This is a genomic window from Nocardia thailandica NBRC 100428, from assembly GCF_000308795.1.
GTDB classification, from domain to species: domain Bacteria; phylum Actinomycetota; class Actinomycetes; order Mycobacteriales; family Mycobacteriaceae; genus Nocardia; species Nocardia thailandica.
Window position 1 is genome coordinate 1 of sequence record NZ_BAGK01000224.1, and the last position, 55,183, is coordinate 55,183.

A 55,183-nucleotide genomic window follows, 5' to 3' on the forward strand; every position below is an offset into this window, starting at 1 on the left:
TGCCGAGACCGGCGGCGGTGGTGACGGCCCGGCCCGCCACGCGGTGCGCGGGGATCAGGCAGGAGTGCACCGGCTCCCCGTCGAGCAGGACCGAGCAGGCGCCGCAGTCACCGCTGTCGCAACCCTTCTTCACCGCGTGCGCGCCCTGGTCGCGCAACACCGTGCGCAGGCACTGGCCCGGCGCCGGTCGCGCGTCGACCGGGCGCCCGTCGAGCTCGAATCTCATGAGCCACCTCCGGTTCCGGGCGCGGTGAGCACCAGGCGGCCGCGCAGGCCGCCCCGTTCCAGGCGGGCGTGTGCCTCGGCCGCGCGGTCGAGCGGCAGCGTGTCCGCGACGCGCAGCGTGAGGTCCGCGGCGGACAGCCGGGCGAGCGCGGGCCCGTCGGCGGCGATCCACGTGTGCCGGACGGCGATGCCGCGCAGGGGTTTCGGATCGACCCCGCCGACCACCGTGACGAAACCACCCCGATTGCGGACGGCCGCGAGCGCGGGCAGTGCCGGGCCCGCGGTGTGCAGCGCGGCGTCGACGCCGCCGGGGACGAGGGCGCGCGCGGCGTCCGCGAGGTCGGGGACCGCCCGGTCGACCACCCAGGTGGCGCCGAGCGCGCGCACCGCGTCGGCGTCCGCGGCGCCCGCGACGGCCAGCACCCGCAGGCCGCGGTGGCGCGCGGCGAGTTCGACGGCGAATCCGCCGACGGCCCCCGCCGCGCCGGTGACCAGCAGCGTCCGCCCGGGCGCCAGGTCGAGCGCGTCGAGGGCCTGGGTCGCGGTCAGCCCGTTCAGGGGCAGGGTCGCCGCCTCGACCGGGGTCCGCCCGGCCGGGGCGGGCGCGACGGCGCCTGCGTCGAGGACGACGTACTCGGCGTAGCCGCCGAGGTCGCGATCGAGCAGGTCACGCAGCCCGATGACCGCGTCGCCCGGCGTGAACCCGGCGACGTCCGCGCCGACCGCGTCGACGGTGCCCGCCACGTCCCAGCCGATCCCGGTGACCGCGCGCGGCGCCATCAGGCCCGCCTCGGTGAGCACCCCGGCCCGGGTGGCCAGGTCGACGGGGTTGACGGCGGCGGCCGCCACCCGGATCCGTACCTGGCCCGGGCCGGGCTCGGGCACCGGGACCTCGATCAGGTCGAGCACCTCGGGTCCGCCGAATGTCCGTACCACCACTGCGCGCATCGTTCGTCCTCTCCTCGGGGTCGTCTCACCGAACCTAGGGAGAGCTACTCTCTATCGGGAAGTACGTACTCCGGAGTGCGTACCGCACCCCCGGGAGAGCCGTGACTACACAGACCGCCGCCCAGCGCCGCGCCGACGAGGCCGCCGCCTACAACGCCTACCTGGCCGCCTGCCCGGCCCGTGGCCTGCTGGACCGCCTGGGCGACAAGTGGGTGAGCCTGGCGATCGTCGCGCTGTCGGAGGGCCCGATGCGCTACGCGGAACTCGACCGCCGCCTGGCGGGCGTCAGCCAGAAGATGCTGACCCAGACCCTGCGCAACCTCGAACGCGACGGCATGGTGACCCGTACCGTGACCCCGTCGGTCCCGGTCCGCGTCGAGTACGCCCTCACCCCGCTCGGCGCCGACCTGGTGCCGATCATGCGGACCATCAAGGACTGGGCCGAACGCAACATGGACCGGGTACTGGCCGCCCGGACGGCCTACGACACCCGCGAGCACTGAGCCGGGCCGCGTCATGGCGCACCCGCGCCGAGTTCCTCGGCCACCTCGGCGGCCAGCAGGCCGGTGACGTGGGCGCGCCAGTCCGGGGCGCCGTGCGGGTCGTCGAACCACAGCATCGGCGCGATCGCGTCGACGGCCGCACGCGCCGCCGATCCCGTCGGCGGGGCGGGGAAGCGCAGCACCACCGGCCGCACGGTGGCGCCGGTGACGGTCAGCGCGCAGGTGCCGTCGGGGGCGAGCCGGCCCATGACGACCGACCCGCTGCGGCCCTGGGGAGCCAGCGCGATGCGGCGCATCGCCGTCCGGGAGAACAGGCTCGCCTGCGGCACGAACACCGAGCGCAGCACCTCCCCCGGCGTCAGCCCGTTCACGCCGGGCCCGAGCACGAAGTCGCGCAGCGGAATCCGCCGCTCGCCGTCGGCCCGCCACAGCAACGCGGTGGCATCGAGGGCGACGAGCGCGCCGAGCACCGCGCCCGCGGGCAGCGAGAGGCAGACGTTGCCACCGACCGTCGCGGTGCGCCAGATCTTGTGTGAGGCGAGCAGCGCGCGGCAGGAGGCGGCGAACAGATCGGTGCCGGGCAGCCCCGGCAGCCGCCGGGCGGCGCCGAGTTCCCGGCCCGGCGCGGCGCCGGCGAACTCGGCGAGTGTGCAGGTCGCGGCGATCTCGAGCCCGTCGGGGTATTCGACGAGGGCGGGCCAGCCCAGGGTGGTGATGTCGACCAGGCGATCGAGGTGGTCGTGCGGCTCGGAGTACAGGAACGTCCCGCCCGCGAGCACCGCGCACGATCCGCCGAGCTGTGCCAGGTCGCCGCGCCCGGTGGCCGTGACGACCTCGGTGACGGTATCCAGATCCACGTCCCACCTCACTCGCGTCGTCACCCCAATCTAGGCTCGTGGAGTTGCCCCGATGTTGCGCGACACCCGGTCCAGATTGCGTCGCCGTTAATCCGCCGATATATCTCTCAGCCGCGCACCAGCTCCGCCTGGGCCGCCGCCACCGCCGCGCCGACCGCCGGCTCGTCGACCGTGCGCAGGATCCCGTCGCGCACGACTTCCCGGCCGTCGACCAGCAGCGCGGCCAGCGGCGGCGCCGCGCCGAGGACCAGCGCGACCACCGGGTCGGCGATGCCCGCGTGTGCCGCGGTGTCCAGCCGCCACAGCGCCAGGTCGGCGAGCTTTCCCGGCTCGATCGAGCCGATCTCGGCGGCCCGGCCGAGGACCCGGGCGCCGCCCATGGTCGCCAGCTCGAGCGCCCCGCGCACGGTCATGGCGCGCGGGCCGCCCGCCGCACGCGCGTAGAGCAGGGCGTTGCGCGGTTCCTCGATCATCGAGCTCGACTCGTTGCTTGCGGCGCCGTCGACACCGAGGCCGACCGGCACCCCGGCGGCGACGAGGTCGGCGGTGCGCGCGATGCCCGCGCCCAGCCTGCCGTTGGAGGTCGGGCAGTGCGCGACGCCGGTGCCGGTGCGGGCCAGTCCCGCGACGGCCTCGTCGTCGAGGTGCACGGCGTGCGCGTACCAGACGTCGGGCCCGGTCCAGCCGAGTTGCTCCATGTACTGGGCGGGGGTGCACCCGAAGGTCTCCAGGCAGTACTCCTGCTCGTCGAGGGTCTCGGCCAGGTGCGTGTGCAGGCGCACCCCGAGTTCGCGGGCGAGGGCGGCGGATTCGCGCATGAGGTCCGCGGTGACCGAGAACGGCGAGCACGGCGCCAGCCCGACGCGCACCATGGCGTCGAAGCCCGGGTCGTGCCAGGCCCGCACCGCCTGCTCGCTCGCGGCGAGGATGGCGTCGAGCGACTCGACGACCTCGTCCGGCGGGAGCCCGCCCTGGCTGCGGCCCAGGTCCATCGAACCCCGCGTCGGGTGGAAGCGCAGCCCCACCTCGGCGGCGGCCCCGATCTCGGCGGCCAGCAGGTCGCCGCCGCCGCGCGGGAACACGTAGTGGTGGTCGGCGGTGGTCGTGCAGCCGGTGCGGGCCAGCGACACCAGCGCCCCGGTGGCCGCGATCCCCACCGACTTCTCGTCGATCCGGGACCACACCGGGTACAGCGTGGTCAGCCACTCGAACAGCGTGTCGTCGGCGGCCAGCCCCCGGGTGATCCACTGGTAGAGGTGGTGGTGCGTGTTGACCAGCCCCGGCGTGAGCAGGCAGCCGCGCCCGTCGAGGCGGCGGAGCGCGGGCGGCGCGGGACCGCTGCCGACCGCCTCGATCCGGTTGCCGCGCACCGTGACCCAGCCGTCGGCGTATTCGGTGCCCGCCGCGTCGACGGTGACGACGGCGCAGCCGTCGATCACCAGATCCGCCGGGGCGTCCGGCGTTGCGCTCAGATCGTCCACGCGGGCCCCGCGTCCGGCGCGTCGGCGCGCGCCAGGGTGGCGTGGATGGAACCGTAGGGCCGGTCCGCCGCCCAGAAGACCTCGCCCGGATTGTCGATGCCGAATCGTTCGAGGTCGTAGGCGAAGTGGTGCTTGTTGGGCGCGGACAACCGGATCTCGGCCAGCACCGGGAACTCCTCGAGCACCGCCGAACCCATGGCGTACAGCGTCTGCTGCAACGCCTTGGAGTACTGGGTGGCGAAGACCGCGAGCAGCCGGGCGCGGATACCCGCGTGGACCTCGTCCCAGTCGACGCCCTCGATCTCGGCGAAGCGCCACCGCACGTCGAGTGCGGTCGCCAGCACCCGGTCGTCGGTGGGGGCGAGGGTGGTGAACTCGTCGGTGTAGAAGTCGGCGAATTCCGAGCCGGTGGACTTGAGCACCACGAGGTCGGAGATCCCGCCGATCACCCAGGCCCGTTGCTCCGCGCCCGTGCCTGCCACCGTGACCGCGACCGTGCGCACCTCGGGCCCCTGCCGCACCCAGGCGTGGTCGTGCCCGGCGCCGTCCACGGTGACCCGCTGCCACCCGTAGGAGTCCACGTCGACGCGGGCCGACCGCACCGGCCCGACGGTGTCGGTGAAGTGCCGTCCGAGCGCGAGCGCGTAGTCCTCGACCGTGGTCAGGCCCTGCTTCTCCGCGAACACGTAGGCCATGTGTTTCTGGGTGTCGGTGGGCAGCACCTGGCGCTGGTCACCGTCGGTGTAGGCGGCGGCGAAGTCGCCGCGCAGCGTCGTGGAGACGTTCACGTCGCGGATCTCGTGCCGTGGACCGCCACGGAAGAAACGGACGACCCGGTTCTCGGCCTTCCCGTACCGATTGTCGGACAACACGATCGGACCGCTCAACGGCATGAATTATCAGCTCCCTCGATAGGTGGAAAAGGCGAACGGCGACAGCAGCAGCGGCACGTGCAGATGCCGCTCGCCGCGCGCCGCGAAAGTGATGGAGACCTCGGGGTAGAAGGTGTCGGTCCCGGTCCTGGCGAAATATTCACCGGTGTCGAAGGAAAGGCGGTAGACACCGTCCGGCAATTCCGTGGCCAATGTCCCGATACGGCCGTCGGTGTCGGTGGCACCCGAGGCCACGGCCTCGCCGCCGCGGAACAGGGTCACCGCGACCCCGGCGGCGGGCAGGCCGCGCACGGCGTCGAGGACGTGCGTGCTCAGCCCGGTCATCCGGTCACCCGATCGATCAGCCGCAACCGGTTTATCCTGCCCAATTCCGTTCTCATGACCTGCCTTTCGGTCGCGGGGTCGTTGCCGAGCCGCGCCTGGAGCACGGCGAGCAGTTCCTCCCCGTCGCGCCCGGCGGCGCACACCAGGTAGACGTGCCCGAATTTCTCCTCGTAGACGCGGTTCGCCTCGGCCAGCCGGGCCCGGATCCGGTCGCCGCGCACCCCGGCCTGCTCGCGCGCGGAGGCGCCCGCGGTGACCCGCTCGCCGATGCGGGGGTGCCCGGCGAGGGCGGCGTCGAGGCCCTCCTCGCCGAGTGCGGCCAGCGCGGCGTCCGCGGCGGCGAGCAGGGCCGCCCGGTCCGGATAGGGCCTGCCGCGTTCGAGCGCCCGCACCCACTCCGGCGCCGCGCAGCAGGCGGCGAGCAATCGCTCGGCCGCCGGGGTCGCCAGCCGGTTGAACGCCTCAACTCCGATCGCGTCGCCGTCCATGCAGCCAGCATCGGCCAGACCCCGCCGGAATGCCACCGGAGCAGGGATTTCTCACTTTGGCGTGTCGTCGCCGTAGCGGCACGCATCCGTAATCGTCCGGCAACACGACGGGCCTATGGTCGCGCGCATGCGTGCCCCGAACCGGTCGACCGACCGCTCGTGCACCGGTCTGGTCCTTGCCGCCGGTGCGGGTACGCGCTACGGCAGCCCCAAGGTGCTGGCCGAGGGCGGCACCTGGCTGCAGTCGGCGGTGGCCGCGCTGCGCGAGGGCGGCTGCGATCCGGTGGTCGTCCTGCTCGGCGCGACCGGCCCGGACCCGGCGGCGGCCGGCCTGGACCCGGCGACCGCCTGGCACTGGGTGCCGGATTGGGCCACCGGATTGAGCGCCACCGTCCGCGCCGGGCTCGGTGTCGCCGCCGCTGCCGGAACCCGCTACGTGGCAATACTTCCGGTGGACATTCCGGATATGAACGCGCGGGTGGTGTCAAGAGTTCTCGACGCCGCCCTGCGAAATCCGGCGGGCCTCGCACGGGCTGTGTTCCACGACACACCGGGACACCCGGCTGTGATAGAGAACAAGCACTGGACCGGCGTTTTGGCCACCGCCGTAGGCGACAAGGGAGCCGGTTCCTATTTGGGCACCCGGCAGGATATGGTGTGCGTCACGTGCGACGACTTGGCGACAGGGGCCGATCGCGATTTCCCGGGGGTCGGCGCACGGTGATCGGAGTTTGAGAAATGCGCGACATCGTCGATGACCTTCTGCGGGTGTGGCATTCGGGCCGAACCGGTGGCATGGCCACCGTGGTCCGGAATATCGGCGCCAGCGCATTGCCGATCGGGGCGGCCATGCTGGTCATGCCCAACGGCGGTGTCTCGGGCACGCTCGGCGCGAGCCGGCTCGAGGAGACCCTCTACGAAGCGGCCCAGGAGGCCGCGCGGACCGGTGTCCGCGAGCTACGCCGCTACAGCCTGATCACCGGAATGGAATCGGGCGCCGACGACGGCAGCCTCGTCGACGTGTTCATCGAGCCGTTCTCCTGCCGCGATTTCCCGGAATTCCCCGCCGTCGCCGCCGATATCCAGGCCCATCGCCGGGTCACCGTGTTCACCGTGGTCTGGAATCAGGACCCCGATGTCATCGGCCAGCATCTGATCACCGACCGCAAGCACGCCACCGAGCTGGTCGCGCTGCCGGAGTCCGACCTGTTCGTCGCCTCGTACTCCCCGCCGCCGCGCATGATCATCTTCGGCGCGAACGCCTTCGCGGCCACCCTGTCGGTCCAGGCCCGGATGATCGGCTACCGGGTCAGCATCTGCGATTCGCGCCCCGAATTCGCCGACCCGGCCAACTTCCCCGGCGCCGAGGTCGTGGTGGACTGGCCGCACCGCTACCTCAACACCCTGGCCGCGGCGGGCGAGATCGACAGCACCACCGGCATCGTCGTCCTCGCCAACGAGCCCCGGTTCGAGATCCCGCTGCTGACCGTCGCGCTGCGCCTGCCCGAACTCGGCTACCTGGCCGCGCTCGGCTCCCCCGCCGACCAGGCCCGCCGGCTCGACGACCTGCGCGCGGGCGGTTTCGACGACGACACGCTGTCGCGGCTGCACGTGCCTGCCGGGCTGGAGCAGGGTGCGCGCAGCCCCGCCGAGACCGCGGTGTTCGTGGCCGCGGACTTCCTGTCCACCCGCGACGGCCTCGGCCAGACCGCCTCGCGGCACTCCTACGGGGCCCACTCGGTCGGCCTGGCCATCTGAGGCCGGGGCTAACGCAGCCCCGGGTTCTCCGCGTACACCTCGCGCAGCACCGACAGGTCGAACAGCTGCGCGGCGGTGATGTCGATCTTCGCCGTACGCAGCGCGGCGATGTTCTGCTCGACCAGCGCGTCGGTCATGGTCAGCAGGCCGTCGGTCCGCGTGGCCGCCGAGACGACGAGGTCGTTCTGCGCCCGCGCCTCGAGGGTCTGCTCGGCCAGGTCCAGCTTCTGGTCCTTGCCGTACACCTCGACGGCCAGCCGGGCCGATTCCGCGGGATCGGCGACGGCGTCCTTCCAGCCCTTGATCTCCGCGGTCAGGAACGCCTTGAGCTTGTCGCGTTCGGTGTCGATCGTCTTCTGGGTGACCGTGAGCGTCTCCGCGACCAGCGGCAGCCCGAAATCGGCGAACAGGAAATGGGTATTGGCGAAACCCTTCGCCGTCAGCGTGATCGGCTCGTTGGTGACATAACTGACCCAGCCGTCGACCTCGCCGTTGGCCAGCGGGGTCGGGTCGAATTGCGCGGGCACGATCGTGACGTCGCCGGGTTTCATGCCGTTGGCGCTGAGCAGGGCGTTGAAGATCAGCTGATTGGTGTCCTGGACGCCGATCCGGCGGCCTTTCATGTCCGCGGGCGAGGTGATCGGCCTGGCCGCCGAGCTGACGATGGCGAACGGATTCTTCTGATAGGTGGCCGCCACGATCTTGGCGGGCAGACCCTCGAGAACCGCGGGGGCCGTCGTCTGCGGCGCCGACAGCCCCAGCCACACTTTGCCGGTGTCGAGACCGGCTTCCACGGACGTGCTGGCCGCGCCGCCCGCGACGAGATTCACCGAACCGAAACCGGCGTCCCGGAAATAGCCGCGCGCATCGGCGAAGTACTCGCCCGCGAATTCGATGTTCTTGAGCCAGGAGAGCTGCACCGCCACGGTGCCGAATCTCGACCCGTCGGGGGTGGTGCCGTTCGGTGTGTCGCCGTCGCCGCCGCCACCGCACGCGGCGAGCAGGCCCGCGCCGCCCAGGGCCGCACCCGTCAGCGCGGAGTATCGGAGAAATGCACGGCGATCCAGGGGTACGCGAGTCATAGCGCGAATCTAGGAGCGCGCCGTTTCGTTCTCTTTTCCCGCAGGTTCCGAATTCCGCCGCGGTCATTCCCGCGCGGCGGGGGTGCCCAGCCGCGCCAGGACGAGGTTCTCCAGGACGCCGACGGCCGCGTACACCAGCACCGAGATCACGGTCACCACCACGATGGAGGCCCACAGCCTGCTGTACTGGAACATCGGAATCGCGCGGACCAGCGCGGCGCCCAATCCGGCTCCGCTGCCGAGCCATTCGCCGAGCAGCGCGCCGATCAGCGCGCCGGGCACCGAGATCCGCGCCGCGGCGAACACGGACGGCAGCGCGGCGGGCACCGCGACCAGCCGCAGCTGCGCCCAGCGCGAACCCCCGTACACCGCCACCACTTCCATGGCCTGCGCCGAGGCCGAGCGCAGGCCCGCCATGATCATCACCAGGGCCGGGAAGAACACCACGATCGCCGACAGCACGGCGACGCCGGTCGGCCCGCGCCCGAAGATCAGCACGACGATCGGGCACAGCGCGACCAACGGCACCGAGCGCAACAGCACCGCGACCGGCAGGAAGGTCCGGCGCAGCGCGGTCGAGACGACGAACAGCGCGGCGACCACGACCGCGGCCACCATGCCCGCCGTGAAGCCGAGCGCGGCGTCGCGCAGCGTGATCGCCAGGTCGGCGCCGATGGCGCGGCGGGCGGCGGGCGCGCCGTCCCCGGTGACGAGGTAGGCCCAGATGTCGGCCGGTGTCTTGCCGACCCGGGGCCCGATCTGCGGGAACGCGAGCAGGAAGACCCACCAGATCCCGGTGAGCAGGACCAGCGCGGTGCACAGCGGGAGCAGGAAGCGCCCCACCCGGGCGAGCGCCCCGAGGGCCGCCGGCCTCATGCCCGCGCCCCCGCCGTCCAGGGGGCGGCCAGCCGGGCCAGCGCCGCGATCAGCAGATAGCCGAGCCCGGCCAGTGCGGCGGCGGCCAGCGCCAATCCCCAGGTCCGCGGCACGTTGTAGGCGGTCTGCGCAGCGGTGAGGGCGACACCGATGCCGCTGTCGACCCCGCCGAGGTACTCGCCGATGATGGCGCCGAGGACCGCCGACGGCGCGGCGATCTGCAGGGCGGCGAAGGTGTTCGGCAGCGCGGCGATCGCCCGGACCCGGACGAACTGCTGCCACTTCCCGCCGCCGTAGACCCGCACCAGCTCCAGGCTGGTGCGGTCGGCCGAGCGCAGCCCGGCGACCACACCGACCATGGTGGTGAAGAAGCAGTACATCGCGGCGAGGAACACCGTCGGGGTGCGCCCGCCGAACACCACGAGGATGATCGGCCCGAGGGCGACCAGGGGGGTGCAGTAGCTCAGCACCGCGAGCTGGGTGGCCAGCGGTTCGATCCGCGGCACCAGCACGATCGCCGTGGCCAGCGCGATGGCCAGGCCGTTCCCCCACAGGAACCCGCGCAGCGCGCCGAGCGCCGTGACCGCGACGTTGGGCCCGTACAGCGCCCACCCGTCGGTCCACATCGTGTGCGCGACCGTCCACGGGCCGGGCACGGTCCCGCCCGCCACGCCGGCCGCGGCGGCCAGCCACCAGGCCGCGACCAGCACCGTCACCCCGAGAACGCCACCGAACCGGCTCATGCCGCGGCCCCGCCGAACAGTAACTCCGACAGGTGATCACAGATGCGGTGGAACTCGGGGGTGCGCATCATCTCGGGCGTTCGCGGGCGGGGCAGGTCGATCTCGACCACCTCGCGGACCCGGCCCGGCCGGGGGCTCAGCACGGCGACCACGTCGGAGAGGAAGACGGCCTCGGCGATGCCGTGCGTGACCATGAGGGTGGTGGCGGGTTTCTCTGTCCAGATCCGCAGCAGTTCCAGGTTCAGGCGCTGCCGGGTCATGTCGTCCAGCGCGCCGAAGGGTTCGTCGAGCAGCAGCACCGAGGGCTGCACCACCAGCGCCCGCGCGATCGAGACCCGCTGGCGCATCCCGCCGGACAACTGCGCGGGCTTGGCCTTCTCGAAGCCTTCCAGCCCGACGAGGGCGATCAGCTCGGCGATCCGGCCCGGCGCGGCGGGCAGGCCCGCGACCTGCAGGGGCAGCGCGATATTGGCCTCGACGCTGCGCCACGGCAGCAGCGCGGAGTCCTGGAACGCGATGCCGAGCTCGTGCGAGGCCCGCACCTGTTCGGGCGTGCGGCCCCCGATCAGCGCCGACCCACCACCGGGTAGCTCCAGCCCGGCCAGGATCCGCAGCACCGTCGACTTGCCGCACCCCGACGGCCCGAGCAGCGACAGGAACGATCCCGCTCCGGTCCGCAGATCGACCCGATCCAGCGCGCGCACGGTTTCCCGGCCCGCCCGGAACGTCTTGGTCAGCCCATTGATCTCGATACCGGAACCCATGGGCGCCACCATAAAAGGCGCCCGTTGCACCGATATTGCGTCGCGGCCGCCACTATTGCGCGGCCGTTACGGCTGGGTACCCGTCAGACGACGGCGGGCCGCATCGCCAGTCCGGAACGCACGAAGTAGGCGATCTCCTCGCAGATCTCGTCCACCGAAATCGCGTCGCCGGGCACCGTCGCGTGCACCATTTCCTGCGCGAGGGAGTTCACCGCGCCGATCACCGCGAGCGCGAACAAGCGGAATCCGCGATCACCCGCCTCGCCGCGCGCGGCGGCGCGTTGCGCCTCGGAGGTGAGCACCGCCGAAATGGAACGCCGCTGCGAACGCCGCCAATCCTCGACGGCCGGGCTCACCCCGACGACCTCGACGAAATACACCCGCGCGGCCCGCCGATCCCGGCAGGTGACGCCGAGGAACGCCCGGAAACTCTCCACGACGCGGACCGCGAGCGTCTCGTCGTCGGTGCGGTCGAGCGCCTCGCCGAGCCGTTCGAGGGCGGTGGAATTCATGCGGTCCACCACCGCGATGAGCAATGCCTCCCGGCTGCCCATATCCTCGTAGAAACTGCGGGTCGACACATTCGCCGTGGCGCACAACCGCTCGATGGAGGTGGCCGCATAGCCCTGGGTGCCGAACAATTCCAGCGCGGCGTCCATCAATCTGCTGCGCCGCAGCGCGACTCGCTGCTGCCGAGTGAGTCCGCCGTAATTCCGGCCGTTATCGATGTCAGTTCCGCGCCGCACCACCCGTAGATGCTAGCGCGCGGCGCGCAATCGGTCGGGTGGATTGCGGCGCACCGATTTTCACTCCGGCGGTTCGACCGCCGGGCGCACCGGCCAGGCGTGCGCGGCCAGCCGCTCGCTGACGCGGGCGACATCGCTTTCCGCGGGCATCTCGTCGGTGATCCGGGTGATCATCACCCCGACGTCGGCCGTGTCGATCGGCATCTCGCCGGAGGCGATCAGGTCGGCGGCCACCCGCGCGACCTCCTCGTCGGTCAGCCTGCGCCGCAGCAGCGCCAGCAGCGGGATGTAGTCGGACTCCGGCACACCCTCCGGGTAGCCGGCCCGCAGCCAGGCGACGATCGCGCTCAGGAAGGGGAGCGGGCTCATGGCATCAGCTCTCGTCGGCGGTGACGTCCAGTGGCGTGTCCAGCGGCCAGCCGCCCTCGGCCAGATGCGTGGCGACGCGGGCGACGTCGTCCGGGGAGGGCCGCTCCTTCGCGTACTCGGCGATCGCGGCCTCGATCTCGTCGTGACCGATCGCCTCGCGCTCCGGGTTCGACTCGATCAGGGTCTCGGCGACCGCGGCCACCTCGTAGTCGGTGAGGTGGCGGTGCAGCACCGCCAGCAGCGCGACGTAATCCGACTGCGGAATGCCCTGGGGATACCCCGCGCGCAACCACTGCAGGACGCGCTTCAGGACATTCGGGCGGACTTTCGCGTCCTCGGTCATTTCCCTCCGAACAGTTGGATCCCGGTCTGGTGGGCGATGAAGTCCTTCGCGGTGAACAGGACGCCGGTGACGATCGCGACGACGATGACCACGACGCAGATCAGCGCGCCGGCCAAGGCGACGTAGTTGCGCCGCACCCGCCCGTCGGCGTCGACGGTCTCCGCGTTGCCCCACCAGCGCACGGCGAAGGCGAACACCATCGGCAGCCCGGCGCCCAGCACCAGCGCGGCGAGGACCACCTTCCACAGCGAGCTCACATTGTTGATCAGCGTGTGCACGGCGCGCTCCTACCCGTGATTCTGGTCGACGCGCGGCTGCTCCGCATCCGCTGCGGGACCGGACGGCGGGACCGGCGGCGCCGCCTGCTCCCCCGGCCACTCGTTGACGTTGTGGGTGCCGACCGGGTCGCGCCGCGACCGCAGGTAGATGGTCAGCGACAGGCCGATCAGCAGCGCGAAGACCACCAGCACGCCGGGCAGGCCGCCGATCAGGTGGGCGATGGCCCAGCAGATCGCGCCGACCACGCCCGCGGCGGGCAACGTCAGCATCCAGGTGACCGCCATCCGGCCCATCACGCCCCACCGCACCTCCGCGCCCTTGCCGATGCCGGTGCCGAGGATGGCGCCGGTGGCGGTCTGGGTGGTCGACAGCGGCAGGCCGAAGTGCGCCGAGGTCAGGATGATCGCGGCCGAGGTCGACTCGGCGGCGAGGCCCTGCGGCGACTCGATCTCGACCAGGCCCTTGCCGAGGGTGCGGATGATCCGCCAGCCGCCGAGGTAGGTGCCGAGCGCGATCGCGACCGCGCAGGATGCCATCACCCACAGCGGCAGGTGGTCGTCGGCGTCGACCGAGCCGTAGGCGACCAGGGCGAGGAAGATGACGCCCATGGTCTTCTGCGCGTCGTTGGTGCCGTGGGCCAGCGAGACCAGCGAGGCCGAGCCGATCTGGCCCCAGCGGAACCCCTGCTCGGTCTTGGCGTGCTCGGTGCCGCGGGTGATCCGGTAGACGAGGAAGGTGCCCAGCGCCGACACCATCGCGGCGATCACCGGGGCGAGCAGCGCCGGGATGACGATCTTGACCAGCACGCCCTGCGAGCCCGAGGCCCAGACGACACCGGAGAACCCGAGCGCGGCGATGGTGGCGCCGATGAGACCGCCGAACAGCGCGTGCGAGGAACTGGACGGCAGGCCGAACAGCCAGGTCAGCAGGTTCCACAGGATGCCGCCGACCAGGCCGGCGAAGACGATGATCAACAGGTCCTGCCCGCCGACGTCGTCCAGTTGGACGATCCCCTTGGCCACGGTCGCCGCCACCGACACCGACAGGAACGCGCCGACCAGGTTCAGCAGACCCGACAGCGCCACCGCGACCCTCGGCTTCAGCGCGCCGGTGGCGATGGAGGTCGCCATGGCGTTGGCCGTGTCGTGGAAGCCGTTGGTGAAATCGAAGGCGAGAGCGGTGACGATGACGATCAGCAGGACCAGTAATTCGGCGCTCACCCCCACAGTGTGTCGTACGCCTGTGCCGAATTGCCAAACCGTTGCCGGAAAGTCTCCTGGCCACCTAGGACGTCGTGGGGCGACTCACACCGAGGGCCCGCACCGCGTCGATGGTGTCGGCGTCGGCGGGGTCCTTGTCGGGCCGGTACCGCACGACCCGCGCGAAGCGCAGCGCCACCCCGCCGGGGTACCGGGTGCTGGCCTGGATCCCGTCGAGCGCGATCTCGACGACCAGTTCCGGGCGCAGGTGGACGGTGTGTTCGTCGCGGTGGGACTCGTGACGGGGGAATTCCTCGGTCTGCCAGCGCAGCAGGACGTCGGTGAGCCCCTTGAAGGTCTTGCCGACCATCACCGGCCGGCCGGTCTCGGGGTCGCGCGCGGCCAGGTGCAGGTTGGACAGGAACCCGGTGCGCCTGCCGTATCCCCATTCGGCGCCGATGACCAGCAGGTCGAGGGTGTGGGCGGGCTTGATCTTCTGCCAGGACCGGCCGCGCCTGCCCGCCGCGTAGGGCGCGTCGAGCGCCTTGACCATGAGGCCCTCGTTGCCCGCGGCGAGCGCGCCGTCGTAGTACTCGGCGGCCGCCTCCGGGTCGGGCGCGAGCACGCCCGGCACGACGTGCGGGCCCGCCGCGGCGGCCAGCGCCGCGCGCCGTTCGCGCAGCGGCCGGTCGAGCAGGTCCTCGCCGTCGAGGTGCAGGCAGTCGAAGAAGTACGGGTGCAGGAGCAGTTCGGCGGTCGAGCCGACGGTGGCGAAACGGCTCATCGTCTCCTGGAACGGCCGCGGCCTGCCCGCGTCGGTGAGGGCGAGCGTCTCGCCGTCGAGCACCACGCTGCCGCAGTCGAGGCCGCGCACGAGTTCGACCAGCTCGGGCACGCTCGCGGTGATGTCGCGCAGGGTCCGGGTGAAGACCCACACCCGGTCGCCGTCGCGGTGCACCTGGATGCGGGCGCCGTCGAGTTTGTGTTCCAGGCTGACCTGCGGGCCCAGCTCGGCCAGCGCCTCGTCCAGCGACGAGCCCGGCGAGGCGAGCATCGGCTGGACCGGCCTGCCGACCTCGAGCCGGAACGCCGCCAGCGCGTCCGCACCGCCGCCGAACGCGGCGGCGGCGGTGACGGGCAGCTGACCGGAGAGCATGAAGGCCCGCCGGACCAGCTCGGACTCGATCCCGGTCGCCGCGGCGACCGCCTCGAGCACCACCGCGGTCAGCGCGCCCTGGCGCAGTTCGCCGGTGAGCAGGCGCAGCAGGAAGGACTGCTCGTCGGCGGTGGCCGCGCCGAACAGGGCGGCGAGCAGGTCCCTGCGCCGGGCCGCCGAGCCCGACCCGGTGACCGCGGCGAGCTCGGTGAACGCCGAATCCACCGCGCCGACCTCGAGCACGGGGCGTTCGCCCGGCGCGATCTCCAAGGCGGTCAGGGTGCGCCAGCCGGTCCCGATCCGGCCCTGGATCAGTTCTCCGGACAGCCACGCGACCACGGGCTCGATCTCGGCCGGGTCGGCGGCCGCGAGCAGCCCGGCCAGCGCGGCGATCTTGGCCTTGCGCGACCTGGTCTCCCGTACCGCCGCCGAGGCCGCGACGACATCGCTGAACAGCACCTGCCGACCGTAGCGCGGCCCACCGACACGGCGCGTTCAACACGTCGTGTGAAGAACCCGTTGGCAAGGATGCGAAAACACCCATAATCTGGTCGCATGGCCAAGACCTACGTCGGCGCGCGGCTGCGTCAGCTGCGAACCGAACGCGGCCTGAGCCAGGTGGCGCTGGCCCAGCAGCTCGCCATCTCGGCCAGCTACCTCAACCAGATCGAGCACGACGTCCGCCCGCTGACCGTGCCGGTGCTGGCGCGCATCAGCGAGTTGTTCGGCGTCGACCCGACCTTCTTCGCGACCCACGACGACACCCGGCTCATCGCCGAACTGTCCGAGGTGGTCATGGACGCCGAGCTCGGGATCGAGGCCGACACCCGCGAGATCGCCGACATGGTGTCCGCGCACCCGAGCATGGCCCGCGCCCTGGTCGCCATGCACAACCGCTACCGCAACACCAGCGCCCAGCTCGCCGCGGCGACCGAGGACCGCTTCTCCGACGGCTCGGGCAGCGGCGCGATCAGCAAGCCGCACGAGGAAGTGCGCGACTACTTCTACCAGCGCCAGAACTACATCCACGAGCTGGATGCCGCCGCCGAGGGGCTCACCGCCCGCATCCGGTTCCACGGCGGCGACGTCAGCACCGAGATCGCGCGCCTGCTGCGCAGCCACGGCGTCCGGATCGCCGAACGCATCGACCTCGGCGAGGGCGTGCTGCACCGCTTCGACCCGGTCACCCTCGACCTGGAGATCTCCCCGCACCTGTCCGGCGGGCAGCGCACGTTCAAGCTGGCCGCCGAGCTGGCCTACTTCGAGTGCGGCGAGCTGCTCGAGCGCCTGGTCGCCGAGGGCAATTTCGGCAGCGACGACGCCCGCAAGCTGGCCCGGCTCGGCCTCGCCAACTACTTCGCGGCGGCGACGGTGCTGCCCTACACGCACTTCCACGAGGTCGCCGAGACCTTCCGTTACGACATCGAGCGGCTGTCGGCCTTCTTCTCCCAGAGCTACGAGACGATCTGTCATCGCCTCTCCACGCTGCAGCGGCCGTCGCTGCGCGGGGTGCCGTTCTCCTTCGTCCGCGTCGACCGCGCGGGCAACATGTCCAAACGCCAGTCCGCGACGGGCTTCCACTTCTCCGCCAGCGGCGGCACCTGCCCGCTGTGGAACGTCTACGAGACCTTCGCCTATCCGGGCAAGATCATGATCCAGATCGCGCAGATGCCCGACGGCCGCAAGTACCTGTGGGTCGCGCGCACCGTCGAACGCCGCGCCACCCGCTACGGCCAGCCGAGCAAGACCTTCGCCATCGGCCTCGGCTGCGAACTGCGGCACGCGGGCCGCGTCGTCTACGCCGACGGCCTCGACCTCGACGAGGCCAAGGCGACGCCGATCGGCGCGGGCTGCCGCGTCTGCGTCCGCGCCAACTGCCCCCAACGCGCCTTCCCCCCGCTGGGCAAGCTCCTCGACATCAGCGAGCACCGCAGCTCGGTATCGCCCTACGTCATCAAATGAGATCGTGAGCAAACGTCGGCGATCCGGGCCGGATCCCATCGATCCACCGCTCGGTATTGGTCAACAGTCGAGCGATGGTCGGGCTGTCGTATCGGGCGATGTCATCCTGCTGGGTGGCGGTGATCATCGCGTCCATCAATCCGGTGCGCTGGCGGTCGATTTCCTCGCGCAGCCAGTTCGGCTGGACGTGGATGGCGGGTGCCGATCGAATCCAGTCGCCGACTCCGAGCCGCTCGGCTCGATATGTCGAACCAGTGCTCATGGACAGGTCGTTTCCCGAGCCGTTCGAGTACGCGAGATGGGAGTTCAGGTCGTACAACGGCGCGAGTCGTACCGACGCACCGCTGAGCAACAGTGAATAGTTCCTCGCGTGCGCGTCGGTGCCGCAGACCAGCCAGTTGAAAACGAGGGCCTGCGCGAAGCGGCGGTTGTCCTCCTCCGGACGTCCGCTGGTGCGATGGATGAGGTCCGCTATCACCTCGGCGCCCGGGCCACCCTGACTCTGATACTTCTGCGTCGGCCACATACCCATGGCTTGGCACATGTCCTCCTGGTGGACACGCACCCACCGATCGTGTCGCCGTACTCGGTCGTAGCGGGCGACCACGATGGCTCGCTCGTCGTCGAACTCCGTGATCTCACAGGTCGCGGTACGCAGCCCCAGGCCGGCCGCGGTCCGCAGAGTGACCGCTTCGACCAAGTCCTGGTCGTTCATCGTGGGGATCGAGGGCTTGATGATGTGTGTCGACGGGATGGCGCCGATCGGGTCGGCCCAGCCGTCGGCGGTGCGGTGGAGGGCGATCTTCGCCTGGGCTCCGGCGAGGGAGAACTTGCCCGTCGCGTCGTCGGTTGTCGACGGAGGGAGGTCGGCTTTCGTCCTGCGCAGCATCTCCGCTATATGCGTCGAGCCCAATTCGATGAGTTCGCCTCGACGTTCCTGGACGAATTCGAGCCGGTCGGGTCGAACGAACTGTGCGGCACCTGCGACATCCTCGCCGACATGGCACAGCAGCGAAAAAGAACTGTTGTCGTTCGCGATGCCGAAACGGCGACGCCATTGACGTAACGTCTCCGGTCGATCCGGCAGCAGCCCCTCCATCCACGGATCGAGCGCGGTCTCGCGGTAGCGGCCGACAGGTCCTGGCATCGATATCGACAGCGGGGTGAAGTGCTCGGGCAGGTGCTCGTCGTAGCGGAGCCGCATTCGTCGTCGACCGGTTCGGCGGACGTCGCCGATGACGCGGCCGTTCATGACCACATGCAGCGCATGCTCTTCTGTCATTGCGGTGTGCCGTCGACGATGGCGTCGAGGTCGATGGGGTCTTCGTCGCCTTCTGGCAGACGGGTCGGCGCCCGCCCGGAGAGTGTCACGGATACGTCGAGGGCGGAGATCACGCGCAGGACCATGTCGAGAGGGGCCGAACTCTTCTGCCCGTCCTCGAACGCGTTGAGCCATTGGCGCCCCACCTCGGCCATCGAGGCCAGGGCTTGCTGGGTGATGTCCTCGGCGATCCTCACCTCGCGTAAGGCCGGTCCGAGGTCGTCGGCCCGGAACACTTCAATTGTCGCCATATGACGACAGTATCAATTGTCGCCTTACGGCGACAACACGTGTTCGCTTGCCAACTCTCTCCGCAGCCCGCTACCGGGAGCCGAGCAAGACCGTCGCCATCAGCCTCGGCAGCGCACCGCGAGCCGCGTCGTCCGACCGCGGGCGTGGCGGCCGGAGGGGGCCGCCACGCCCGCGCGCGCACGGTCAGAAGGCCGCTTCGTCGAGGTCCATGATGTCGTTGTCGAGGGTGGCCAGCACGCCGCGGACGGCGGTGAGCTCGGGCAGGACGTTCTTGGCGAAGAAGCTCGCCGTGGCGATCTTGCCCCGGTAGAACGGCTGGTCCTTCTCGCTCGCCGACGGCAGGGCCGCGGCGGCGATCTCGGCCTGGGTCAGCAGCAGCCAGCCGATGAGCAGGTCGCCGACGGCCATGAGGAAGCGCACCGAGCCGAGGCCGACCTTGTAGATCTCGCGCGGCTCGGACTGGGCGGCCATGGCGTAGCCGGTGAGGGAGGCCGCCATCGCCTGGATGTCGGCCTGCGCGGTGCGCAGCAGCGCCCGCTCGGCCTCGAAGCGCCCGCTCGGGGCGTCGAGGAAGGCGGTGATCCGGCCGTCGACGTGGGCCAGCGCCGTCCCCCGGTCGCGCAGGATCTTGCGGAAGAAGAAGTCCTGCGCCTGGATGGCGGTGGTGCCCTCGTAGAGCGAGTCGATCTTGGCGTCGCGGATGTACTGCTCGATCGGGTAGTCCTGCAGGTACCCCGAGCCGCCGAAGGTCTGCAGCGATTCGGTGAGCAGCTGGTAGGCCCGCTCGGAGCCGACGCCCTTGACGATGGGCAGCAGCAGGTCGTCGACGCGGTGCGCCAGCTCCGGGTCCGCGCCCGACACCAGCTCGGCCACCTCGGGGTTCTGATGCGCGGCGGTGTAGAGGTAGACCGCCCGCAGGCCCTCGGCGTAGGCCTTCTGCAGGGCCAGCGAGCGGCGCACGTCCGGGTGGTGGGTGATCGTGACGCGCGGCGCGGTCTTGTCGGTCATCTGGGTCATGTCCGCGCCCTGCACCCGTTCCTTGGCGTAGGCAAGGGCGTTGAGGTAGCCGGTGGACAGGGTGCCCGACGACTTCACGCCGACGGTCATGCGCGCGTTCTCGATGACCTTGAACATCTGGGCGATGCCGTTGTGCACCCCGCCGACCAGCCAGCCCTTGGCCGGCACGTCGGTCCCGCCGAAGGTCAGTTCGCAGGTGGGCGAGGACTTCAGGCCCATCTTGTGTTCGAGGTTGGTGACGTAGACGCCGTTGCGGTCGCCCAGCTCGAAGGTCTCGGGGTCGAAGAGGAACTTCGGGACGTAGAACAGCGACAGCCCCTTGGTGCCTGGGCCCGCGCCCTCGGGGCGGGCCAGCACCAAGTGGAAGATGTTCTCGGCCAGATCGCCGAGGTCGCCGCCGGAGATGAAACGCTTCACCCCTTCGATGTGCCAGGAGCCGTCCTCCTGCTCGACGGCCTTGGTGCGGCCCGCGCCGACGTCGGAGCCCGCGTCGGGCTCGGTCAGCACCATGGTGCCCTGCCAGCCGCGCTCGAAACCGGCGCGGGCCCAGCGCTTCTGTTCCTCGGTCCCGATGTCGTAGAGCACCGAGCCCATCAGCGGGCCCATGTTGAAGAAGCTCGCGGCCGGGTTGGCGCAGAAGGTCATCTCGTTGACGGCCCATACCAGCGCGTTGGGCGCGGGGGTGCCGTCCATGTCCTCGGGGAGGCCGAGCTTGTACCAGCCCGCCTCGTGTACCGCCTCGACCGTCTTGCGCAGCGGATCGGGGACGGTGATGTCGAAGGTGTCGTTGTTGTAGACGACCGGGTGCCGGTCCGCCTCGGCGAAGGATTCGGCGATGGGCCCCTCGGCGAGCCGTCGCACCTCGGCCAGGATCTCGCGCACCGTCTCGCTGTCCAGGTCGCCGTAGGCGCCGGAATCCAGCAGCTTGTCCAGACCGAGAACCTCGAACAGGTTGAACTCGATGTCGCGCACATTCGCCTTGTAGTGCCCCACTGGGCTCCTCCTCGACCTGAGCTCGCCCGGCCCGTCGCCGAGCGATCCGGCTTTTCGACGTCGTACGAATTCAGAGCCTGCCGCACCCGCGCTCGGCTACGCAACCGTAGCCACGCCGGGCAGGCGGCCCGCCTCACCGCCGGGGTGGAACGCGTTTCAGAAAAGGTTCACACGGATGAAACAGGCGAAATGGACACGTCACCGAGAGATATTCCGGCGCAACAAGTCCCGCCTATCGTTCCGAATCACGAGTACAGCCGCTGTATACAGCCCGGTGTACACCGAGCGGAGGGGACCTGGCGGCTGTACTCGTCGCGGCGCGTTTGCGCCGGGAGTTACACCTGATGAGGAGAGGGTCCACCCATGTCACAATCCCGCATGGTCAAGGTGCTTGCCGTACCTGCCGCGGTCGCGATGGCCGGTCTGCTGCTGACCGCCTGCGGCGCCAAGGACGACGGCGGCACATCGACCGCGGCGTCCTGTGTCGACACGACCAAGGACACGATCAAGGTCGGTTCACTGCACTCGCTCTCCGGAACGATGGCGATTTCCGAAGTGACCGTGGCCAATTCGACCAAGCTCGCGGTCGACCAGATCAACGCGGCGGGCGGTGTGCTCGGCAAGAAGATCGAACTGGTCCTCGAGGACGGCGCCTCGGACCCGAAGACCTTCGCCGAGAAGGCCGAGAAGCTGATCAGCGCGGACTGCGTGGCCGCGGTCTTCGGTGGCTGGACCTCGTCGAGCCGCAAGGCCATGAAGCCCAAGTTCGAGACCCTGAACTCGCTGCTCTACTACCCCGTTCAGTACGAGGGCCTGGAGGACAGCAAGAACATCTTCTACACCGGCGCCACCACCAACCAGCAGATCGTGCCCGCGCTGGACTACCTCAAGCAGAAGGGCATCAAGTCGCTCTACCTCGTCGGTAGCGACTACGTCTTCCCCCAGACCGCCAACCGCGAGATCAAGGCCTACGCCGCCGCCAACGGCATCGAGATCAAGGGCGAGGACTACACCCCGCTCGGCTCCACCGACTTCTCCACCATCGTCAACAAGGTCCGTAACGCCAAGGCGGGCGCGGTCTTCAACACGCTCAACGGCGACTCCAACGTCGCGTTCTTCCGCGAGTACACCAACGCGGGCCTCAAGGCCGCCGACATGCCGGTCGTCTCGGTGTCCATCGCGGAGGAGGAGGTCGCCGGCATCGGCGCCCAGAACATCGCGGGCCAGCTGACCGCCTGGAACTACTACCAGACCGTCGACTCCCCGGCGAACAAGAAGTTCGTCGCCGACTACAAGGCCGCCTTCGGCGCCGACAAGCCCACCTCCGATCCCATGGAGGCCGCCTACGCCTCGGTCTTCCTGTGGAAGAACACCGTGGAGAAGGCCAAGTCCTTCGCGGTCGCCGACGTCCAGGCCGCCGCCGACGGCGTCACCTTCGAGGCGCCCGAGGGCCTGGTGACCATCGACGGCGCCAACCACCACATCACCAAGACCGCCCGCATCGGCGAGATCCGGCCCGACGGGCTCATCTACACCGTGTGGGACTCCGGCAAGGCCATCACCCCCGACCCGTACCTGAAGACCTACGACTGGGCCAAGGGCCTGAAGTAACCCCGCAGCTCCGGTGCCGGCGGTCATGAGGGGACGCCGGCACCGGGCTCGACCACGAAGGGTCCAGGTATGGATGTGCTTGTCGGCCAGCTCTTCACCGGGCTGAGCCTCGGATCGATTCTTCTGCTCGCCGCGCTCGGCCTGTCGCTGACCTTCGGTCAGATGGGCGTGATCAACATGGCGCACGGCGAGTTCATCATGGCCGGGTGCTACACGACCTACGTCGTGCAGCAGGTCATCTCGTCGGCCGGTGTCTCGCTGTTCGTCTCGTTGTTCGTCGGGTTCGCCGTGGGCGGCGTCCTCGGCGCGGCGCTGGAGATGGGGCTCATCCGCTGGATGTACGACCGGCCGCTCGACACGCTGCTGGTCACCTTCGGTGTCGGGCTCGTCCTGCAGCAGGCCGCCCGCGACATCTTCGGGGCGCCCGCCAAGAACGTCGTCGCGCCCGAATGGCTCAGCGGCGGCATCACCATCGCCGGCGCGGTCGTACCCAAGACCCGCATCTTCATCCTCGTGCTGGCGATCGTGGCGGTGACCGCGCTGGCCACCGTGCTCAAGACAACACCGATGGGCAGGCGGATCAGGGCCGTCGTGCAGAACCGCGGGCTGGCCGAGACAAGCGGCATCTCCAGCCGTTTCACCGATATCAGCACCTTCTTCATCGGTTCGGGCCTGGCCGGGGTCGCCGGTGTCGCGCTGACCCTGATCGGCTCGACCAGCCCGACCATCGGCCAGAGCTACCTCATCGACGCCTTCCTGGTCGTCGTGATCGGCGGGCTCGGGCAGATCAAGGGCACGGTCATCGCGGCCTTCGCGCTCGGCCTGCTCAACTCGTTCATCGAATACTCGACGACCGCCTCGATCGCCAAGGTGATCGTGTTCGTGCTGATCGTCATCTTCCTGCAGGTCCGCCCGCAGGGCCTGTTCACCGTGCGGACAAGGAGCCTGGCATGAGCGGTCAGCGGCCGGAGGCGGCAGCGCAGCGTGACCACGTAGGCCGCCTGAAGGCGCACCCGTCGATTCTTCCGCTGGCCGGTTTCGCGATCGCCGCGGTCATCCTGTTCGGGGTCGCGCCCGCGATGCTCAGCGACTTCCGGCTCAACCTGCTGGCGAAGTTCCTGTGCTTCGCCATCGTCGCCGCGGGCATCGGGCTGGCCTGGGGCCGGGGCGGCATGCTGACCCTCGGCCAGGGCGTGTTCTTCGGTATCGGCGCCTACATCATGGCCATGCACATGCAGCTCGCCGACGCGGCGCGGCTGCACAACGATGTCCCGGAGTTCATGGAGATCGCGGGCATCAGCGAACTGCCGGTGTTCTGGCAGCCGTTCTCCTCGGCGCCGGTGGCGATCCTGGCGATCCTGGTGCTGCCCGCGCTGGTCGCGGCGGTGCTCGGCTACGGCGTGTTCAAGCGCCGGGTCAAGGGCGCCTACTTCGCCATCCTCAGCCAGGCGCTGGCCGCGGCCATGGCCATCTGGCTCACCGGCCAGCAGAGCCTCGGCGGGTTCACCGGCCTCTCGGATTTCCGGGCCTTCTTCGGATTCAAGCTGTCGGATCCGGCCAACCGCAGGATGCTGTTCTTCATCGCGGCGGCCGCGCTGCTGCTGGTGGTGGCCCTGATCCGTCAGCTCATGCACAGCCGCTACGGCGAACTGCTCGTCGCGGTGCGTGACCAGGAGGAGCGGGTGCGTTTCCTCGGCTACGACCCGGCCAACATCAAGATCGTCGCCTATGTCGTCGCCGCCTTCCTCGCCGGGATCGCGGGCGCGTTGTTCACCCCGATCGTCGGCATCATCTCCCCCGCCGACATCGGCATCGTGCCCTCGATCGCCTTCCTGATCGGCGTCGCCATCGGCGGCCGGACCACCCTGCTCGGACCGGTGCTCGGCGCCATCGGCGTCGCCTGGGCGCAGACCACGCTGTCGGAGGAGTTCCCCTCGGGCTGGACCTATCTGCAGGGCGTGCTGTTCATCGTGGTCGTCGGCTTCGTCCCGGCGGGCCTGGCCGGCCTGTGGCCCACGCTGAAGGCCCTGTGGCAGAGCCGGTTCGGGCCGAGCGAGGCCGAACCGGAGATCCGAACAGAACCGGCGCCCGCGGCGCCGGACGACGAGAAGGTGGCGGCACGATGAGCGAACCCGCACACGAGCCGAGGGCGGGCGGCAACGCGGGCATGGACAGCGAGTATCTCGAGATCCGTGGCCTGTCGGTCAGTTTCGACGGATTCAAGGCGGTGACCGAGGTCGACCTGACCGTGCTCCAGGGCGACCTGCGGTTTCTCATCGGCCCCAACGGCGCGGGCAAGACCACGCTCATCGACGCGATCACCGGGCTGGTCCCGGCGACCGGGTCGGCGCAGAAGTCGGGCACCGAACTGCTGGGCAAGAAGGTCCACCGGATCGCCCGGCTCGGGGTCGGCCGGACCTTCCAGACCGCGAGCGTGTTCGAGCAGCTGACCGTCCTGCAGAACCTCGACATCGCCGCGGGCGCGGGCCGCTCGCCGTTGACGCTGCTGCGGAAGCGGAAGTCGGTGCTGCCCAGCATCGACGAGGCGCTGGAGACCACCGGGCTCACCGCCCTGCGCGACACCCCCGCGGGCGTGCTCGCGCACGGGCAGAAGCAGTGGCTCGAGATCGGCATGCTGCTGGTCCAGAACGCCTCGGTGCTGCTGCTCGACGAACCCGTCGCCGGCATGAGCGCCGAGGAGCGCGAGGAGACGGGGAACCTGTTGCGCCGCATCGGCGGCGACCGGGTCGTCGTGGTCGTCGAGCACGACATGGATTTCATGCGCCAGTTCGCCACCTCGGTCACCGTGCTCGCCGGCGGGCAGGTGCTCAGCGAGGGCAGCGTCGAACAGGTTCAGGCCGATCCCAAGGTGCAGGAGGTCTACCTCGGCACCGCCAACCTGGACGTCTCGGAGGAGCCCGCCGATGCTTGAATTGCATGCCGTCCGTAGTGGTTACGGACGCACCGAAGTGGTGCACGGGGTCGACCTCACGGTGCCCGACGACAGCGTCGTCGCCGTGATGGGACACAACGGCGCGGGCAAGACCACCCTGCTGCGCACGGCCGTCGGGCTGCTGCCGGTCAAGTCCGGCCGGATCACCTTCGACGGGGAGGACATCACCAAGCTCGCCCCGTCCAAGCGGGTGGCCCGTGGCATCGCCTACGTGCCGCAGGGGCAGCAGAGTTTTCCCCAGCTGTCCACAGCCGAGAACCTGCAGGTGGTGGCCGACGGCCGCAAGCGCGGCAAGGCACTGATCGACGAATCGCTCGATCTGTTCCCCGCCCTCCGGGAGCTGCTGACCCGCAAGGCAGGCCTGCTCTCGGGCGGCCAGCGCCAGCAGCTCGCCATCGCCCGCGCGCTGATCACCGAGCCGAAGCTGCTCATCCTGGACGAGCCGACCGAGGGCATCCAGCCCTCGGTGGTCGCCGAGATCGAGCGCACCATCATCGCGCTGACCGAACGCGGCGGGCTGAGCGTGCTGCTGGTCGAGCAGCACATCGGCTTCGCGTTGCAGGCCGCCGGGCAGTACTACGTGCTGCATTCGGGTCGGGTCGGGTCCACCGGCGCGGGCGGCGCGGGCGCGGAGTCGGCGGTCCGTACGGCGATGACCATCTGAGCGGACACCGCCATGGCACGCGGACGGCGAGTGCCCCTGACCGAGCGCGTCTACGACGCGCTCCGCCACGACCTCGCCGCCGGACTCCTCGACGACACTCCCCTGCGGACCGAGCGTTTGGCCGCGCGCTACGGCGTCTCGCGCACCCCCGTGCGCGAGGCGCTGGCCCGGCTCGAGGCCGACGGGGTCGTCCGCCGCCGGGACGGGGTACTCGTCCTGTTCCGGCCCGACCCGGCCGAACTGGCCGACCTCTACGAACTGCGCACCGTGCTGGAATCGCGCGGTTTCCAGCGCATCGTCCTCGGCAGGCGGCTGACCGGCCACGACCTGACCGCCGTCGGGGGCGAACTCCGCCGCTGGCTGGCCTACCGCGACGAGCCGCCCGCGACCGCCGCGGCCGCCGTCGCCGCGGACGAGCAGTTCCACACCGCGCTGCTGCGGGCCGCGGGCAACGCCGCCCTGGTCGACGCGCTCGCCGCGGTCCACCTGCGGCTGCGCCCGATCCGCGCGGCGGCCCTCACCCGCGAGCGGGTGGCGGCCATGATCGGCGAGCACATCGCCATCGCGGAGTTGGTGGTCGCGGGCGAATCCGAACGGGCGCACACCGCGCTGGCCACCCACATCCGGGCCGCCCACGACCTGGTCGGCGCGCCGCGCGGCGAACCGGAACGGCCCGCACCCGAGGGGAATTGACCCCAGCGCTCAGCAGGCGGGCTGGAACGGGAAGCACTCGACCGGCGTCGACAGCGGCGCGGGCGCGGTGGTCGAGGAACTCACGGAACTCACCTCCGAGACGGTGCGCGGCTGCGGATCGTCGGTCAGCACCGCGCGGATTACAACGACGAGCACGACCAGCAGGCCGAACATCGCCAGGGCCAGCACGATCCAGCCCGCCCACCGGCCCGACCCCGTCGACGGCGGGGCGGGCGGGGCGACGGGCACCGAGTCGGCCCGCCTCCGGGTGACCCGCTCGAGGAAGGTGTCCACCGGCGGCGGCTCGTTCTCGTCGAATCCGTCGGCCGCCAGCTGGCCGGGGCTCGGCGCCAGTTCCCGCAGCCCCAGCGCCGTGCAGGTGTGCAGGACCCGGTCGATGGTGAACGCGCGCGGCGCCGCCGTGAAACCCTCGAGATAAATGCGCAGATCGGTCAGATCGACCGAATTACCCACCACCACATCGCGTCCGGTGCGCAGCGTGGTCCTGGCCGGGCGCACGACCACACCCCGATAGGGAATGAGCACGATCGCCCCGCAGACGTGTTTTCCGTCCTGCAGTGACTGCTCGAGGGCGTGGCGCACCGCCCAGACGCTGTCCTCGAGGCGGTCCAGCGGTTTCGCCGGGGCCGAATCGTCCAATTCGAGCGGTTCGTCGCTGATGGTCCACGGCGCGTTCGCGGCGATTTTCAGCAGGCCGCTCTGCCGCCGCCGGAAACCGAGCACGGTCAGCACGGTCATTCCCCTCGGCGTCAGCACCACGGCGGTGGAATGCCTGCCGCCGATGACCGGATCGATGAGCGCCAGACCCGCCCCGGGCAGTTTGCGCAGGCAGTCGACGAACTCCTGCTCGGAACCGGAGAGTTCGGCCCCCGGCCTGATCCGAACGAGCATTCCGATGTACCCCTACCAGTCTTGCGAGACTCTGCCACCGCTATTACTCGGCGGTACCCACCGATCATGACGGGCTGCGTCGCCGAAAACCACTGGAACAAAGGAAAAACCGCGTTACCGCCGAATTCCCGCGTATCCGGTGTCGCCGGGACGGGCCACGGCGGGGCGCGCGCGGAGTACGCTCCTGCGCATGGTGTCACCGGTGCGACCACGCATTTCTCCCGGACGGCTGCGCGAGCTGGGACCGGTCAACTGGGTCGTCTGGCAGGTGCTCTCCCGCGCCTCCGGCACCGCCGACGCGCAGCTGTTCAGCACCCTGGGGCGCACCGGCGGCCTGTTCCGCGGGTGGCTGCACTACTCGGGCAAACTCATGCCGGGCGGGCGCCTGCCGCGTTCGGAGGCCGAACTGGTGATCCTGCGGGTCGCCGCGCTGCGGTCCTGCGACTACGAGGCCGACCACCACCGCAGGCTGGGGCGCCGGGCCGGGCTCTCGGCCGAGGAGATCGAGCGCGTCGGCCAGGGCCCGGCCGCCGCGGGCTGGACGCCGCGGCAGCGCGCCCTGCTCACCGCGGTCGATCAGCTGGTGGGAACGCGCACCGTGGACGACGGGGCCTGGGCCGCCCTGGCCGAGCACTACGACGAGCGGCGCCTCATCGAGATCGTGCTGCTGATCAACCAGTACGAGGGGCTGGCGTCGACCATCGCCACCCTGGGGATCGAACGGGACAGTTTCTGACGGGACCGCCCGCCCGCGTCAGGCCCGGCGCGCCACCTTCACCGCGGCGACGATCATCGGGATCTGCAGCGGCAGGCGCGCCAGCACCCCGACCTTGAACGCGCGGGGCGCCTTCGGGTTGCGCACCACATCCACGGCCATCTGGATGTTGGCCGGGAACACGGCGACGAACAGCGCCGCGGCCAGCCAGCCGCCGACGCGGCGGGTGCGCGGCACCGCCAGCGCGGTCGCCACGCCGAGTTCGGCGACGCCCGACGCGTAGGTGTAGGTCCTGGCCTCGCCGGGGAGCTGCGGCGGCACGATCTTGTCGAAGGGCTTCGGCGCCACGAAGTGGAGGATGCCCATGAGGAACAGCGGGCGGCTCAACCAGGAATGCATGTCTGCACAGTGCCATACGGGGCGGTCCGCCGGTACCCCCCGGGCCTCCTCCACCACCGGCCGGCTCAGGCCAGCGCGGCCCGGAACACCTCGGCGGCCGGGGTGGCCGGTCGGCCGATCAGGCGGGTCAGATCGCCGGTGGTGACCTCGAGCGCGCCCCGGGCGATGCCGGTGTCGGCGTCGGCGAGCACCGCCGCGTGCGCCTCGTCCAGGCCGGCCGCGCGCAGGCCCGCGGCGTAGTCGGCCTCGGACAGGTTCTCGTAGCGGACCGGGGCACCCGCGGCCTCCGACAGCGCCGCGGCCAGGTCCTCGCCGGACAGGGCGGAGTCGCCGCCCAGCTCGTAGGTCCGGCCCGCGTGGCCGTCGGTGGTCAGCACGCGCGCGGCGGCGGCCGCGTAGTCCGCGCGGGCGGCCCCGGACACGCGGCCCTCGCCGAGCGCGCCGTGCAGGACGCCGGTCGCGACCGCGTGCCCGGCGCCCCCGGTGTAGTTCTCCCAATACCAGCTGTTGCGCAGCAGCACCGAGGGCACCGACGACGCGCGGACCACCTGCTCGGTGGCGCGGTGCTCGTCGGCCAGCCGCATCGGATTGTCCTGGGCGGCGGGGATGCTCGTGTACGCCAGCAGTTCGACCCCGGCCCGCTCGGCCGCCCGGACCACGTTGGTGTGCTGCGCGACGCGCGCGCCGAACTCGTTGCCCGAGACCAGCAGCACCCGGTCGACGCCGGCCAGCGCCGCGTCGAGGGCGGCGGGGTCGTCGTAGGACGCGACGCGGACCTCCGCGCCCTGTTCGGCCAGGTCGGCCGCCTTGGCGGGGTCGCGCACGATCGCCACCGGCCGCTCACCGGCGGCGAGCAGCTCCGCCACCACGAGCCGTCCGAGCTGCCCGCTCGCCCCTGTCACTGCCACCGTCATGACTTCCTCCAGACTACGACTGATACGTAAGCACTAACTATTAGTTAGCACTATTCATTCCGCAGGCGCTGTAGTCAAGAGCGGTACACTGGATCACATGAGCAGCGCGCGTCCCCGGCCGGCCGACGATGACGACGCGCGCCTGGAAGCCGACGTGTTCGCGCGCGACTGCGAGTCGCGACCGGTCCTGCAGAACGTGGCCAGCCGCTGGGGCGTGCTCGCGCTGGTCGCGCTGCGCGAAGGGCCCTACCGGTTCAGCGCGCTACGGCGCCGCGTCGACGGCGTGAGCGAGCGCATGCTCTCGCAGACGCTGCAGGCCCTCGAACGCGACGGCATGGTGCATCGCGAGGTCCTCGAGGCCATCCCACCCCGGGTCGAGTACACCCTGACCGAACTCGGCGGCCGGGTCGCCGAGCGGCTGGAGGATCTGATCGTGCTGGTGGAGGCCAACATGGACACCGTCCGCGCGGCCCGGTCCGCCTATCACCGCGACTGACCGGCCCCGATCAGCTGCGACACCGTCACGAAGCGGTAGCCCTGCGCCCGCAGCCGCGCCACGATCGCGGGCAGCGCCGCGGCCGACCGCTCCCGGTACATCACGTGCAGCAGCACGATGGATCCGGGCCGCACCTCGCGCACCGTCCGCTCGACGACCTCGTCGGTGCTCACCCGCCCGGCCGAATCGGGCTCGACATCCCAGGTGACGGTGGTGCGGTCGTGGTCGGCCAGATAGCTCGGCAGCGCCCACAGCTTCTTGCCGTAGGGCGGGCGGAACGTGATGGGGCCCTGCTGGCCCGCGCGGCGGATCTCGGCATCGGTGCGCTCGATCTCCTCGCGCACGGTGTCACCGGACACCAGCACCATCCGCCGGTGGGTGAAGGAATGGTTGCCGAGTTCGTGCCCGGCCGCGACGATCGCGGCGCCGTACCCGGGGTGCGCGGCCAGGTCACGGCCGACGAGATAGAAGGTCGCGGGCACCCCGGCCTCCGCGAGCGTGCGCAGTATCTCGGGGGTGCGGTCGGTGGGGCCGTCGTCGAAGGTCAGCGCCACGACCTTGTCGGCCGTGTCGACCCGGTCGACCAGGTCTCCGGCGAGCTGGAAGGTGCGCGAGTTCATCAGGAAATACAGACCGGCGCCCACCACGAGCACGACGACGAGCACGGACGCGACACCGAGGAACCACTTGCGCACCCCTGCTGTATACCGCAGGGGTGCGCGAGGATCAGCGGATCAGGGAATGACCTGGGTGATGTCACCCGGCTGCAGGTAATCGAAGAAGCGGTGCGCGCCCTCCTCGGTCATCCGCACGCAACCGTGCGACTTGGAGTCGACCGGGCCGACGTGGAAGGCCATGTCGCCGTTGAAGAACGTGGCCCAGCGCATCGGCGCGTTGTGCATCGTGCTCCAGTGGAATTCCCGCTTGAAGGAAATGCGGGTGACCGCGGGCGGGGTTTCGTAGCCGGGCATGCCGTGCGAAATCGGGGTCGGCCCGTAGATCACCCGGCCGTTGTCCACCAGCCACGCCTCGTTCGTGGACAGCCGCATGCACGCACGCGCCTCCTTGACCGGGCACGGCGATTCGGTCGGCACGATCGACCCGATACCGGGCAGATCCGGCCCACCCGGGAAGAGGGGCTCGGCGGCGGCGGGCGCCATCAACCCGAATCCCGCGACGGCCACCGAGGCCGTCGCCGCGATACGTCCTGTCCAGCCGAGAAAACGCTTGCTCACCATCGGAACTCCGTTGCCTCTCTCACCGGTTAGAGCACAAGCATGGGACCAACAAACGCGAAACTGCCGATGATCATCACCGATGACCGCCGTTTCCACCAAATCGACGCGCAACACAATCGAAAGAGAATCGTTTCGATTCGGAAAAGCGAAAACGGTGGTACCGGAGAATTCCGGCACCACCGTTTCGGCGGACGGCTCAGAAGTTGATCATGTGGCCCGCGAGGCCGTGGATCGCCTCCTGCAGCGCCTCCGACAGGGTCGGGTGGGTGTGCACGTTGCGGGCCAGCTCGTTGACCGTCAGGTCCCACTTCTGAGCCAGCGTCAGCTCGGGCAGCAGCTCGGAGACGTCGGGGCCGATGAGGTGGCCGCCGAGGAGTTCGCCGTGCGTCTTGTCGGCGACGAGCTTGACGAAACCGGTCGGGTCGCCGAGGCCGTGGGCCTTGCCGTTGGCGGTGAACGGGAAGGTCGCGACCTTCACGTCGTAGCCCTCGTCGATCGCCTGCTGCTCGGTGAGGCCGAAGCTGGCGACCTGCGGCTGGCAGAAGGTCGCGCGCGGCATCATCCGGTAGTCGCCCAGCGCCAGCGTCTCCGCGCCGCCGATGGTCTCGGCCGCGACCACGCCCTGCGCCTCGGCGACGTGGGCCAGCTGCAGCTTGGCGGTGACGTCACCGATGGCGTAGATGTGCGGCACGTTGGTGCGCATGTAGTCGTCGATGGCGATGGCGCCGCGCTCGGTCAGCTGCACGCCGGTGTTCTCCAGGCCGTAGCCCTCCACCCGTGGCGCGAAACCGACGGCCTGCAGCACCTTGTCGACGGTGACGGTCTCGATCGCGCCGGACTTGTTGTCCTTGATCGAGACGGTGACCTTGGAACCGTCGTCGTCGATCGACTGCACGGCCGCACCGGTGGTGATGGTGATGCCGAGCTTCTTGTACTGCTTGGTGATCTCCTTGGAGACGTCGACGTCCTCGTTCGGCAGGGCGCGGTCGAGGAACTCCACGATCCGCACGTCCACGCCGTAGTTCTTCAGGACGTAGCCGAACTCCATGCCGATCGCGCCCGCGCCGACGATGAGGATCGAGCCGGGCAGGTCGCGGGTGAGGATCTGCTCCTCGTAGGTCACGACGTTGTCCGAGAGCTGGGTGCCCGGCAGCAGACGGGTGGTGGTGCCCGTGGCGATGATGATGTTGTCGAAGGTGATCGACTCGGAGCCGCCCTTGGACAGCGCGACGTCGAGCGAGTTCGGGCCGGTGAAGGTGCCCTTCCCGTCGAACTCGTCGATCTTGTTCTTCTTCATCAGGAAGTGCACGCCCTTGACGCGCCCGTCCGCGACCTTGCGGCTGCGGTCGAAGGCGACGCCGAAGTCGAAGCTCGCCTCACCGGAGATGCCGAAGGTCTTGGCCTCCTTGGTGAAGATGTGGGCGAGCTCCGCGTTGCGCAGCAGGGCCTTCGACGGGATGCACCCGACGTTCAGGCACACGCCACCCCAGTATTTCTGCTCGACAATCGCTGTTCGCAGGCCGAGTTGAGCGGCGCGGATCGCCGCGACATAACCGCCGGGACCAGCGCCGAGAACGACGACATCGTAGTGGGAAGTCACGGCATCGAGCCTAACTCTGTTTCCGGGTGCGCACCCACCCGTCCCCCGCTTCGGTGAGGTACCCGCCGGTAATGGAGAACCGGGCGCGCAGGGCGAGGAATCGCGCGCCACCGACCAGCGCCGTCACGACCAGCACCGCGCCCGCGCGGGCGGGCTCGCCGAGCCCCGGCGCCACCGCCGTGAGCCCGGCCAGCGCGGCGGTGCTCACCAGCAGCCCGGCCAGCGCGAGCCCGCCGCCCTCCCACTGCGCGGTGCACCAGCCGACCCGGCCCGCGGCCCGGAAGGTCAGCCTGCGGTGCAGTTCGTTGGCGATCGCCGTGCTCACGATCGAGCCGGCCACATTGGCGGCCAGCGACCCGCATCCGGCGCAGGCGAGGAAACACAGGAGGTAGGCGAGATTGCTGGTCCCGCCGACCAGGGCGAACCGCGCCAGCTGGGCGAGCGGGTGGTCGCCCGGCAGCGATCGCCGCGACGGCGCCGCCGGCCGGGCCGGGACCGCGACGACGGGGCGGACGGGGGCGTATGCGGTGCTGTTCACGAGCAGTACGGTCGCCGACCCCGCTGACGCCGGACTGACGCCGCCCTGACACGGCGCTTGCGCCGGACACGACCCGGCGCCGTCAGCGGACGTGTCAGGGCGGTGTCAGGGCGATATCAGCCGCACCGGCGACGGTGGGTCCCATGAACAGCACAGCGATCGCCGCCTCCGGACTGCGGAAGTCCTACGGGGACAAGACCGTTCTCGACGGCGTCGACCTCACCGTCGGCGCGGGCACCATCTTCGCCCTGCTCGGCCCGAACGGCGCGGGCAAGACCACCACGGTCAACATCCTGACCACCCTGCTCACCGCCGACGCCGGCACCGCGCGGGTGGCGGGACACGACCTCGCCACCGAGACGAGGGCGGTCCGCGCGGCGATCGGCGTCACCGGGCAGTTCGCGGCGGTGGACGACCTGCTGACCGGCGAGGAGAACCTGAAGCTGATGGCCGACCTGCACCGGCTGCGCGGCGCGGACGGCAAGCGGGTGGTCGCCGGGCTGCTCGACCGGTTCGACCTCACCGCGTCGGCCCGCAAACCCGCCGCGAGCTACTCCGGCGGCATGCGCCGGAAGCTCGATCTGGCCATGACCCTGGTGACCCGGCCCCAGGTCGTCTTCCTCGACGAGCCGACCACCGGCCTCGACCCGCGCAGCAGGCGCACGATGTGGGAGATCGTGCGCGAGCTGACCGACGACGGCGTGACCATCTTCCTCACGACCCAGTACCTCGAGGAAGCCGATCAGCTCGCCGACCGGATCGCCGTGCTCGATCAGGGCCGCGTGGTCGCCGAGGGCACCGCGGACGACCTCAAGCGCCGGATCCCCGGCAGCCACGTCCGGCTGTGGTTCGCCCGCGCCGAGGGGCTCGCCGCCGCCGCGGCCGCGCTGCCCGCCGGCACCGCCGACGCGGACGCGCTCACCCTGAGCGTCCCCGGCGACGGCGGCTCCGCCGAACTGCGGGCCCTGCTCGACCGGCTCGCCGCCCACGACATCGAGGCCGAACGGGTCTCGATCCACACCCCCGACCTCGACGACGTCTTCCTCGCCCTCACCGGGCGCGCCACCACGGAGGCCTGAGCACCATGAGCACCCCCACCGCCGCCCTGTTCGACTCCTCGGTGATGTTGCGCCGCAACTTCACCCACATCACCCGCTCCCCCGTCACCCTCTTCAACGCGGCCCTGATGCCGGTGGTGATGATGCTGATCTTCGTCTACGTCTTCGGCGACGCCTTCGACGTGGGCGGGGACTACATCGACTACGCCGTGCCCGGCATGCTCATGCTGGCCATCAGCTACGGGCTGTCCGGCACCGCGGTGTCGGTGAGCTCGGACATGACCACCGGAGTCATCAATCGCTTCAAGGTCATGGACGTCTCGCGCGGCGCGGTGCTCACCGGTCACGTGGCGGCGAGCATGCTGACCAACGTGGTCGCGATCGCCGCGGTCCTCGCGGTCGGGTTCGCGCTGGGCTTCCGCTCCCCCGCGACGGCGGCGCAGTGGCTCGGCGCCCTCGGCGTCCTGCTGGCCACCGCCTTCGCGGCGGCGTGGCTGACCGTCGCGCTCGGCATGGCCGCCAAGACCCCCGAGGCCGCGGGCATGTCGGTGGTGCCGCTGATCATGCTCCCCTTCCTCAGCAGCGCGATCGTGCCCGCCGACAAGATGGGCCCCGGTGTCCGGCAGTTCGCCGAATACCAGCCCTTCACCCCGATCATCGAATCCGTGCGTGGCTTCCTGACCGGCGCCCCCTCGGCGGGCCACACCGTCGCCGCCCTGGCCTGGTGCGCGGGCTTCGCCGTCGTGGGCTACCTCTGGTCGCGCGCCACCTTCACGAAGCGGGCGTGACCGCCCCGGCGCAACCCCGCTCCACGCCCCGGTGCGCGATCCGCCACCGGGGCGTCGCGGCGTCTCCGCGCCTAGGCGGCCAGCGTCGCCGCCAGCAGCTCGGCGCGGTCGGCCTCGCTGCCCTCGCGCGACGCGTCGGCGAACCCCGCCTCGCCCAGCCGCTCCCGCGTCTCGCGTTCGACGGCGGCCGCGCGCGGATGGGAGCGATCGGGCAGGCCGCGGGCGGCGACACTGGCCGCCAGCAGGCGCGCGGCCTGGGCATGGTCGCCGGAGCGGCGGGCGAGGTCGGCGACGCCGACGAGCACGAGGGCGATCAGCGGCGCGTGCCCGGCGCGGGTCGCGGCCTCGGCGGCGACCCGGAAGTGCGCGCGCGCCTCGGCGAGGTCCTCCGCGAGGTAACCCAGCAGGACGTGCACCATCGCACGGACATTCGGCTGCTCGGCGTCCGCGCCGAGCAGGGTGCGCGCCAGCTCGATCTGCCCGCCCGCCGTGGCGGTGTCGCCGCTCCAGAGCGCCAGTTCGGCGCGGGCGAGGGCGACTTCGGCCAGGGCGGTCGGCCAGGCGGTCCGATCGGCGCGGCGCTGGGCGTCGGCCAGCGCGGCCGCGCTCTCCTCGGGCCGGTCGAGCAGCCAGTGCAGCTGGGCCTGCCGCGCGCGCATCGCAACCACGTCCTCGATCGCGCCGACCTCGGTGACCACCGCGATGGCCTCGTCGTACAGGGCGATGGCGGCGGCGAGGTCGCCGCGCAACGCGGTCCGGGCCGCCAGTTCGGTCAGCGCGAAGGACATGCCCCACCGCTCCCCCAGCGCACGGAACTCGGCGAGCGCCTGCGTCAGGTACTCGTCGGGCTCCGGCCCCTGATCACCGAGCACGGTCCGCAGCTTGCCCAGCTGGAGCCGGGCCAGGGCCCGCGACCACGGATCGCCGTCTGCCAGCACCGCTTCGAAGGCGGGCAGGAACTCCTCCGGACCGCCGAGCATGCGTTCGAGCGCGGCGGTGAAAGCCAGGGCGGGATGGCCGCCCCGCGCGGCGCGGCCGTACCGGTGCGCCTTGCGGATCCACTCCGCGACCTGCTGTTCGTCGTTGCGGCCCGAGGTCACGAAGTGCACCACCAGGCCGTAGACCAGGGCGCGGGTCTCGTCGTCGACCTCGCCGGGCAGCTCGGCGGCGGCGATGACGAGTTCGGTGCCCTCGCCCTTGTGCCCACCCAGCCACCAGTACCAGCCCGCCGCCGCGGCCAGACCCATGGCCCCGGCCGCGTCGCCCGCCGCGAGCGCCCCGCGCATCGCCGCCGCCAGGTTGTCGTGGTCGGCCTCCAGGACGGCCAGCCAGTCCAGCTGCTCCGCCCGGCGCAGATGCGGTTCGGCGGTGGCGGCCAGGCCGGTGAAGTAGGCCAGGTGCGCGCGGCGGGCCGTCTCGGCGTCGCCCGCCTCGGCGAGCCGGTCGGCGGCGTACTGCTTGATGGTCTCCAGCATGCGGAAGCGCGGGCTGTCGTCGGCGGTGACCACCAGCAGCGACTTCTCGGCCAGCGCGGTCAGCAGCTCCAGGACCTCCTGGCCCTCCCCGCCCGCCCCGCCGTCGGCGCACACCTGTTCGGCGGCCTCCAGACTCGCGCCGCCCGCGAAGACGGCCAGGCGGCGCAGCACGAGACGCTCGGCGTCGCTGAGCAGTTCCCAACTCCAGTCGACGACCGCGCGCAGCGTCCGGTGCTGCGGGATCGCGGTGCGGCTGCCGCCGGTGAGCAGCCGGAAGCGGTCGTCGAGGCGGCGGGCGAGCTGGTCGAGGGACAGGGTGCGCAGGCGGGCGGCGGCCAGTTCGATCGCCAGCGGAATCCCGTCGAGTGCCCGGCAGATCCGGGCCATGGTCGCCCAGGTCGCGTCGTCGGTGGCGAGGTCGGTCCGGAAGGCGCTCGCCCGATCGCGCAGCAGCGCGACAGCCGGGGATGCCTCGATCTCGGCCGCGCCCGCCCCCGGCGCGGGCAGCGACAGCGGCGCGACCTGCCACAGCGCCTCCCCGGTGATGCCGAGCGGCTCGCGGCTGGTGGCCAGGATCCGCAGCCGGGTGCACTCGCCGAGCAGCCGGTGGGCGAAGGCGGCGGCCGCCTCGATCACGTGCTCGCAGTTGTCAAGGATCAGCAGGGTCTCGCGGTCGCGGATGGCGGCGATCAGCCGGTCCATCGGCTCGGCGCCGGGCGCGCCGCCGAGGAACGCGTCGCGGAAACCGAACGCGGCCAGCGCCGCCTGCGCGGGATCGGCGCCGCCCTCGGAGCCCGCGAGCTCGACCAGCCAGGCGCCCTCGGGGAGGTCGTCGAGCATGGTCCGCGCGGTCTCGACGGCGAGGCGGGTCTTGCCCGAGCCGCCGGGGCCGGTCAGCGTGGTGAGCCGGTGCGCGGCGAGGAGTTCGCGCACCGCGGCGATGTCGGTGTCCTTGCCGACGTAGCTGGTCAGCTCCGCGCGCAGGTTGGTGACGCGCTCCGCGGGCCGGGCGCCGACCTCGCCGCGCAGCAGCGCGACATGCAGGGCCGAGAGTTCGGGCGACGGGTCGGCGCCCAGCTCCTCCGCCAGCGCCTCGCGCGCCTGCTGGTAGGCCGACAGCGCCTCGGCGGCCCGGCCCGCCGCGGCCAGCGCGCGCATCCGCGCGGCGACCAGTCGCTCGCGCACCGGGTGCTGGGCGACCAGGTCGGTCAGCTCGGCGACCAGCTCGGCGCCGCGGCCGAGCCGGATCTCCGCCTCGTACAGGTCCTCCAGCGCGTCCAGCCGCAGCCCTTCGTAGCGGGCGATCACGGCGACCACGTCGGGGCCGTCGCCGAGGTCGGTCATGGGGTCACCGCGCCACAGCGCGGCGGCTTCGCGCAGCAGCCGCGCCCGCTCCGCGTCGTCGGCCCCACGTGCCCGGTCGACCAGCCGGTCGAAGCGCACGGCGTCGACGTCCACCGGATCGATCACCAGGCGGTATCCGCCCGGCTGGGCCTCGAGCGAGCCCTCGGGCAGCGCGCGGCGCAACCGGGAGACCAGGGCCTGCAGCGCGTTGGCGGCGTCGGCGGGCGGCTGCTCGCCCCAGATCCAGTCGACCAGTTTGGTCTTGGACACCGCGCGGCCCGGCTCGAGCGCGAGGGTGATCAGCAGCGCCCGCAACCGCGCGCCGGGAACCTCCGTCGTTCCACCGTCCGCGGTCCGGATCTCCAGTGGCCCAAGCATCCCGATCTGCACCCGCCCATTGTGCCCGCGCCGTCAACCGGCCGCTCACCGCCCTTTTCGCGTCCGGAGGGCGGCGTCAGGCCGGTGTCAGGCCCGTGTCAGCGGCGGCGGTGACAGTGGTGGCACCGACGAACACGAACCGAGGAGAACACCGTGCACACCTTCGCCACCCCGAAGCCGATCGCCGTCGCCGTCGACGTGCTGGCCGCCGACGTCACCGTCACCGCGTCCGAGCGCACCGACACCGTGGTGGTGGTCCGCCCCGCCGACGCGGGCAAGAAGGCCGATGTCCGGGCCGCCGCGCAGACCACCGTCGACTTCGACGGCGCCACCCTGCGTGTGGTCACCCCGAAGTCCTGGCGCACCCACACCCCGTTCGGCGGCAATCCCGCGATCGCGGTGCGCGTCGAGGTGCCGTCCGGCTCGACGCTGAAGGCCACCGCCGGGGTGGGCCGGGTGCTCGGTGCCGGCGCACTCGGCGAATGCGAGCTGGCGGTGTCGCTGGGCGACATCGTCCTCGAATGCCCGCAGGGCTCGGTGACGGCGAAGACCGCCAAGGGCGACATCCGCATCGGCGAGGCCGTTCGCGGCGAGATCCGGCTGGAGACGGCGATGGGCGAGCTCGAGGTCGGCATCCGGCCGGGTAGCGCGGTGCACCTGGAGACCGTCGCCGCCTCCGGCCCCGTCCGCGACACCCTCGCCCCGGTCGGCGCCGAACCGGCCGACATCGTCCGCGTCTTCGCGCGCAGCACGCTCGGCAACATCGTCATCCGGCACGCCACGCCCGCCTGAGCCGAGGTCCCCCGCCGCCTCACCGCGGCCGGGCCGCGACGCGCTCGGACCCGAGGCCGGTCAGGACGGCCGCGAGATTGTGGGCCGAGGTGCGCGGCACCTTGCCGCCGGGACCGTCGTCGAAGCGCGGGTAGTCGCTGTGCCCGGCCGCGCCGCCGTACGCCGCGCCGCCGACCACCGAGGCGCCGGTCTCCAGCGGGATCCAGCCCGGCGTGTTCACCGGATTCCAGCCGAAACGGTTCAGCCGGGCCACCGCGTCGTCCGGGGTGGCCATCGTGAACGTGTGGCCGGGCGGCAGCCCGTAGTCGTCGCCGTCGACGATCTCCGACGGCGTCCGGGGCGAACCGTGGCCGGGCGGGCCGCCACCGAGCCCCGGCGACCCGTACAGGACGACGTCGTCGACCGCGTGCACGCCGCGGGCGCGGAGTTCGCGCAGCGCGAGGCTGGTCGTGGTCGAACCGTAGGAGTGGCCGAGGGCGGTGACGTGCGCGTCGGCGTTTCCCGAGACCCGCCGGGCGATGTCGAGGCCCTCGTAGAAGTCGGCGAGCGCCCGCGCGCCGTTCTCGGCGCGGTGCTGGGTGACGACGCCGGCCACCCCGGCCAGCGCCCCGACGGGATCCCTCGCGACGCCGCCGGGGGAAACACGCTGCGGCGGTTCGTAACCCAGCCAGGCGATCGTCGCCACGGTTCGATCCCCCCGATCGTGGCGCGTCAGCAGTTCCCGCGCGTGCGCGCGCAGGTCGTGCGCCTGGTCGACCAGGCGGGCGAGGGAATCCGTGGCGTTCGTGTTCAGGCCGGGCGTCGTCACCGCGACATGGTTCGCGGTGTCCGGGTCGCCGATCGCGACCACGGCCTTCACCCGCTCGCCGCTGCTCGCGTCGAGTGACAGGAGAAGCCGGGGCGAGCCGGCCGTGCCGGTCGTTTCCACCACGCTCCGCACCGCGCGCAGGTCGTCGAGCCGGGTCCGGGCGACGAGCCGCGCCTGCGGGCTGCCCGCCTGGGCGAGCTGTGTCCGCAGCTCGCGCTCGGTGTAGTCGAGCAGGCTCCGGTTGGCGCGGTCGCGTGCCGCGGCGGGGAGACCGTCGAGCGCGCCGATCAGCTGCGGCCGGGTCGTGACGAGGAAGCCGCGCTGGTCGCCGGTGAGGGAGTCCCACCACGCCCGGGTGGCGGCGATGTCGGCGTCGGCGGTCGGCCGGTCGGCGCCGGGTCGCGCGGGCAGGTCGCCGAGCGCGGCCGAGGCGGGCGCCATCGCGCGCAGCGCCAGCACCGCCTCGGCGATGGCGGGGGCCCAGCGGGCGTCGAGGCGATCGAGGTCCGCGGCCAGGTTGCGGAGCCGGAGTGTGGTGTCGGCGTTCTCGTCCGGGTCGGGCAGGCCGGTCACCTCCCAGCTGTCGGAGACCGCGCCACCGGCGTTCTCCACGACGCCGACCAGGGCGCGGAGTTCGCCGACCGGATACGCCATGGCCCTGGCCGCCGCGCGGCAGTTCGAGCCGATCCTGCTGTAGGCGTCGATCACCCGGCCGAGGCCGGTCCATTCCGCGTCGGCGCGTCCGAGCGCGGCGGCGCAGGCGGCGCCGGACCAGTCCAGGTCGTGCACGGCGCGGCGCATGCCGGACCGGATCGCGTCGAGGCCGGATTCGATGCCGGCGCGAGCGCCCTCGGGGTCGATGGTGTCCGCCACCTCGTCCAGCCCGGTGACGTCCCAGCCGAGCACCCGGCTCTTCGTCGGCATGTTCACCGGGCGGGTTCCTGATCGAGGGCGGTGACGGCGGCGATCCGCGCCGCGGCCGCGACGTCGGTGCCGTCGTAGAACGTGGCCGCGGCGTCGAGGAGCTGACCGTACTCGTGCAGGCGGGCGGCCACGACCCTGATCGCCTGTGCGCTGGCTCCGTCCGCGTCGGCCAGCGCGGCCGCGATCCGCGATCCCGCGACCGCGTTCCGGGCGCGGGCGGCGTCGAGCGACGGCACCGTGGCCGGGTCCGAGACGTCGTCGCGTAGCGACCACATCGTGTTCATGGTCAGCCGCAAGTTCTCCGGATTCACCGCGAGCATGGCCCCGCCCCCTTCACCGTGCGCGGGGGCAGCCATCGCGGATCCCCCGACCACATCGACTGTGTCGACGCGTCACCCCCCACCCGGGTCGGCGCGTCGGTCGGAGGCTAGCAGGCGACCCGTCGCGGCCGCCGGGAAATCCCAGGACAGGAGGGGAGACCCGCCGGTCAGCCCGCCCAGACCCGCGCCGCGACGCGGTGGAAGTTGCCGCCGAGGATCTTCGCGCGTTCGTCGGCGCGGAAACCCCGATCGGCGAGCAGGTCGTCGATGCCGGGGAAGCCGGAGCGGCCGAGGAGGTCCTCCGGCGGAACCCACTGCAGCGGGCCCCATCTGGTGTACCAGTCGGAGAACGCGCCGGGGTTGTCGCGGATCTCGTCGTTGAATTCGGCGCCGTCGAAGGAGATGTCGGAGCCGAGGCCGATGTGGTCGACGCCGACCAGATCGACGCCGTAGCAGATGTGGTCGACCATGGCCGCCACGCGTTCGGCGCGGGCGCCGGGTTCGTTGTGGCCGAGGAAGATCCCGACGCCGTTGACGCCGATGACGCCGCCGGTCGCGGCGCAGGCCCTGGCCTGCTCGTCGGTGATGTTGCGCGGATGTTCCCACAAGGCGGCGAAATTGGCGTGGCTGTAGATCATCGGCGCGGTGGTGTGCGCGGCGATGTCGAGGCCGGTGCGCGCCGAGCAGTGCGCGCCGTCGGCGAACATGCCGACCTCGTTCAGCGCGCGCACCAGGTCCTTGCCGTAGGCGGTGAGCCCGGTGTCCTCGGCGTCCATGCAGCCGCAGCCCGCCGCGTTGGCGTGGTTGTAGGTGGGCAGCAGCGACCGCACGCCGAGCCCGTAGAACATCGCCACGTTGTCGAGGTCGCCGCCGAGCGGGCGGGAGTCCTCCAGATCGAAGGCCAGGGCGATCCGGTCGGGGTCGCCGATGTCGTCCAGGGACGCGACCAGCCGGAAGCGGGGGTCGGCCGCGGTCTGCGCCCGGAACCGCGTCAGCAGGGCCAGCGAGTCCGCGGTGTCCTGCGCCGAGTAGCCCACGTTGACCGACAGGTAGGAGCCGAGCGGATAGCGGGCCAGGTCCTCGATGCGCGCGCTGTGCCGCAGGGGCAGGCAGCAGTGCTGTTCCCAGATCATCACCGTGGTCACCTCCGTGTCGACGCGACGACTGTCGATCCTACGTTCGGCGTTCGGGCCGCGGCCGTGCCGCGACTAACGGCGCGCCGGATTCGCGCGATCCACAGGTGAATTCGTTGTTCGCCGTAGCCAGGGGGTGCGACATGGGTCGCGTACTTCTCCTTCTGCTGAGCGTCTCGCTCGGCACCCTCCTCTCGGCGGCGCCCGCCGCCGCCGACCCGGGCTCGTGCGAGGTGGGCTGGGGCTCGCTCGACAAGTCCGACGCCACCACCGGCCGCGCCCCGCTCTCCGACGTGCGCGCGGGGCGCCACGAGTGCTTCGACCGGCTGGTGATCGAGGTGGCCGGACCGGTCACCGGCTACCGGGCGGGCTATGTCGGCTCCGTCACCATGGACGGGTCCGGCCAGGCCGTGCCGCTGCGCGGCGGTGCCTTCGTCCAGGTCACCGTGCACGCCCCCGCCCACGACGACGCGGGCCGGGCGACCTACCTGCCCGCCGACCGCGCCGAAGCCGTCCCGACCGGGGGATACGACACCTTCCGGCAGGTCGCGTGGGCGGGCTCCTTCGAGGGGCGGACCACCTTCGGGATCGGCGTCCGCGCCCGCCTTCCGCTGCGGGTCTCCACGCTGGAGGGACCCGGTTCCGGCTCCCGCGTCGTGGTGGACGTGGCGCACCGCTGGTGACCCTCGGCAACAATGTGGGGATGAGCGGCGTTGAGCAGAACGTGACTGATCCTTACCTGTGGCTCGAGGACGTGACCGGTGAGCGGGCGCTGGAGTGGGCGCGGGAACACAACGAGGTCGCCGGGGCGCGGTTCGCCGCCTCCGAGCGTTTCGCCGCGCTCGAGCAGCGCATCCTCGACGTTCTCGACGACGACACCCGCATCGCCTACCCGGGCAGGCGCGGCCCGTGGCTGTACAACTTCTGGCGCGACGCCGAGCACCCGCGCGGCCTGTGGCGGCGGACCACCTTCGACTCCTACGCCACCGACGACCCCGACTGGGACGTCATCATCGACGTCGACGCCCTGGCCGCGGCCGAGGACGAGAACTGGGTGTGGGCGGGCGCCGGTGTCCTGCGCCCCAGTCAGTCGCTGGCCCTGATCAAGCTCTCGCGCGGCGGCGCCGACGCCACGGTGGTCCGCGAGTTCGACATGGAACGTCGGGTGTTCGTCGACCCCGCCGACGGCGGCTTCGCGCTGCCCGAGGCCAAGTCGCGCGTCGGCTGGATCGACGCGGACACCGTCTACGTCGGCACCGACTTCGGTCCCGGCTCCCTGACCGACTCCGGCTATCCGCGCGTGGCGAAGAAGTGGCGCCGGGGCACCGACCTGTCCGAGGCGGAGACCGTCTACGAGGGCGAGCCCTCCGACGTGTCGGTGACCGTCGGCTACGACCGCCACCCCGGCTACGAGCGGCACTACGTCGGCCGGGCGACCGACTTCTACAACGAGGAGATCTACCTCCTCGGACCGGACAACGAGCTCACCCGGATCGACACCCCGACCGACGCGGACGTCAGCTGGTACAAGGACTACCTCACCGTCCGTCCCAAGCAGGACTGGACCGTCGGCGGGACCACCTATCCGGCCGGCTCGCTGCTCGTCACCGATTTCCCCGCGTTCCTGGCGGGCGAACGGGATTTCGAGGTTCTGTTCACCCCCGACGCGCACACCTCGCTGTACACGTGGGGCTGGACCGAGAACCACCTGCTGCTCACCACCCTGCGCGACGTGCAGACCGAGCTGGCGGTGCTCACCCCCACCGCCGAGGGCTGGCACAGGCGGCCGCTGACCGACGTGCCGCCGATGTCGACCACCAGCATCATGAACACCGACCCCCTCGAGGGCGGTGACGAATTCATGCTCAACACGTCGGGTTTCACCGATCCGGGCACCCTGCTGGCGACCTCGGTGGGCGGCGAGACGGTCCGGCTCAAGCAGCAGCCGTCGTTCTACGACGCCGAGGGCATCGTCACCGAACAGTTCTTCGCCACCTCCGACGACGGCACCCAGGTGCCGTATTTCGTGCTGCGCCACCGCGACACGATCGGCGCGCCCGCGCCGACGATCATGTACGGCTACGGCGGGTTCGAGGTCTCCCAGACCCCCGGTTACACCGCGCTGGCCGGGCTGGCCTGGCTGGAGAAGGGCGGCGTGTACGTCATCACCAACATCCGCGGCGGCGGCGAGTACGGCCCGCAGTGGCACACCTCGGTGCTGAAGGAGAACCGGCACAAGGCCTTCGAGGACTTCGCCGCCATCGCCCGGGACCTGGTCGCCCGGGGCGTCACCACCGCCCCGCAGCTCGGCGCGCTCGGCGGCAGCAACGGCGGCCTGCTGATGGGCGTCATGCTGACCCGCTACCCGGAGCTGTTCGGCGCCATCGTGTGCAAGGTTCCGCTGCTCGACATGAAGCGCTACCACCTGCTGCTGGCGGGCGCGTCGTGGGTCGCCGAGTACGGCGACCCGGACGACCCGCGGGAGTGGGCCTACCTGAGCGAGTACTCGCCGTATCAGAACACCGACCCGGACCGCGCCTACCCGCCGCTGCTGCTGACCACCTCCACCCGCGACGACCGGGTCCACCCCGGCCACGCGCGGAAGATGGCGGCGCTGCTGGAGTCCCAGGGCCGCACGGTCTGGTACTACGAGAACATCGAGGGCGGGCACGGCGGGGCGGCGGACAACAAGCAGGCGGCGTTCCAGTCCGCGCTGTCCTACGAGTTCTTCACCCAGATCCTGCGCGAGGGACGCGCCTAGCGGATCGTCAGCGGTCGCGCAGCCACTTCTCGACGACGTCGACGGTGTCGCCGGGGTTGGTGATCCAGCCGTTGTGGCCGAGGTTCTCCCGCTGGAACCAGCGGGAGACCTGGGCCGCGGGCATCTTGCTCAGGAGATGGTCGGCCGAGGACTGCGGCGCCCACTCGTCACCGGCGATGGTGATGGACAGGACGGGGAACTTCAGCCGGGCCATCCGCTCCTCGTAGTCGATATCGGCGCCGACGGGGACGAACCGTCCGGTGCGGGCCAGCCGTGCCCAGTCCGACATGAGCACCTTGGACTGCCTGCCGAAAGCCCTGGCGCCGCCGAGCATGTCGCCGGGCCAGTACCCGGCCAGGCTGGAGGCGATGGTGACCGCCGCGGTCCCCATCAGCATGCCGGGGCTGAGCACGCCTCGGTAGCCGCGGAAGTACGGCGTGCCCGAGGCGACCAGGATCAGCCCGCCGATCCGGCCGCGGGCCCGCGCGGCGTACATCGCCGAGAGCTGGCCGCCCATGCTGTGGCCGAGCAGGTAGGGGGTGCTGCCCGGGAAACGGTCCCGCACGACCTGCAGGGTGGCGGGGAAGTCCACCGAGGCCAGTTCGTGGTACCCGTAGGTGCTTTCGGCGCCGGGCCGGTGCGAGGAGTCGCCGTTGCCGCGCAGTTCGCCGATGGCGACGTCGAAGCCCCGGGCGGCCAGCTGGTCGCCGAAGTACTCGTAGAACTCCCCGGGGACCGCGAGGCCGGGGACGATGACCACGACGGGGCGAGGCGCGTCGGGGGTGATGGGGTGCCGGTGCGCGCCGCGGGCGGGCAGCAGGCGCACCGGCAGGGTGCTGCCGTCGGGTACCTGGATCGGAACCGTTTCGACGCGGGGCATCTCAGGCCCCGACCGCGCCGAGGATCACGCGGCTCAGGACCCGGATGACGTCGTCGAGCGGCGGCCGCGGGTCGGCGCCGCTCCAGCCGTCGACGACGTAGTTGACCGCGCCGATGATGGCGAGCACGCGCATGTCGTAGTCGCCCGGCGGGATCTCGCCCTGCATCGCCGCGTCCTCGGCGGCCCCGGCCAGCAGGGAGCCCCAGACGCGCCGCAGCTCGATCCGCAGCTTCTCCACCTTGGGGCCTGCGCCGACGACCTCGACCAGGGCCACCCGCGCCTTGCGCGGGTCGGCGCCGATCGATTCGATGTAGGCACGCACGGCGGTGTCGATGGACTCGAGGGCGGTGCCGTCGGTCTGGGCCTCGAGGGCCGCGGCGACGGCTTCCCGGGATTCGCGGTCGATCTGCTCGTAGAGCTCGAGCAGTAGCGACTCACGGCCGGTGAACTCCTCGTAGAACTGCCGCGACGACAGCCCGGCGTCCTTGCAGATGGCGCCGACCGAGCTATTGGCGTAGCCGTCGCGCGCGAAGACCGTGAGGCCCGATTCCAGAAAACGCGCACGCCGCTGGCGTTGCCGGTCCTCTACGGGCTGCCCGGCATACATACGTCCCGTATTCGCATCCTGTGACATTGGCGCTGACAATACCGAAGGGCCCGATCCCCTCGTCATGGATCGGGCCCTTCGGCTGCCTGCCCGGCTTACCGCGCGTTAGCCGGGCAGTAGCTCATGCCTGAGCTCAGTTGCCGGAACCCTGCACCGAGCCCGTGCTCAGCGAGCTGGTCAGCAGGCCGAGGAGCAGGGTGAGGATGTTGCCGTCGTTGGAAGTATCGGTGATGAACAGCATGGTGACTCCAAGAAGATACTGCGTGACATCGCTGTCACTGGCCATTTGCCAACACGGACCTTACACAGACCGAATGTGACTACGCAGTGTTTTAGAGTATTTCGATCACTTTTTTCCGAACGCCGGTCAAGACGCCGGAACCTCGGGCTCCCCCAGGCTCAGCATGAGCCGATTGGCCCAGGAGAACGACGCGGTCGACAGCACCAGATCGTGGATGTCGCCGTCGCCGAAGCCCAGCGCCCGCAGCCGCGCCAGCTCCGCGCTCGCGTCCCGCGGCGGGTGCGCGGCCAGCGCGGCGGTGAAGTCGATGATCGCGTCCCAGCGCGCGTCGAGACGAACCCCGGTGCCCTCGTCGAGCAGCCGCTGGACGTCCTCGGCGCGCTTGGAGAGCTGGCTGGTGAACCGGGAGTGCACGGACGCGCAGTACTCGCACCCGTTGTGCCGCGAGGTCACCGTGGCGGCCAGCTCGCGCTCGGCGCGGGTCAGTCCCTCGCGGCTGTAGAAGATGTCCTTGTCGTTGGCGCTGCGCTCGGCGAGCACCTCCGGGTTGCGGGCCAGCAGGCGGAAGTACGGGCTCTGCCCGCGCTGCCCTTCCAGCAGCGGCCGCTGGGCCTCGTCGGCGTCGGCAAGGGCGATGGGCTCGACCCACGGCACCCAGTCGAGGACCTCCTGGGTGAACCCGGCCGGACGCCTGCCCGGCTCGACATCTCGCACTTCGCTCACGCGGATTCTCCGATCAGGGCGAGGCCGGCGATCAGCCGGGCCTGGTAGTTGACGAAGCCGACCAGCTGCGACACCGTGACGATGTCGCGCTCGGACAGTCCCGCCGCGAGCAGGACGTCGAGGTGCGCGCGGGTCGCCGTCGCCGGGGCGGTGGTCAGCCGGGCGGCGTGCAGCAGGGCCGCGGCCAGGACCGCGTCCCCGGCCGAATCCGCTTCGGTACCGGCGCTTCCCGCGCGGCGGGCGTAATGGGCGGCCAGCTCCTTCGACTCGGCGAGCGTGGCCACGTGCGCGGCGACCGCGGCCAGGCGCTCGGGCCCGAAGGCCCGGCCCGCCGGCCCGTCGAACAGTGCGTCGTGCACGCCCTGGGTCCGCGCGAGGACCTCAGGGCGCGCGGCGCGCACCGCCCGCACCCGCTCGGCGGTCGCGGCGCCGAGCGCCGCGTCGATGACATCGGGGGTCCGCGCCGTCGCGGTCATTCCCCACCCCTTTCACTGGTTGACCAGCCGAGGCGCGGTGCGACCTCGGTGGCGAGAAGTTCGATGGACCGCAGGGTGGCCCGCTGGTCGGGGTCGACGGGATGGACCTGCACGATCAGGTCCGTCGAGGCGGTGACCGCGTCGTCGGCGGCCAGCCGCTCCGCCACCTCGTCCGGCGTGCCGACCACCGAATCCCGCAGCACCTCCTCGACGGTGGCGCCGAGGCCGGTGATCCCCGCGGCGCGCAGATGCTCGAGGAAACGCACCGCGCCCCGATGGGCCCAGCGCGTCGCCTCGGTGTGTTCGTCGGCGACGAACACGCTGCGGGAGGCACCGATCCGCCCGGTGGCGCCCGCGGGCAGCGCGGCGCGGTACGCCTCGATCAGGCGGGTCTGCACGCCGTCGAGCGGTTCGCCGGGCCGGTCCGGGTCGCGCGGCTGGGTGCGCGACAGCAGCAGCCCCGCGCCGTCGGCGCCCGCCCGCTCGGCGCCCGCCCGCGAGAACGTGGCCTGCCAGGTCCGGTCCCGCAGCCCGGGCGCGGGCGGGTGCAGCGGGCGCCCGGGCAGCAGCTCGGCGCCGTCGAGTGCCGCGGCGACCGCGGCCAGCCTCTCGGCGTAGACCCGCTGCCGGTCGGCGCTCTCGACCCCGAAGAGCGCGAACGCGCTCGCCGAACCGCCGCTGCCGAAACCGAGTTCGAGCCTGCCGCCGGAGAGGGTGTCCAGCACGGCGGCGTCCTCGGCGACCCGGATCGGGTCCTCCAGACCGAGGGTGACAATGGCCGTGCCGAACCGGATCCGCGGGAACCGGGCGGCCGCGTGCGCCAGGAAGACCAGAGGGCTCGGCAACCCACCCTCGTCCGGGTCGAGGTGGTGCTGGGCGACCCACGCGGTGTCGTAGCCGAGCCGCTCGGCGAGTTCGATCTGCTCGAGGGTGTCGGCGTAGACCCGCGCGGCGGTGTGCGTGTCGGCCGGGCGGACCAGCCGGGTGAACAGGCCGAGGCGCGTCATGGGCTCACCTTTCCGAGATAGGCGTCGCGGATCGCCGGATCGTCGAGGAGTTCGGTCGCGGTGCCGCGCAGCACGATTTGCCCGCCGCGCAGCACGTTGCCGGTGTGCGCGATGGACAGTGCGAGTTCGGCCTGCTGCTCGACGATCAGGATGGCCAGCCCGAGTTCGGCGTTGAGCCGCGCGATCTCGTCCAGCACCCGGTCGACGAACAGCGGCGACAGCCCCATGGTCGGCTCGTCCATGCAGATCAGCCGTGGCCTGCTCATCAGGGCGCGGGCGAAGGCCAGCATCTGCTGCTCGCCGCCGGACAGGGTGCCCGCCTGCTGGGCACGGCGTTCGCGCAGGCGCGGGAAGTGCTCGTAGAGCTCGGCCGCCCGCGCCGCGAGCACCGATCGCCGTTCCTTGCGGATGTAGCCGCCGACGTAGAGGTTCTCCTCCACCGTCATGGCCGGGAACACCCGGCGCGCCTCGGGCACCGAGGCCAGCCCGGCCTCGATCCGCGCCGCGGGCGAGGAGGCGCTGACATCGCGTCCGTCGATCCGGATCGTGCCCGAGGTCGGGCGCAGCAGGCCGAGGGCCGTCTTCATGGTGGTCGACTTGCCCGAGGCGTTGCCGCCGAGCAGGGACACGATCTGGCCGGGCCGCACGCTCAGCGACACCTCGTCGAGCGCCTTGGACGGCCCGTAGTGGACGGTGACCCGGTCGAATTCCAGGATGGGTGTGGCGTTCTCGTCATTCGGCACCGACGATCACCTTCTCTGTCGCTGCGGCGGGCGCCGGGGTGGCCGCGGCCGTCCGCGACCGCCTGCGGCCCAGATACGCCTCGATGACGCGCTCGTCGGACTGGATCTGTTCGGGCGTGCCCTCGGCGATGATGCGGCCCTCGTCGAGCACGATGACCCGGTCCGAGAGCGAGTTCACCAGTTCCAGTTTGTGTTCGACCAGCACGATGGTCTGCCCGGCCGCCTTGAGCTCGGCGAGCTGGGCGCCGACCTCGGCGGTCTCGGTCTGGTTCATGCCCGCGGCCGGTTCGTCGAGCAACAGCACTCGCGGCCCGAGCGCCAGCGCGCGGGCGATCTCGGTGCGTCGGCGGTTGGCGTAGGACAGGGTGTAGGCGTGGTGCTCCGCGCGCGGCGCCAGCCGTTCGGAGAACCGCTCCAGCTGCTCGGCGATCACCGCCTCGGTGGCCCGGCGCTCGGCGCGCACCGCGGGGGTCGGCACCAGCGTGAGCACCAGTTCGGCGAGCAGCGGGACCCAGCGCAGCAGCGGGAACCGCGCCGCGCGCTGCCACGGCCGGGCCGCCCGCAGCGTCGTGTGCAGCCCGATCTCCACGTTCTCCCGGACCGTCAGATTGCCGAACACCCGGCCGTTCTGGAAGGTGCGGGCGATCCCGGCCACGGCCGCGGCCTCCTGCGAGCCGGGCCGCAGCGCGACCCCGTCGACGAGCACCCGGCCCGATTCGGGCTTCAGCACGCCGGAGATCAGGTTGACCGTCGTGGTCTTGCCGGACCCGTTGGGGCCGATGATCGAGACGAACTCCCCCTCGGTGACGCTCAAGCTCACCTCGTCGACCGCGCGCACGCCGCCGAAGGACCGGCGCAGGCCCGTCACGGTCAGCACCACGCGTGGATCATGCCGGTACTCGGACACGTTCACTCCTCACGAGTACACCCTGCGGCCGGAACCGGATGATCAGCAGCAACACCACGCCGTAGAGCAGGATGCGGGCCTCCGGCGCGAGCCGCAGCGCCTCGGGCACGCCGATCAGCACCGCCGCGCCGAGCACCGCCCCGTACGGCGATCCGGTGCCGCCGAGCACCAGGATGGTGACGATCAGCAGGGACATGGACAGGTTGAACACCGTCGGGTCGATGTAGCTGTACTGGTGGGCCAGCAGCGCGCCCGCGATCCCGGAGAAGAGCGCGCTGATCGCGAAGGCCAGTGCCTTGTAGTCGCGCACCGGCACCCCCGACGAGCGCGCCGCCACCTCGTCGGCGCCCACCGCGCGCAGGGCGACGCCGAGGCGGGAGCGCTGCACCGCGACGATCACCGCGAGCGTGACCGCGAGGAACACCAGGTCGAGCAGGAAGATGTCGGTGCCCTCGGTGAACTCGTAGCCGAGGATCGAGGGCACCGGGATGCCGAAGATGCCGTAGCTGCCGTGCGTCACCGACTCCCAGTTGCGGATGACCGCCACGATGACGATGCCGATCCCGAGCGTGGCGATGGCGACGTAGTGCCCGTTGAGGTTCCACAGCGGCGCGGCAAGCACCGAGGAGACGACCGCCGCCACCACGCCGCCCGCCAGCGCGGCCGCCAGGAACGGCCAGTCGTGGTCGAGGGTGAGGACGGCCGAGGTGTAGGCGCCGATGGCGATGGGGCCGGCCTGGCCGATCACCAGCTGCCCCGCCGACCCAGCGACCAGCGTCATCGACACCGCGATGATCGCGTAGGCGATGATCTGGGTCCCGACGACGATGGCATAGCTGTCGGCGACCAGCGGCACCACGATCGCCGCGAGCGCGAACACGATCACCACGTGCCACCAGCGGATCCGCCACTGCCTGCCCGCGCCGAGGAACGTACCGGTCATCGGCTCGGCGCTGATGGCGGGCACCTTGGCCAGCAGGCCGCCGGGCCGCAACACCAGGAACGCCACCAGCACACCGAAGGTGATCAGGTCGCGGTAGCCGTCGCCGAAGACGTAGATCCCGTAGGCCTCGACCACGCCGAGCAGCAGACCCCCGACCACCGCGCCGGGGATGGAGCCCAGGCCGCCGATGGTGGCGGCCACGAATCCGGTGAGGCCGGCGAGGGTGCCGCTGGTCGGCGAGATGTTCGAGTTGTACAGGCCGACGAAGATGCCGGCCAGCCCGCCGAGCCCGGAGGCGATGGCGAAGGCCAGCACCTGGATCCGGGCCACCCCGATGCCCATCTGGGCCGCGGCGTCGGGGTCCTGCGCGGTGGCCCGGATCGCCAGGCCGTACCGCCCGAACCGCAGGAACGCCCAGAGGCCCGCCATCACCGCGAGGGTGATGGCGAACATCACCAGGTCCGAGGTGCCGAAGCGCACCCCGCCGACCCGGAAGTTGTTGGTGTCGAGCACCTGCGGGAACGGCCGGGTCTCCGGACCGAAGACGATCTGGGTGAGGTTCTCGATGATCAGGCCCGCCGCCACCGTGGCCAGCAGGGCCGCGATGGCGGGCGCCTTGCGCAGCGGGTGCACCGCCAGCACGTCGATGAGCACGCCCAGCGCCGCCGTGATCGCCACGACCAGCACGATCGTCAGCCACAGCGGCAGGTGCTGCTCGGCGATGAACCACCAGCCGAGGATCGACCCCAGCGCGAAGACCGCGCCGTGGGCGAAGTTGATGACGTTGGTGACACCGAAGATCAGGGTGATGCCCACGGCGAGCAGCGCGTACGCGTTGCCGTGGACGAGCCCCGCGACGAGTGTGTCGAACATCAGCGGTTGCCGGTCGGCACGAACTTGCCGCCGGCCAGGACGAGCTCGCGCGGCGCGACGCCGTGCGGGCGGCGCGTCTCCTGATCGAAGGCGAAGGTGCCGAGGCCGATACCGGTGAACTGCTTCTCGGTCTTCAGGCCCGCGAGGATGCCCTCGCGGGTGGCCCCGCCCTTCTTGGCGGCCTGCACCAGCACGTGCAGCGCGTCGTAGGCGTAGACGTTGAAGTCGCCGGGGTCGGTGTTGAACTGGGCGCGGAACTTCGTGACGAAGTCCTGCACCTTCTTGTCCGGGTCGGACGGGGAGAAGATGCCGTTGACGATGTCGCCCTCGGCGGCCGCGCCCGCCAGCGAGATGAACTGCGGGGTGTTCTGGCCGCCGAAGAACTGACCGGTGAAGCCGACGTCGCGCAGCTGCTTGACCACCAGCGCCCCGTCGGGCCCGTAGCCCAGGTGCACGACCGCGTCCGGGTTGGCCTCACGGCCCTTGATCAGGATCGGTTTGACGTCGGTGGAGTCGGGCAGGATCGGCGAGGAGTAGACGATGTCGACGCCCTTCTGCTTGGCCGACTTCTCGAAGAACTGGAAAGCCTGCTTGCCCCAGTCGGTTTCGAGGTAGACGACCGAGACCTTCTTCGCCTTCTTCGACACCCACTCGGCGTTGCGCTCCTGGAACACGTCCAGGGTGATCGACGGGCTCCACGAGTAGGGGCCGCCCTTGGTGAAGTCCACCGCGGAGTTGGTGAAGCCGTACTGCACCAGCTTGCCCCGGTTGTAGATCGGCGAGGCCGCGATCGAGGCGGGCGAGGAGAAGTCGCCCAGCTCGGCGATGATCGACTTGTCGTCGACGAACTTGGTCGCGATCGGCACCGTCTGCTTGGGATCGGACTGCGAGTCCTCCCACTTCAGCTCGACTTTGCGCCCGTTGATGCCGCCCGCGGCGTTGATCTCGGCCAGGGCGATGTCGAAGCCCTGCTGCCACAACCGGCCGTACTCCGCCGAGGCGCCGGTGCGCGGGCCCGAGACGCCGAAGTACACGGGACCGTCGTCCGTCGCGCCGCCGCCGGAATCGCCGCACCCGGCGACCACGGCGGCGACGCTCGCCGCGGCGACCGCGCCGGCCACGACACGGGTGAGGGGACGCGAAAAGAGGGAGAACCTGCTCACTTGATCTTCCTGAATATCTCAGCGCTTGCGATATCGCCCACCGATATCGCCAGGTCGTCACCCGGGGCACCCCACCGCCAGGAGGGTTGCCGATCAGCGAGCCGGGGCTCGGAAACTGCTGATACTCGTGACCGTCGGCCGAAACGTAGCAGCCGCTACGGGCCGCGCCCGCCGTCCCGGCCGGGCCACGGAGCGGAGGCGCGACGGCCGAACCGGCGCGGAGCTGCGCCTACTACCCATTCCCCCTCGCCCGCAGCGCTTTCGAATCAGGTCGGCGGAAATGCGGCGGCGCGGGCGCCGGGCGCGGGCGCCATTCGCGGCAGCATGCGACAAATCATTGTCGGTGCCGGAGGCGGCGCGTACTCGTGAGTAGTCCGCAGTTCCGCGAAAGGATTCCGATGACCACCCTGCTCCACATCAACGCCTCCGCACGCGGCGAATCCAGCCAATCCCGTGCCATCGCAACAACTTTCATCGACGCCCTCGCCGCGAGGGATCCCGGCCTGACGGTCGACACGCTCGACCTGTTCGACGCCGGGCTGCCCGATTTCGGCACCGAGGCCGCGGCCGCCAAACTGGCGGTGTTCACCGGTACGGAACAGACCCCCGAGCAGGTGGCGGCCTGGGAGCGGGCCCGGGCGGTGTTCGACCGCTTCGCCGCGGCCGACGTCTACGTGCTCAACATCCCGATCTGGAACCACGGGGTGCCCTACATCCTCAAGCAGTACGTCGACATCGTCACCCAGCCGGGCTGGGCGTTCGCCTTCGACCCCGAGGTCGGCTACAGCGGCCTGCTCGAGGGCAAGCGGGCGGTGACCGTCTACACCAGCGGCGTGCACCAGCCGGGCGTGCCGATCCAGTTCGGCAGCGACTTCGCCACGCCGTTCGTGGAGGACTGGCTGCGGTTCGTCGGCGTGAAGGACGTCAGCGAGATCCGGTTCGCGCCCACGGTGCTCACCGCCGATCCCGAGGCCGGTTTCGTCGCCGCGCAGGAGCGTGCGCGTGAGCTCGCCGGCGACTACTGAGCCGCAGGCGCGGGGGTGGGCGCCGACCGGCCCGACGGTGACGACGGTCTGTGCCGTCGGGATTCTCGTCGTCGGCCAGCTGTACGTGGTGCTGCCGGTCCTCGGGGATCTGGCCGCGGTCTGGGGCGCCTCCCGCGCGGCGGCCACCTGGACCACGACTGCCTTCGGGCTCGCCTACGGCGCAGGCTTCCTGGTCACCGGTCCGCTCTCGGACCACTGGGGCCGCCGGCCGGTGATCGTGGGCGGACTGGCGGCCACCGCCCTGACCACCCTGGCGGTGAGCGTCGCGCCGTCCCTCGGCGCCGGGCTCGCCGCCCGGGTGGCCCAGGGCCTGACGGCGTCGTTCTTCGCGCCTGCGGCGTTCGCCTATCTGGCCGAGCGCATCGCGCCAGAGCGGAGGGTGTTCGCGCTGACCTGTTTGACCAGCTCGTTCCTCGCGGCGGGCGTCGTCGCGCAGGTCCTCGCCCAGCTCGCCGGCGCCGCGCTGGGCTGGCGGGCGGTC

General features: G+C 71.3%; 59 protein-coding genes and 1 riboswitch (1 of these 60 cut by a window edge). Of the genes, 19 read left to right on the plus strand and 40 right to left on the minus strand.

Annotated elements, in window-relative coordinates:
• Positions 1–226: (2Fe-2S)-binding protein (locus ON36_RS25620; protein WP_043658679.1), on the minus strand; the 226-nt coding region annotated here is incomplete at its 3' end.
• The gene (locus ON36_RS25625; protein WP_043658681.1) at positions 223–1,173 is read right to left on the minus strand and encodes an NADP-dependent oxidoreductase; all 951 of its coding nucleotides are present in this window, start codon (positions 1,171–1,173) and stop codon (positions 223–225) included. The genes ON36_RS25625 and ON36_RS25620, both read right to left, overlap by 4 nt.
• Positions 1,174–1,274: 101 nt before the next feature.
• Here ON36_RS25625 and ON36_RS25630 point away from each other — a divergent pair, with 101 nt between their 5' ends.
• Positions 1,275–1,676: a winged helix-turn-helix transcriptional regulator gene (locus ON36_RS25630; RefSeq protein ID WP_043658682.1), complete on the plus strand. Its 402-nt coding sequence runs from the start codon at positions 1,275–1,277 to the stop codon at positions 1,674–1,676.
• An 11-nt stretch (positions 1,677–1,687) separates the two neighbouring features.
• On the opposite strand, the gene ON36_RS25635 is transcribed toward ON36_RS25630, so the two are convergent.
• The 5 genes from ON36_RS25635 to uraD all read right to left on the minus strand — a co-directional run bounded on the left by ON36_RS25635 (position 1,688) and on the right by uraD (position 5,719).
• Positions 1,688–2,533, minus strand: a complete 846-nt coding sequence (locus ON36_RS25635; protein WP_043658684.1) for an FAD binding domain-containing protein — start codon at positions 2,531–2,533, stop codon at positions 1,688–1,690.
• 107 nt (positions 2,534–2,640) lie between these two features.
• Positions 2,641–4,014 carry an 8-oxoguanine deaminase gene (locus ON36_RS25640; protein WP_245558200.1) on the minus strand — a complete coding sequence of 458 codons (1,374 nt, stop codon included), beginning with the start codon at positions 4,012–4,014 and terminating at the stop codon, positions 2,641–2,643.
• A complete protein-coding gene (gene pucL / locus ON36_RS25645) occupies positions 4,002–4,907 on the minus strand; it encodes a factor-independent urate hydroxylase (protein WP_043658685.1) in 906 nt (301 codons plus the stop codon). The genes ON36_RS25640 and pucL overlap by 13 nt, the downstream gene beginning before the upstream one ends.
• A gap of 6 nt (positions 4,908–4,913) precedes the next feature.
• Positions 4,914–5,231 (minus strand): hydroxyisourate hydrolase, encoded by a 318-nt coding sequence (uraH, locus tag ON36_RS25650; protein ID WP_043658686.1) that lies wholly within the window; start codon positions 5,229–5,231, stop codon positions 4,914–4,916.
• A complete protein-coding gene (uraD, locus tag ON36_RS25655; RefSeq protein ID WP_043658688.1) occupies positions 5,228–5,719 on the minus strand; it encodes a 2-oxo-4-hydroxy-4-carboxy-5-ureidoimidazoline decarboxylase in 492 nt (163 codons plus the stop codon). The genes uraH and uraD overlap by 4 nt, the downstream gene beginning before the upstream one ends.
• Before the next feature lie 115 nt (positions 5,720–5,834).
• Here uraD and ON36_RS25660 point away from each other — a divergent pair, with 115 nt between their 5' ends.
• Together ON36_RS25660 and ON36_RS25665 are read left to right on the plus strand one after the other, a co-directional pair.
• Complete coding sequence (locus ON36_RS25660; RefSeq protein ID WP_245558201.1) at positions 5,835–6,443, plus strand: nucleotidyltransferase family protein; 609 nt, start codon at positions 5,835–5,837, stop codon at positions 6,441–6,443.
• Positions 6,444–6,457: 14 nt separating this feature from the next.
• On the plus strand, positions 6,458–7,477 hold the full coding sequence (locus tag ON36_RS25665) for an XdhC family protein (protein WP_052314350.1): 1,020 nt from the start codon (positions 6,458–6,460) through the stop codon (positions 7,475–7,477).
• A gap of 8 nt (positions 7,478–7,485) precedes the next feature.
• On the opposite strand, the gene ON36_RS25670 is transcribed toward ON36_RS25665, so the two are convergent.
• The 10 genes from ON36_RS25670 to ON36_RS25715 form a co-directional block, all read right to left on the minus strand.
• Positions 7,486–8,559 carry an ABC transporter substrate-binding protein gene (locus tag ON36_RS25670; RefSeq protein ID WP_043658690.1) on the minus strand — a complete coding sequence of 358 codons (1,074 nt, stop codon included), beginning with the start codon at positions 8,557–8,559 and terminating at the stop codon, positions 7,486–7,488.
• Positions 8,560–8,622: 63 nt separating this feature from the next.
• The gene (locus tag ON36_RS25675; protein WP_043658692.1) at positions 8,623–9,435 is read right to left on the minus strand and encodes an ABC transporter permease; all 813 of its coding nucleotides are present in this window, start codon (positions 9,433–9,435) and stop codon (positions 8,623–8,625) included.
• Positions 9,432–10,178, minus strand: coding sequence for an ABC transporter permease (locus tag ON36_RS25680; RefSeq protein ID WP_043658694.1), 747 nt, complete (start codon positions 10,176–10,178; stop codon positions 9,432–9,434). Before ON36_RS25680 ends, ON36_RS25675 begins: the two co-directional genes overlap by 4 nt.
• Positions 10,175–10,954, minus strand: coding sequence for an ABC transporter ATP-binding protein (locus ON36_RS25685; protein ID WP_052314351.1), 780 nt, complete (start codon positions 10,952–10,954; stop codon positions 10,175–10,177). Before ON36_RS25685 ends, ON36_RS25680 begins: the two co-directional genes overlap by 4 nt.
• Positions 10,955–11,025: 71 nt before the next feature.
• Entirely contained in the window at positions 11,026–11,601 is a 576-nt protein-coding gene (locus ON36_RS25690; protein ID WP_083885420.1) for a TetR/AcrR family transcriptional regulator, read from the minus strand.
• A gap of 147 nt (positions 11,602–11,748) precedes the next feature.
• Positions 11,749–12,057, minus strand: a complete 309-nt coding sequence (locus ON36_RS25695; RefSeq protein WP_043658699.1) for a DUF3349 domain-containing protein — start codon at positions 12,055–12,057, stop codon at positions 11,749–11,751.
• A gap of 4 nt (positions 12,058–12,061) precedes the next feature.
• Positions 12,062–12,400 carry a DUF3349 domain-containing protein gene (locus ON36_RS25700; RefSeq protein WP_043658701.1) on the minus strand — a complete coding sequence of 113 codons (339 nt, stop codon included), beginning with the start codon at positions 12,398–12,400 and terminating at the stop codon, positions 12,062–12,064.
• A complete protein-coding gene (locus tag ON36_RS25705) occupies positions 12,397–12,678 on the minus strand; it encodes a hypothetical protein (RefSeq protein WP_043658704.1) in 282 nt (93 codons plus the stop codon). The genes ON36_RS25700 and ON36_RS25705 overlap by 4 nt, the downstream gene beginning before the upstream one ends.
• Positions 12,679–12,687: 9 nt before the next feature.
• Complete coding sequence (locus tag ON36_RS25710; protein ID WP_043658707.1) at positions 12,688–13,899, minus strand: inorganic phosphate transporter; 1,212 nt, start codon at positions 13,897–13,899, stop codon at positions 12,688–12,690.
• Between the two features lie 64 nt (positions 13,900–13,963).
• Positions 13,964–15,493, minus strand: coding sequence for an ATP-dependent DNA ligase (locus ON36_RS25715; protein WP_043658710.1), 1,530 nt, complete (start codon positions 15,491–15,493; stop codon positions 13,964–13,966).
• Positions 15,494–15,589: 96 nt separating this feature from the next.
• Between ON36_RS25715 and ramB the strand changes: the two genes are divergently transcribed.
• On the plus strand, positions 15,590–16,996 hold the full coding sequence (ramB, locus tag ON36_RS25720) for an acetate metabolism transcriptional regulator RamB (RefSeq protein WP_043658713.1): 1,407 nt from the start codon (positions 15,590–15,592) through the stop codon (positions 16,994–16,996).
• Here the strand turns inward: ramB and ON36_RS25725 are convergent.
• The 3 genes from ON36_RS25725 to ON36_RS25735 all read right to left on the minus strand — a co-directional run bounded on the left by ON36_RS25725 (position 16,989) and on the right by ON36_RS25735 (position 20,579).
• On the minus strand, positions 16,989–18,278 hold the full coding sequence (locus tag ON36_RS25725) for a type II toxin-antitoxin system HipA family toxin (RefSeq protein WP_169334738.1): 1,290 nt from the start codon (positions 18,276–18,278) through the stop codon (positions 16,989–16,991). The two genes, ramB and ON36_RS25725, sit on opposite strands and share 8 nt — an antisense overlap.
• Positions 18,275–18,568 (minus strand): helix-turn-helix transcriptional regulator, encoded by a 294-nt coding sequence (locus tag ON36_RS25730; protein ID WP_043658716.1) that lies wholly within the window; start codon positions 18,566–18,568, stop codon positions 18,275–18,277. The genes ON36_RS25725 and ON36_RS25730 overlap by 4 nt, the downstream gene beginning before the upstream one ends.
• A gap of 184 nt (positions 18,569–18,752) precedes the next feature.
• A complete protein-coding gene (locus ON36_RS25735; RefSeq protein WP_043658719.1) occupies positions 18,753–20,579 on the minus strand; it encodes an acyl-CoA dehydrogenase in 1,827 nt (608 codons plus the stop codon).
• A 363-nt stretch (positions 20,580–20,942) separates the two neighbouring features.
• Here ON36_RS25735 and urtA point away from each other — a divergent pair, with 363 nt between their 5' ends.
• The 6 genes from urtA (at position 20,943) to ON36_RS25765 (ending at position 26,500) form a co-directional block, all read left to right on the plus strand.
• Positions 20,943–22,190, plus strand: a complete 1,248-nt coding sequence (gene urtA, locus ON36_RS25740; protein ID WP_043658722.1) for an urea ABC transporter substrate-binding protein — start codon at positions 20,943–20,945, stop codon at positions 22,188–22,190.
• Positions 22,191–22,259: 69 nt separating this feature from the next.
• Positions 22,260–23,144 (plus strand): urea ABC transporter permease subunit UrtB, encoded by an 885-nt coding sequence (gene urtB, locus ON36_RS25745; protein ID WP_043658723.1) that lies wholly within the window; start codon positions 22,260–22,262, stop codon positions 23,142–23,144.
• A complete protein-coding gene (gene urtC / locus ON36_RS25750; protein WP_083885424.1) occupies positions 23,141–24,316 on the plus strand; it encodes an urea ABC transporter permease subunit UrtC in 1,176 nt (391 codons plus the stop codon). The genes urtB and urtC overlap by 4 nt, the downstream gene beginning before the upstream one ends.
• The gene (urtD, locus tag ON36_RS25755) at positions 24,313–25,122 is read left to right on the plus strand and encodes an urea ABC transporter ATP-binding protein UrtD (RefSeq protein ID WP_043658726.1); all 810 of its coding nucleotides are present in this window, start codon (positions 24,313–24,315) and stop codon (positions 25,120–25,122) included. The genes urtC and urtD overlap by 4 nt, the downstream gene beginning before the upstream one ends.
• Positions 25,115–25,807 carry an urea ABC transporter ATP-binding subunit UrtE gene (gene urtE / locus ON36_RS25760; RefSeq protein ID WP_043658728.1) on the plus strand — a complete coding sequence of 231 codons (693 nt, stop codon included), beginning with the start codon at positions 25,115–25,117 and terminating at the stop codon, positions 25,805–25,807. Before urtD ends, urtE begins: the two co-directional genes overlap by 8 nt.
• Before the next feature lie 30 nt (positions 25,808–25,837).
• Positions 25,838–26,500 carry a GntR family transcriptional regulator gene (locus tag ON36_RS25765; RefSeq protein ID WP_245558202.1) on the plus strand — a complete coding sequence of 221 codons (663 nt, stop codon included), beginning with the start codon at positions 25,838–25,840 and terminating at the stop codon, positions 26,498–26,500.
• Positions 26,501–26,509: 9 nt separating this feature from the next.
• Here the strand turns inward: ON36_RS25765 and ON36_RS25770 are convergent, their stop codons facing one another.
• Complete coding sequence (locus ON36_RS25770; protein WP_043658733.1) at positions 26,510–27,412, minus strand: hypothetical protein; 903 nt, start codon at positions 27,410–27,412, stop codon at positions 26,510–26,512.
• 190 nt (positions 27,413–27,602) lie between these two features.
• Between ON36_RS25770 and ON36_RS25775 the strand changes: the two genes are divergently transcribed.
• On the plus strand, positions 27,603–28,148 hold the full coding sequence (locus ON36_RS25775) for a carboxymuconolactone decarboxylase family protein (RefSeq protein ID WP_083885426.1): 546 nt from the start codon (positions 27,603–27,605) through the stop codon (positions 28,146–28,148).
• An 18-nt stretch (positions 28,149–28,166) separates the two neighbouring features.
• Here ON36_RS25775 and ON36_RS25780 read toward each other — a convergent pair whose 3' ends face one another.
• Together ON36_RS25780 and ON36_RS25785 are read right to left on the minus strand one after the other, a co-directional pair.
• Positions 28,167–28,526: a DoxX family protein gene (locus ON36_RS25780; protein WP_043658734.1), complete on the minus strand. Its 360-nt coding sequence runs from the start codon at positions 28,524–28,526 to the stop codon at positions 28,167–28,169.
• A 65-nt stretch (positions 28,527–28,591) separates the two neighbouring features.
• Positions 28,592–29,440 carry an NmrA family NAD(P)-binding protein gene (locus tag ON36_RS25785; RefSeq protein WP_043658735.1) on the minus strand — a complete coding sequence of 283 codons (849 nt, stop codon included), beginning with the start codon at positions 29,438–29,440 and terminating at the stop codon, positions 28,592–28,594.
• 97 nt (positions 29,441–29,537) lie between these two features.
• Here ON36_RS25785 and ON36_RS25790 point away from each other — a divergent pair, with 97 nt between their 5' ends.
• Positions 29,538–29,936 (plus strand): winged helix-turn-helix transcriptional regulator, encoded by a 399-nt coding sequence (locus ON36_RS25790; protein WP_043658737.1) that lies wholly within the window; start codon positions 29,538–29,540, stop codon positions 29,934–29,936.
• On the opposite strand, the gene ON36_RS25795 is transcribed toward ON36_RS25790, so the two are convergent.
• Genes ON36_RS25795 through ON36_RS25810 form a run of 4 tightly spaced genes read right to left on the minus strand, consistent with a single transcriptional unit; the run spans position 29,924 to position 33,312 of the window.
• Positions 29,924–30,631 carry a polysaccharide deacetylase family protein gene (locus ON36_RS25795; protein WP_043658739.1) on the minus strand — a complete coding sequence of 236 codons (708 nt, stop codon included), beginning with the start codon at positions 30,629–30,631 and terminating at the stop codon, positions 29,924–29,926. The two genes, ON36_RS25790 and ON36_RS25795, sit on opposite strands and share 13 nt — an antisense overlap.
• A gap of 39 nt (positions 30,632–30,670) precedes the next feature.
• Entirely contained in the window at positions 30,671–31,351 is a 681-nt protein-coding gene (locus ON36_RS25800) for a L,D-transpeptidase (RefSeq protein WP_245558203.1), read from the minus strand.
• 19 nt (positions 31,352–31,370) lie between these two features.
• Positions 31,371–32,774, minus strand: a complete 1,404-nt coding sequence (gene lpdA / locus ON36_RS25805; protein ID WP_043658743.1) for a dihydrolipoyl dehydrogenase — start codon at positions 32,772–32,774, stop codon at positions 31,371–31,373.
• A gap of 10 nt (positions 32,775–32,784) precedes the next feature.
• A complete protein-coding gene (locus ON36_RS25810) occupies positions 32,785–33,312 on the minus strand; it encodes a GtrA family protein (RefSeq protein ID WP_157225007.1) in 528 nt (175 codons plus the stop codon).
• A gap of 143 nt (positions 33,313–33,455) precedes the next feature.
• Between ON36_RS25810 and ON36_RS25815 the strand changes: the two genes are divergently transcribed.
• Together ON36_RS25815 and ON36_RS25820 are read left to right on the plus strand one after the other, a co-directional pair.
• On the plus strand, positions 33,456–34,391 hold the full coding sequence (locus ON36_RS25815) for a daunorubicin resistance protein DrrA family ABC transporter ATP-binding protein (protein WP_043658745.1): 936 nt from the start codon (positions 33,456–33,458) through the stop codon (positions 34,389–34,391).
• A 5-nt stretch (positions 34,392–34,396) separates the two neighbouring features.
• Entirely contained in the window at positions 34,397–35,158 is a 762-nt protein-coding gene (locus ON36_RS25820) for an ABC transporter permease (protein WP_043658746.1), read from the plus strand.
• Positions 35,159–35,229: 71 nt separating this feature from the next.
• Here the strand turns inward: ON36_RS25820 and ON36_RS25825 are convergent, their stop codons facing one another.
• Positions 35,230–38,367 carry an AfsR/SARP family transcriptional regulator gene (locus ON36_RS25825; RefSeq protein ID WP_043658748.1) on the minus strand — a complete coding sequence of 1,046 codons (3,138 nt, stop codon included), beginning with the start codon at positions 38,365–38,367 and terminating at the stop codon, positions 35,230–35,232.
• A gap of 141 nt (positions 38,368–38,508) precedes the next feature.
• Between ON36_RS25825 and ON36_RS25830 the strand changes: the two genes are divergently transcribed.
• A complete protein-coding gene (locus ON36_RS25830; protein ID WP_043658750.1) occupies positions 38,509–39,147 on the plus strand; it encodes a DUF4097 family beta strand repeat-containing protein in 639 nt (212 codons plus the stop codon).
• 19 nt (positions 39,148–39,166) lie between these two features.
• Here the strand turns inward: ON36_RS25830 and ON36_RS25835 are convergent, their stop codons facing one another.
• The 3 genes from ON36_RS25835 to ON36_RS25845 all read right to left on the minus strand — a co-directional run bounded on the left by ON36_RS25835 (position 39,167) and on the right by ON36_RS25845 (position 42,332).
• The gene (locus tag ON36_RS25835) at positions 39,167–40,879 is read right to left on the minus strand and encodes an alpha/beta hydrolase (RefSeq protein WP_043658753.1); all 1,713 of its coding nucleotides are present in this window, start codon (positions 40,877–40,879) and stop codon (positions 39,167–39,169) included.
• 2 nt (positions 40,880–40,881) lie between these two features.
• Positions 40,882–41,235 carry a hypothetical protein gene (locus ON36_RS25840; protein WP_157225009.1) on the minus strand — a complete coding sequence of 118 codons (354 nt, stop codon included), beginning with the start codon at positions 41,233–41,235 and terminating at the stop codon, positions 40,882–40,884.
• 131 nt (positions 41,236–41,366) lie between these two features.
• Complete coding sequence (locus ON36_RS25845; RefSeq protein WP_174377614.1) at positions 41,367–42,332, minus strand: dipeptidase; 966 nt, start codon at positions 42,330–42,332, stop codon at positions 41,367–41,369.
• Positions 42,333–42,475: 143 nt separating this feature from the next.
• Between ON36_RS25845 and ON36_RS25850 the strand changes: the two genes are divergently transcribed.
• Together ON36_RS25850 and ON36_RS25855 are read left to right on the plus strand one after the other, a co-directional pair.
• Positions 42,476–43,015 (plus strand): AMIN-like domain-containing (lipo)protein, encoded by a 540-nt coding sequence (locus ON36_RS25850; RefSeq protein ID WP_043658758.1) that lies wholly within the window; start codon positions 42,476–42,478, stop codon positions 43,013–43,015.
• Positions 43,016–43,035: 20 nt separating this feature from the next.
• Positions 43,036–45,093 carry a prolyl oligopeptidase family serine peptidase gene (locus ON36_RS25855; protein ID WP_174377613.1) on the plus strand — a complete coding sequence of 686 codons (2,058 nt, stop codon included), beginning with the start codon at positions 43,036–43,038 and terminating at the stop codon, positions 45,091–45,093.
• 7 nt (positions 45,094–45,100) lie between these two features.
• Here the strand turns inward: ON36_RS25855 and ON36_RS25860 are convergent, their stop codons facing one another.
• From ON36_RS25860 to ON36_RS25900, 9 genes are all read right to left on the minus strand, one after another.
• Complete coding sequence (locus ON36_RS25860; protein WP_043658760.1) at positions 45,101–45,973, minus strand: alpha/beta hydrolase family protein; 873 nt, start codon at positions 45,971–45,973, stop codon at positions 45,101–45,103.
• 1 nt (position 45,974) lies between these two features.
• Positions 45,975–46,580 carry a TetR/AcrR family transcriptional regulator gene (locus ON36_RS25865; protein WP_052314353.1) on the minus strand — a complete coding sequence of 202 codons (606 nt, stop codon included), beginning with the start codon at positions 46,578–46,580 and terminating at the stop codon, positions 45,975–45,977.
• A gap of 367 nt (positions 46,581–46,947) precedes the next feature.
• Positions 46,948–47,544 carry an alkylhydroperoxidase domain protein gene (locus ON36_RS25870; RefSeq protein WP_043658763.1) on the minus strand — a complete coding sequence of 199 codons (597 nt, stop codon included), beginning with the start codon at positions 47,542–47,544 and terminating at the stop codon, positions 46,948–46,950.
• Entirely contained in the window at positions 47,541–48,020 is a 480-nt protein-coding gene (locus ON36_RS25875) for a hypothetical protein (RefSeq protein WP_052314355.1), read from the minus strand. The genes ON36_RS25870 and ON36_RS25875 overlap by 4 nt, the downstream gene beginning before the upstream one ends.
• Complete coding sequence (locus ON36_RS25880) at positions 48,017–49,027, minus strand: LLM class flavin-dependent oxidoreductase (protein ID WP_043658764.1); 1,011 nt, start codon at positions 49,025–49,027, stop codon at positions 48,017–48,019. Before ON36_RS25880 ends, ON36_RS25875 begins: the two co-directional genes overlap by 4 nt.
• A complete protein-coding gene (locus ON36_RS25885) occupies positions 49,024–49,770 on the minus strand; it encodes an ABC transporter ATP-binding protein (RefSeq protein WP_043658765.1) in 747 nt (248 codons plus the stop codon). Before ON36_RS25885 ends, ON36_RS25880 begins: the two co-directional genes overlap by 4 nt.
• Positions 49,760–50,650: an ABC transporter ATP-binding protein gene (locus ON36_RS25890; protein ID WP_052314356.1), complete on the minus strand. Its 891-nt coding sequence runs from the start codon at positions 50,648–50,650 to the stop codon at positions 49,760–49,762. Before ON36_RS25890 ends, ON36_RS25885 begins: the two co-directional genes overlap by 11 nt.
• A gap of 7 nt (positions 50,651–50,657) precedes the next feature.
• Positions 50,658–52,493: an ABC transporter permease gene (locus tag ON36_RS25895; protein ID WP_043658766.1), complete on the minus strand. Its 1,836-nt coding sequence runs from the start codon at positions 52,491–52,493 to the stop codon at positions 50,658–50,660.
• The gene (locus ON36_RS25900; protein ID WP_052314357.1) at positions 52,493–53,656 is read right to left on the minus strand and encodes an ABC transporter substrate-binding protein; all 1,164 of its coding nucleotides are present in this window, start codon (positions 53,654–53,656) and stop codon (positions 52,493–52,495) included. Before ON36_RS25900 ends, ON36_RS25895 begins: the two co-directional genes overlap by 1 nt.
• Before the next feature lie 16 nt (positions 53,657–53,672).
• Positions 53,673–53,789, minus strand: a riboswitch (SAM riboswitch).
• A 265-nt stretch (positions 53,790–54,054) separates the two neighbouring features.
• On the opposite strand from ON36_RS25900, the gene ON36_RS25905 reads away from it, so the two are divergent.
• Positions 54,055–54,681: an FMN-dependent NADH-azoreductase gene (locus ON36_RS25905; protein WP_043658770.1), complete on the plus strand. Its 627-nt coding sequence runs from the start codon at positions 54,055–54,057 to the stop codon at positions 54,679–54,681.
• Positions 54,659–55,183: the start of an MFS transporter gene (locus tag ON36_RS25910; RefSeq protein ID WP_218001235.1), read on the plus strand. 675 nt of this gene lie beyond the right edge of the window; the window shows 525 of its 1,200 coding nt (coding positions 1–525); it begins with the start codon at positions 54,659–54,661; the stop codon falls past the right edge of the window. The genes ON36_RS25905 and ON36_RS25910 overlap by 23 nt, the downstream gene beginning before the upstream one ends.

Bases quoted from the DNA above. Each gene is read 5' to 3' on its own strand.
- ON36_RS25625 (WP_043658681.1), bottom strand. From the start codon at position 1,173: ATGCGCGCAGTGGTGGTACGGACATTCGGCGGACCCGAGGTGCTCGAC.
- pucL (WP_043658685.1), bottom strand. From the start codon at position 4,907: ATGCCGTTGAGCGGTCCGATCGTGTTGTCCGACAATCGGTACGGGAAG.
- uraH (WP_043658686.1), bottom strand. From the start codon at position 5,231: ATGACCGGGCTGAGCACGCACGTCCTCGACGCCGTGCGCGGCCTGCCC.
- uraD (WP_043658688.1), bottom strand. From the start codon at position 5,719: ATGGACGGCGACGCGATCGGAGTTGAGGCGTTCAACCGGCTGGCGACC.
- ON36_RS25660 (WP_245558201.1), top strand. From the start codon at position 5,835: ATGGTCGCGCGCATGCGTGCCCCGAACCGGTCGACCGACCGCTCGTGC.
- ON36_RS25665 (WP_052314350.1), top strand. From the start codon at position 6,458: ATGCGCGACATCGTCGATGACCTTCTGCGGGTGTGGCATTCGGGCCGA.
- ON36_RS25670 (WP_043658690.1), bottom strand. From the start codon at position 8,559: ATGACTCGCGTACCCCTGGATCGCCGTGCATTTCTCCGATACTCCGCG.
- ON36_RS25675 (WP_043658692.1), bottom strand. From the start codon at position 9,435: ATGAGGCCGGCGGCCCTCGGGGCGCTCGCCCGGGTGGGGCGCTTCCTG.
- ON36_RS25680 (WP_043658694.1), bottom strand. From the start codon at position 10,178: ATGAGCCGGTTCGGTGGCGTTCTCGGGGTGACGGTGCTGGTCGCGGCC.
- ON36_RS25685 (WP_052314351.1), bottom strand. From the start codon at position 10,954: ATGGTGGCGCCCATGGGTTCCGGTATCGAGATCAATGGGCTGACCAAG.
- ON36_RS25690 (WP_083885420.1), bottom strand. From the start codon at position 11,601: ATGGACGCCGCGCTGGAATTGTTCGGCACCCAGGGCTATGCGGCCACC.
- ON36_RS25695 (WP_043658699.1), bottom strand. From the start codon at position 12,057: ATGAGCCCGCTCCCCTTCCTGAGCGCGATCGTCGCCTGGCTGCGGGCC.
- ON36_RS25700 (WP_043658701.1), bottom strand. From the start codon at position 12,400: ATGACCGAGGACGCGAAAGTCCGCCCGAATGTCCTGAAGCGCGTCCTG.
- ramB (WP_043658713.1), top strand. From the start codon at position 15,590: ATGGCCAAGACCTACGTCGGCGCGCGGCTGCGTCAGCTGCGAACCGAA.
- ON36_RS25725 (WP_169334738.1), bottom strand. From the start codon at position 18,278: ATGACAGAAGAGCATGCGCTGCATGTGGTCATGAACGGCCGCGTCATC.
- ON36_RS25730 (WP_043658716.1), bottom strand. From the start codon at position 18,568: ATGGCGACAATTGAAGTGTTCCGGGCCGACGACCTCGGACCGGCCTTA.
- urtA (WP_043658722.1), top strand. From the start codon at position 20,943: ATGTCACAATCCCGCATGGTCAAGGTGCTTGCCGTACCTGCCGCGGTC.
- urtB (WP_043658723.1), top strand. From the start codon at position 22,260: ATGGATGTGCTTGTCGGCCAGCTCTTCACCGGGCTGAGCCTCGGATCG.
- urtC (WP_083885424.1), top strand. From the start codon at position 23,141: ATGAGCGGTCAGCGGCCGGAGGCGGCAGCGCAGCGTGACCACGTAGGC.
- urtD (WP_043658726.1), top strand. From the start codon at position 24,313: ATGAGCGAACCCGCACACGAGCCGAGGGCGGGCGGCAACGCGGGCATG.
- urtE (WP_043658728.1), top strand. From the start codon at position 25,115: ATGCTTGAATTGCATGCCGTCCGTAGTGGTTACGGACGCACCGAAGTG.
- ON36_RS25770 (WP_043658733.1), bottom strand. From the start codon at position 27,412: ATGCTCGTTCGGATCAGGCCGGGGGCCGAACTCTCCGGTTCCGAGCAG.
- ON36_RS25775 (WP_083885426.1), top strand. From the start codon at position 27,603: ATGGTGTCACCGGTGCGACCACGCATTTCTCCCGGACGGCTGCGCGAG.
- ON36_RS25780 (WP_043658734.1), bottom strand. From the start codon at position 28,526: ATGCATTCCTGGTTGAGCCGCCCGCTGTTCCTCATGGGCATCCTCCAC.
- ON36_RS25785 (WP_043658735.1), bottom strand. From the start codon at position 29,440: ATGACGGTGGCAGTGACAGGGGCGAGCGGGCAGCTCGGACGGCTCGTG.
- ON36_RS25790 (WP_043658737.1), top strand. From the start codon at position 29,538: ATGAGCAGCGCGCGTCCCCGGCCGGCCGACGATGACGACGCGCGCCTG.
- ON36_RS25815 (WP_043658745.1), top strand. From the start codon at position 33,456: ATGAACAGCACAGCGATCGCCGCCTCCGGACTGCGGAAGTCCTACGGG.
- ON36_RS25820 (WP_043658746.1), top strand. From the start codon at position 34,397: ATGAGCACCCCCACCGCCGCCCTGTTCGACTCCTCGGTGATGTTGCGC.
- ON36_RS25835 (WP_043658753.1), bottom strand. From the start codon at position 40,879: ATGCCGACGAAGAGCCGGGTGCTCGGCTGGGACGTCACCGGGCTGGAC.
- ON36_RS25840 (WP_157225009.1), bottom strand. From the start codon at position 41,235: ATGGCTGCCCCCGCGCACGGTGAAGGGGGCGGGGCCATGCTCGCGGTG.
- ON36_RS25845 (WP_174377614.1), bottom strand. From the start codon at position 42,332: ATGATCTGGGAACAGCACTGCTGCCTGCCCCTGCGGCACAGCGCGCGC.
- ON36_RS25850 (WP_043658758.1), top strand. From the start codon at position 42,476: ATGGGTCGCGTACTTCTCCTTCTGCTGAGCGTCTCGCTCGGCACCCTC.
- ON36_RS25855 (WP_174377613.1), top strand. From the start codon at position 43,036: ATGAGCGGCGTTGAGCAGAACGTGACTGATCCTTACCTGTGGCTCGAG.
- ON36_RS25860 (WP_043658760.1), bottom strand. From the start codon at position 45,973: ATGCCCCGCGTCGAAACGGTTCCGATCCAGGTACCCGACGGCAGCACC.
- ON36_RS25865 (WP_052314353.1), bottom strand. From the start codon at position 46,580: ATGTATGCCGGGCAGCCCGTAGAGGACCGGCAACGCCAGCGGCGTGCG.
- ON36_RS25875 (WP_052314355.1), bottom strand. From the start codon at position 48,020: ATGACCGCGACGGCGCGGACCCCCGATGTCATCGACGCGGCGCTCGGC.
- ON36_RS25880 (WP_043658764.1), bottom strand. From the start codon at position 49,027: ATGACGCGCCTCGGCCTGTTCACCCGGCTGGTCCGCCCGGCCGACACG.
- ON36_RS25895 (WP_043658766.1), bottom strand. From the start codon at position 52,493: ATGTTCGACACACTCGTCGCGGGGCTCGTCCACGGCAACGCGTACGCG.
- ON36_RS25905 (WP_043658770.1), top strand. From the start codon at position 54,055: ATGACCACCCTGCTCCACATCAACGCCTCCGCACGCGGCGAATCCAGC.